Raw genomic sequence first — 55,411 nt, forward strand, 5'->3', positions numbered from 1 at the left:
ACCGGTGTGCTGGTCACCCGGCTGCTGCTCTTCCTCGCCATCGGCCTCGGCATGGCCGTGATCGTCGGCGGCAACCTGTGGCTGGCCCACCGGCTGCGCCCGCGGCTGCGTCCGCACTCGGTCGAGCAGGCGACGCTGGAGCGCTACCGGATGGCGCTCAGCCCGCGCCTCGGCACCTGGATCGCGCTGACCGCCGCCGTGGTCGGGCTCTTCGCCGGTCTCTCCGCGCAGAGCCGGTGGAACCAGTGGCTGCTCTTCCGCAACGGCGGCGACTTCGGGATCAAGGACCCGGAGTTCGGGGTGGACATCGGCTTCTACGTCTTCCAGCTGCCGTTCTGGCGGTACCTGCTCGGTGTCGCCTTCACCGCCGTGGTGCTGGCCGTGATCGGCGCGCTGGCGGTGCACTACCTCTTCGGCGGCGTCCGCCTCCAGGGCGTCGGGGACCGGATGAGCAACGCGGCCCGTGCCCACCTGAGCAGCCTGGTCGCCGTCTTCGTGCTGCTCAAGGCCATCGCGTACGTGCTGGACCGGCGGGCGATGCTGCTGGAGTACAACGAGGGCGCCAAGCTGTACGGCGCCGGCTACGCCGACGTCAACGCGCTGCTGCCGGCGAAGGAGATCCTGGCCTACATCTCCATCGTGGTGGCGATCGCGATCATCGTGTTCTCCAACGCCTGGATGCGGAACCTGGTCTGGCCGGGCATCTCGCTCGCCCTGCTCGGCGTCTCCGCGGTGGCCATCGGCGGCATCTATCCCTGGGCGGTGCAGACCTTCGAGGTCAAGCCGAGCGCCAAGGACAAGGAGGCGCCGTACATCCAGCGCAGCATCGACGCGACCCGGGCGGCGTTCGGGCTGGCGACGACGGAGACCACGCCGTACGCGGCCAGCAACCTCACCCCACCGGCCAACCTCGCGACCGACACCTCCGTGGTGTCGAACGTGCGGCTGCTCGACCCGCAGCTCGTCAGCGAGACGTACACGCAGCTCCAGCAGGTGCGCGGCTTCTACGACTTCGGCCCGAAGCTGGACATCGACCGGTACGGGGTGAACGGCAAGGTCTCCGACTACGTGGTCGGCGTCCGGGAGATCAACTACGGCGAGCTGACCGACCAGCAGAACACCTGGATCAACCGGCACACCGTCTACACCCACGGGTACGGGCTGGTGGCCGCGCCGGCCAATCAGGTGGTCTGCGGCGGGCAGCCGTTCTTCGTCTCCGGCTTCCTCGGTGAGAAGGCCCAGGAGGCGTGCTCCTCGCAGACCGAGCAGATCCCCGCCAAGCAGCCGCGCATCTACTACGGCGAGCGGATGGCGCCCGACGACTACGCGATCGTCGGCCAGTCCGACCCGAACCGGAAGGCCGAGTTCGACCGGCCGGTCGGCGACGGTGGCGGCGAGTCCTACACCTACACCGGTGAGGGCGGCGTCGAGATCGGCTCCTTCACCCGGCGGCTGCTGTACGCCATCAAGGAGCAGGAGTCGAACTTCCTGCTCTCCGAGGCGGTCAACAAGGACTCGAAGCTGCTCTACGTGCGCAACCCGCGGGACCGGGTGGAGAAGGTCGCGCCGTTCCTCACCCTGGACGGCGACCCCTACCCGGCCGTGGTCGACGGGCGGGTGCAGTGGATCGTCGACGGCTACACCACGGCGGCCACCTATCCGTACGCGGAGCGCGTCAACCTCCAGACGGAGACCACCGACGAGCTGACCAACCGGGGCACCTTCCAGCTGGCCCGGGAGAACGTCAACTACATGCGCAACTCGGTGAAGGCCACCGTCGACGCGTACGACGGCACCGTGAAGCTCTACGAGTACGACGACACCGACCCGGTGCTCAAGGCGTGGAACAAGGCGTTCGGCGGTGACCTGGTGCTGCCGAAGGCGGACATCCCGGTCGAGCTGACCGAGCACCTGCGCTACCCGGCGGACATGTTCAAGGTGCAGCGCAACCTGCTCACCAAGTTCCACGTGACCAACCCGGGTGACTTCTACTCCGCGCAGGACTTCTGGCAGGTGCCCAACGTGCCGGACGCGCCGGACAGCGGCCAGAAGCAGCCTCCGTACTACCTGTTCACCCAGTTCCCGGGGCAGGAGAGCCCGCGGTTCCAGCTCACCTCCGCGGTCACCCCGAACGGTCGGCAGAACCTCGCCGCCCTGATCTCCGGGTCGTACGTGGAGGGCAAGCCCCGGCTGGAGGTGCTGGAGCTGCCGGATCAGACCCGGATCTCCGGCCCGGTGCAGGTGCACCAGCAGATGACCAACAACGCCAACATCCGCCAGCAGCTCAACCTGCTGTCCAGCAACCAGGCGCAGGTGCAGTACGGCAACCTGCTCTCGCTGCCGTTCGCCGACGGCATGCTCTACGTCGAGCCGGTCTACGTGAAGAGCAACCAGCAGGACGCGTACCCGCTGCTGCAGAAGGTGCTGCTCTCGTACGGTGACGGCGGCTCGTTCGTGGCACTGGCCGACAACATCAACGACGGCATCAAGCAACTGGTCGAGCAGGGCAAACGGGCCGGGCAGGGGGCACCGCCGCCGCCGACGGCCGGTGGCAACCCGACGGCGCCGACGCCCACACCGACGCCGACGCCGAGCGCCGGCACCCCGCCACCGACCGGCGAGCTGGCCACCGCCGCGGATCGGGTGCAGAGCGCGATCACCGAGGTCCGCGCCGCGCAGACCTCCGGTGACTTCGAGCGGTACGGTCGCGCGCTGAAGGCGCTGGACGAGGCGCTCACCGCCTTCCAGCAGGCGCAGCAGGCGGGGACCCCGGGCGGTACACCCAGCGGTGGCCCCTCGCCGGGTGTCAGCCCGACCACCGGCGCGGGAGGCTGAGCGCCTCCCCGGGAGCAGCTTTCGGAGCCCTCGCCGTCGGACCACACCGGTCCTGACGTCGGGGGCTCCGTCGCGTCCACCGGTTCCTTTTGTCGCCCCTCCGACACGGTTTGTCCGATCCGGTCCGCAACCTGCGACGCCGGTGGGCCGTCCTCTCTGCAACGGGGTGTGGACGAGGGGGAACAGTCGTGAGGGACGCGCAGAGCTTCGACGACTTCTACCGGAGCACCGCCCGGCGGATGCTGCGGTACGGCTACGCGGTCACCGGCGACCACACCGAGGCGCAGGATCTCGTGCAGGAGGCCTTCGCCCGGGCCTGGCGGCAGTGGGGTCGGCTGGGGGCGCATCCGGCGCCCGAGGCGTGGCTGCGGCTGGTGGTGGCCCGACTGGCGACCGACCGCTGGCGGCACCTGCACCGCTGGAGGGCGGCGCTGAGTCGTACCGGCCCTCCGCCGGTCGCCCCGCCACCCAGTGAGGACGGGGTGCTGCTGGTCCGGGCGCTCCGCCAACTGCCGGCCGCCCAGCGGCAGGCGCTCGCCCTGCACTACCTCTTCGACATGTCGGTGGAGGAGATCGCCCGGGAGACCGAGGTCCCCGTCGGCACCGTGAAGTCCTGGCTGTCCCGGGGCCGGTCCCGACTGGCCGCGCTGCTGCCCGACCTCTCCACCGTGGAGCTGGAGGCGAACGATGTCAGCTGAACTGTCCGACCTGTACCGGTCGCTCGCCACCGTCGCCGACGGCCAGGAGTTGACCAACCCCGAGCTGGTCCGGCGGCGCGCCGACCACCGGGCCCGTACCCGGATCGCCGGCACCGCCGTCGCGGTGGCGCTGCTGCTCGGCGGGGTGGCCGTCGGCGGGTGGCTGGCAATCCCGGCGGACGGTTCCGCGCCACTGCCACCGCCCGCCGACACCCCCGGTCCGCTGCCGACCAGTGCGACCCCCCGCCCGTCGCCGTCGCCGTCCCCCACGCCGTCCCCCACGCCGGCGCGCAGCACGTCGAGCGCGACGCCAGCGGCCCCGACCACCGGTGCGGCGCCGCCCCGGCAGCCCACCTCGATCCCGGACCGCGCCTTCTTCGTCCTACCGTCGGCCAACCGGACGGGCCTGGAGTCGCAGGTGGAGGGGCCGGCACTGCCGGTGCTCTGCGGGGCGCGCCATCCCAGCGACTCCGCCGTGGTGCAGCGCCGCGGGCGGTACCTGGCCTACAAGCGGCCGGAGACCCCGGCGGGGTACGTGCCGGCCGGCAGCTACCGGCACACCATCACCATCTACCGCGCCGGACGGGCCGACGACGCGCTGCGGGAGCTGCGGCAGGCCGTCCGCGACTGCCCCGAGCAGAAGCTGGCCGACGACACCAGGACCTGGCGGCAGCGGGTGCTGGACCCGGGGCGGTACGGGGACGAGTCGGTGCTGTTCGAGATGCGGGCCCCGTACCCGGATGGCATGGGCGAGCCGGGTGCGGACGAGGTCCGGCTGATCCGGGCGGTCCGGATCGGCGACGTCGTGACGGTGCTCTGGGAACAGGGCTGGGAGTACACCGCAGCCGAGCGCGCCCAGGTGGATGCGGACAGTCGACGGGCGGTGGCCGCGATCGTGGCCTGGCTTAAGTGACGGCGGTGCAGGTCAGCGGGGTCGGCGGCGACGGAATGCGGGTCGCTTTGCGGTGCCCCCGGTCGGTGCGCTACGGTTAGTGAACCGACGCGGGGTGGAGCAGCTCGGTAGCTCGCTGGGCTCATAACCCAGAGGTCGCAGGTTCAAATCCTGTCCCCGCTACCACGACGAACGGCCCCCGAGGATCACATCCTCGGGGGCCGTTTCGCATCTCCCGGCCCAGCTCGACCCGCCGCCATCCGGTCCACGGGGGCCGCCGACACCGATGGCGACCCCGCTGATCATCGCCGGAACGGGTGGGTTAGGGTTAACCAGTCGACGCGGGGTGGAGCAGCTCGGTAGCTCGCTGGGCTCATAACCCAGAGGTCGCAGGTTCAAATCCTGTCCCCGCTACAAATGACAGTGCAGATGGAAAACCCGGCCCCAGATCATGGGGCCGGGTTTTTCGTATCCGGCGCGACCAACCGTTGCCGGCCTGCGATGTCAGCGCGAGTGACAGGCGTGGCGACGCGTGCCCGGGCCGTTCCGCCTGATCTCTGTCCCGCGATTCGGTGTGGACCACCGTGCCGAGGTTGCGCAGTTCGGCGAGGATGGGGACATGTCTTCATTCAGCAAGTGGTGGGGCCGGCTCAGCGCGGTCCTCGGTGCGGTCGTGCTGGCGGTCTTCGTGCCCGTCGCGGCCTGGGCGTCCACGGGTACCGGCGAGCTGGTGGTGGAGGCCGCCCGGCGGCGGTCCCGCGGCGGCGGCTTCGGTGTCTTCGGCCTGCTCTGCTGCCTGGTGGTGGTGGTCGTCATCGTGCTCCTGGTGCTGCGGTTGATGCGTAACCGTCGGGGCGGCCCGCCGCGCTGAGCGGTCGCTCGCACCCGGTCGGCCGCCGGCGGCGGGCCGATGGCCGGCCGCCGGTGGTCACGCCGCGAGGGCGGCGTTCGCCTGGCCGATGAAACGCGAGGTGGCCGCGCGGGTGCCGGCCCGCCCCGCGCGGATGCTCTCCGCGGCGCCGACCAGCAGGGTCCGCACCTTGCCGTGTCCCTTCGGCGGTGGCGCCGGCGCCGGCCCGAGCCGGTCGGCGATGCTGGCGCCGAACGCGGCGGCGCGCCGCTGGGCCGGGTCGGTGATGCTGCCCTCGGTGTAGCGGCGGACGGCGAGACTGGCGTTGAGGCCACGTTCGTGACCGAGAACGGTGCCGGCCTCGCCGTTCGTGGTCAAGAAGTTGATCACGTCGACGACGGTGTCCGGGTGGCGGGTGCCGCGGAACCCCGCCCAGTACATCGGTGCCCGCGCCCACTGCGCGCCCGGTGGACCCGGGAAGCCGATCACACCCAGCTCGGCCTCGGTGAGCCGCTGCAGTTCCGGCAGCTGGTGGGACCAGGCGAACGACGCGGCGGTCAACCCGGAGACCACCAGTTGCCGGGCCGGCTCACCGCTGTCGGCCTGCTCGACCAGGGCCGCGCTCGGTGTGGCCCGGCCCCTGCGGGCCCCCTGCCACAACTCGAACCAGGCGATCAGCTCGTCCGCGCCGAAGCCGAGCTGGCGCCCCCGGTAGAACTCGCCGCCCTGCGAGCGCAGCCAGAGCCAGAGCGCCCGGTAGTCGCCGGACGGGTCCATGGTGCCGGCCACCCGGCCGTCGCTGGCGTCGGTGACCTGCTCCGCCCAGGAGATGTAGTCGGCCCAGGACATCCCGGTGCGTGGCTCCGGCACCCGGAGCTCCTGGAGCAGGTCGCGGTTGAAGACCACGGCGGCGTGGGTCTGCCCACCGGCCACGGCCATCGTCCGCCCGTCCACGGCGCCGTAGCGGATCAGACCCTCCGGCAGGCCCCGCAGGTCCAACCGGTGGTCGACGACCCGCTCGCTCAGGTCGAGGATGATCTGGCGCTCGGCGTACTCGGTCAGCACGGCGTCGTCGAGCTGGATCAGGTCGGGCACGTTGCCGCCGGCCGCCTGGGTGGCCAGCCGGTCGTAGTAGCCGTCGGCGCCCTGCCAGGTAACCCGGAAGGTGACCCGGGGGTTGCGCTCGGAGTAGAGCCGCAGCACCTTCTCGGTGAGCTCGGCCCGCCTCGTTCCACCCCACCAGAAGACCGACAGCTCGACCGGCCCCTCCTCGGTCGACGTCGCGGCGTCGTCGCTGCATCCGGTCAGCCCACCCGAGGCCAGCAGGGGGGCGCCGAGCAGTGCGGTGAGGAGTCGGCGCCGCCCCGGGTCGGCGCCGAGGCGGTCGAGCGGGGGTCGAACAACGGGCACGGGGTCTCCTGGCACCTGCGGGCGGGGTCGGACCATTCACGCAGGCGGCGCAGGAGGGTGTCAACGTCCGTCCGGTCACCCCTGCGCGCGACCCGGTGCGGGTGGTCGAATCGGGGCACCCCGATCCCGCGTGGTGTACTAGGGCGCGTGGAACTTCTGCACTCGGGCAAGGTCCGGGACGTCTACGCCGACGGCGATGACCTGATCCTGGTCGCCTCGGACCGGATCTCGATCTACGACGTGGCGCTGCCGACACCGATCCCGGACAAGGGCCGCCTGCTCACCGCGCTCTCGCTGTGGTGGTTCGAGCAGCTCGCCGACCTGGTGCCGAACCACGTCATCTCGGCCACCGACGTGCCGGCGGAGTTCGCCGGGCGGGCGATCCGCTGCCAGCGGCTGGACATGGTGCCCGTCGAGTGTGTCGCTCGGGGCTACCTCACCGGCGGCGGCCTGCGGGAGTACGAGCGCACCGGGGCGGTCTCCGGCGTGCCGCTGCCCCGAGGGCTCGGCGAGGCGTCGATCCTGCCCGAGCCGATCTTCACGCCGTCCAGCAAGGCGCCGGTGGGCGAGCACGACGAGCCCATCACGTACGACGACGTGGTGGACAAGGTGGGTCAGGCCACCGCCGAGCGGCTGCGACAGATCACCATCGACATCTACCGGCGCGGCGCGGAGTTGGCCGCCGACCGGGGCATCCTGGTCGCCGACACGAAGATCGAGCTGGGCTGGGCGCCGGACGGCACCCTGGTCCTCGCCGACGAGCTGCTCACCTCCGACTCGTCGCGGTTCTGGCCCGCCGAGTCGTACCAGCCGGGTCGGGTGCAGTTCTCCTACGACAAGCAGTACGTGCGGGACTGGGCCACCGGCAGCGGCTGGGACAAGCAGGGCCCGGCGCCGGACATGCCCGCCGAGGTCGTCGAGGCGACACGCGCCCGCTACGTCGACGTCTACGAGAAGCTCACCGGCAACCGCTGGAGCTGAGCCGGGCGTTGGCACCGATCTGAGCGGTTGGTGATCGCTCGCCCGTCACTCCACCCAGTCGAGGGTGCGCTGCACGGCCTTGCGCCAGTTGCGCAGCTCCCGGTCGCGGTGCTCCGGCGCCATGCGCGACTCCCACTGCGCGTCGGAGCGCCACTGCGCGCGCAACGTGGCGAGGTCCGGCCAGAAGCCGATCGCCAGACCGGCCGCGTACGCGGCGCCCAGGCAGGTCGTCTCGGTGATCCGGGAGCGGATCACCGGCACGTCGAGCACGTCGGCGAGGAACTGCATGAGCAGGCCGTTGGCGGTCATCCCGCCGTCCACGCGGAGCCGGCGCAGCGCCACGTCGGAGTCGGCGTCCATCGCGTCGACCACCTCGCGGGTCTGCCACGCCGACGCCTCCAGCACGGCCCGCGCCAGGTGCCCCTTCGTGATGTAGCCGGTCAGGCCGGCGATCACGCCGCGCGCGTCGCTGCGCCAGTGCGGGGCGAACAGCCCGGAGAACGCGGGCACCACGTAGCAGCCGCCGTTGTCGTCCACCGTGCGGGCCAGGTCCTCCACCTCAGCGGCCGTGGAGATCAGACCGAGGTTGTCCCGCAGCCACTGCACCAGCGACCCGGTGACCGCGATCGCCCCCTCCAGCGCGTACGCCGCCGGCTGGCCGTCGATCCGGTAGGCGACCGTGGTGAGCAGCCCGTGCGTCGACGGGACCGGGCTGGCGCCGGTGTTGAGCAGCAGGAAGCTGCCGGTGCCGTAGGTGCACTTCGCCTCTCCCGGCTGGAAGCAGGTCTGGCCGAAGAGGGCGGCCTGCTGGTCGCCGAGCGCGCTGGCCACCGGCACCCCGGCAAGCACACCGGTGGCGGTGCCGTAGACCTCGGCGGAGCTGCGGATCTCGGGCAGCATCGCCGCCGGCACACCCATCGCGTCCAGCAGCTCCGGGTCCCAGTCGAGGGTGGCGAGGTCCATCAGCATGGTCCGGCTGGCGTTGGTCACGTCGGTGACGTGCGCGCCGGTCAGTTTCCAGATCAGCCAGCTGTCCATGGTGCCGAAGAGCACCTCGCCGCGTTCGGCGCGCTCGCGCAGGCCGTCCACCTCGTCGAGCAGCCAGCGCAGCTTCGGCCCCGCGAAGTAGGTGGCCAGGGGCAGGCCGGTGCGGGCACGGAACCGCTCCTCGCCGTACGCCGCCGCCAGCTCCCGCAGCAGCGGCCCGGTCCGGGTGTCCTGCCAGACCACGGCGTTGGCCACCGGGCGGCCGGTGGCCCGGTCCCAGACCACGGTGGTCTCGCGCTGGTTGGTGATGCCGACCGCCGCGAGCCCGGCCGCGTCGGTGCCGGCGGCCGACAGCGCCTCCCGGACGACCCGCTGGACGTTGTCCCAGATCTCCTCGGCGTCATGCTCCACCCAACCGGGCTGGGGAAAGATCTGCCGGTGCTCCCGCTGGGCCACGGCGACGATCTCCCCGGCCCGGTCGAAGACGATGCACCGCGAGGAGGTGGTGCCCTGGTCGATGGCGGCGACGTACTGGGGGGTCACGGCAGCACCGTACCCGGACCGGCGGCGCGGTGCGACCGGCGTCACGGCCGGTGGCGGCCCGCCGCCGTCCAGCGCCGGCCTCGTCGCCTACGATGTGCGAACGTGCGCGACATCGCCGTTTTCAGTGGAACAGCCCATCCCGAGCTCGCCGCCGAGATCTGTGCCCACCTGGGGGTGCCGCTGCATCCGGTGCGCGTCTCCCGGTTCGCCAACGACTGCCTGGAAGTGCAGTTGCAGGCCAACTGCCGGGAGCGGGACGTCTTCCTGATCCAGCCGCTGGTGCCTCCGGTGCAGGAGAACCTGGTCGAGCTGCTGCTCATGATCGACGCGGCCCGGGGCGCATCCGCCGGCCGGATCACGGTGGTGTTGCCGCACTACGCGTACGCCCGCTCGGACAAGAAGGACGCGCCGCGGATCTCGATCGGCGCCCGTCTGGTCGCCGACCTGCTCGTCTCGGCGGGAGCGGACCGGGTGCTCGCGCTGACCCTGCACTCGCCGCAGGTGCACGGCTTCTTCAGCGTTCCCGTCGACCACCTGCACGCGCTGCGTGAGCTGGCCACCCACTTCCGGCGCTACGACCTCAGCAACACCGTGGTGGTCTCGCCCGACCTGGGCAACGCCAAGGAGGCAGCCGCCTTCGCGCGGCTGCTCGGCACCCCGGTCGCGGCCGGGGCGAAGCAGCGGTTCAGCGACGACCTGGTCAAGATCAGTGCCGTGATCGGTGACGTGACCGACCGGGACGTCATCGTGCTGGACGACGAGATCGCCAAGGGCAGCACGGTCGTCGAGCTGATGGAGCACCTGCGCGGCCTGAACGTCCGCTCGATCCGGCTGGCCTGCACGCACGGCCTGTTCTCCGGCGACGCGCTGCGGCGGCTCAGCGATCAGGAGGGCGTACTGGAGATCGTCTGCACCAACACGGTCCCCATCCCGGCGGCCAAGCGGGTTCCCAAGCTCCAGGTCCTCTCGGTGGCCCCCGCCCTGGCCGAAGCCATGCGCCGGATCCACAACGGCGAGTCCGTCTCCGCCCTCTTCGCCTGACCCGCCGCCCGCGGGTGCGGGCTCAGTGCGGGGTGTGGTTGGAGGCGAGGGCTGTGGTGATGCGGACGGTGGTGCCGGCGGCGCCGGTGGCGACCTCCATGGCGTCGGTCAGCTCCCGGGCCAGCCAGAGGCCCCAGCCGCCGGCGGTGTCCGGCGCCGGCCGGCGCCGGTCGCCGAGCCGCTGCGCGCTGATCCCGTGCCCGTGGTCGGCGACCTCGCAGACCAGCATCCCCGGCTCCACCCAGAGCCGCAGCCATCCCCGCCCGCCGCCGTGCCGCACCGCGTTGGTGATCAGCTCGTTGATCGCCAGCACGAAGTCGTCCAGCCGCTGCCCGGCGAGCCCGGAGGCGTGCGCGCAGGAGGTGACCGAGTGTCGAATCTCGGTCACCTGGGCCTGGTCGAAGGCCTCGGCGATCAGGAGGGCAGGTTCGATGGGCACAACCGTACGCGGTGCGTGCGGATCTGCGTTCGTCATGGCCCCGTCCCGACGGCGGATCTCGGAGTATTTCGCGGCTTTTCCACCGTACGTCAGGGTTCCTCAGGTCGCACTCCGCGCCTCCCGGCCGGCTGGCCCGGCTGTGGCATCCTGACCGCCATGCCGTCACCGCCGGGTGGTTACGAGGTGCCGCTCTGGCGCGCCCTCACCGTGTTCCGGCTGGCGTCCCTCGCGTACGTCTGCGTGCTCGCGGTCCGCGACGCCGACCGGTACGCCCACCCGTACGCCGTCGGCGCCCTGGTCCTGGTGATGATGGCCTGGACCGGGGCGACCGCCGTCGGGTACGCCCGGCCGGCCTGGCGGCGCTGGCCGCTGCTGCTGGCCGACCTGGCCGTCGTGATGGCCATCGTGCTGGCCACCCCGTGGGTGGTCGGCCGCGCGGCGCTCGCCGCCGGCGTACCCACCCTGGGGGTGGCCTGGATGGCCGGCCCGGTGCTGGCCTGGGCCGTGTCCGGCGGCCGGCGGCGGGGCACGCTGGCCGCGCTGCTGGTGGCCGGCGCTGACCTGGCGACCCGGGAACGGATCGGCCAGTCCTCGTTCACCGGTGTGATCCTGATGCTGCTCGCCGGAGTGGTGGTCGGGCACATGGCCCGGCTCGCGGCGACCGCCGAGGAGCGGCTGCAACGCGCGGTGGAGCTGGAGGCGGCCACCCGGGAGCGGGAGCGGCTGGCCCGGGGCATCCACGACTCGGTGCTCCAGGTGCTGGCGCTGGTGCAGCGGCGCGGTGCGCACCTGCCCGGCGAGGCCGGCGAGCTGGCCCGGCTGGCCGGCGAGCAGGAGGCCGCGTTGCGTGCGTTGATCGCCGGCACGGCCCCGGCCGGCGACACCGCCGCATCGGTGGCGGACGCCGCGGCAGCGGTGGACCTGCGCACCCTGCTCGGCCGGTACGCCTCACCGGCGGTGTCGCTCTCCGCGCCGGCCAGCCCGGTGCCACTGCCACGGCGGGTGGCCGGGGAACTGGCCGCCGCGACCGGCGCGGCCCTGGACAACGTGGGACTGCACGCCGGCGGGCGGGCCTGGGTGCTGATCGAGGACGAGGGGGAGACGGTGACCGTGTCGATCCGTGACGAGGGGCCGGGCATCCCGGACGGGCGGCTGGACGAGGCGGCCGTCCAGGGACGGCTCGGCGTGACCCAGTCGATCCGGGGCCGGGTGTCCGACCTCGGCGGGACGGTACGGATCGTGTCGACGCCCGAGACCGGCACCGAGATCGAGTTGACCGTGCCGAGGGCGGACCGGTGACGCCGGTGCGGGTGATGGTGGTCGACGACCATCCGATGTGGCGGGAGGGGGTGGCCCGCGACCTGACCGAGGCCGGTTTCCTGGTGGTGGCCACCAGCGGTGAGGGGCGGCAGGCGATCCGGGTCGCCGCCGCCGCCCGGCCCGACGTGGTCGTCCTCGACCTGCAACTGCCCGACATCTCCGGCGTGGAGGTGGTCCGCGGGTTGCGCGCGGCGCTGCCCGACGTGCGGGTGCTGATGCTCAGCGCCAGCGGAGAGCAGCAGAGCGTCCTGGACGCGGTCAAGGCGGGAGCGACCGGCTACCTGGTGAAGTCGACGGCGCCGGCCGAGTTCCTCGACGCGGTACGCCGGACCGCTGCCGGCGACCCGGTCTTCACGCCCGGACTGGCCGGGCTGGTCCTCGGCGAGTACCGCAGGCTGGCTGCCGTCGGGACCGGGCCGGGTTCGAGGGCCGGCCCGGCCGACGGCGCGGAGCCCGGGGCTCCCCGGCTCACCGAGCGGGAGACCGAGGTGCTGCGCCTGGTGGCCAAGGGGATGTCGTACAAGCAGATCGCCCAGCGGCTCGGGCTGTCGCACCGCACGGTGCAGAACCACGTGCAGAACACCCTGGGCAAGCTGCAACTGCACAACCGGGTCGAGCTGACCCGGTACGCCATCGAGCGCGGTCTCGACGACTGACGCGGTCGGCGCGGCGGCGGGTCAGACCGAACGCGGCGGCTCCGTCTCGTGGATGGCCAGCTCCTCGGCGGTCGCCCCACCACCGGCCGAACCCGCGTCGTACGCCACGGAGTCGGTCTCCTGGTCGGTGTGGGCACCCTCGTCCGGTTCGACCAGCCGGCCCACGGTGGCGTCGGCCACCGTGCCGAGCTGGCCGTGGTCGTAGAGGGAGACCGGCGAGTTCGGGTCCGAGGTGGGCCCCGGGTCCATCACGTCGGCGTCCAGCTGTGCCTCCGCCGCGGCCGCCTCGTTGTCCGCCTCGAAGGCGATCTTCGGGTCGACCGGGCCGGCCAGCGGGTCGTCCACCGGGCGTTCGAAGCTCTCCCGCTGGAGCTTGTAGTCCAACGACTCGCCGTCGAGCTGCTCCTCGGCGGTGGTCCCGAACCGATCCACCGCCACCGGCGTCCGGTCGCCGGGCAACTGGGCCGGCTCCGGACCGTCCGCCTCGCGACCGGTGAGGACGTCGTCGTTGGCGCTCGAGTCGTCGTCGGCGGTGTCGGGCAGCCCCTCCGCCTCGGTGTCGGACACGGGGGTCGGGTACTCGTTGTCACGCATGTCTGATCACTACCCGCTGCCCTCCCGCCATAACCGGGGCAATGCCGGCTGTGCGGTGGTGAGTGTCGGACAACGCGGCCGCAACGGCCCGTCAGCCGACGGCACCCGCCTCGTCCTCGGGGTGCAGCACGCACCAGACGACCTTGCCGTCCGGAACCGGGCTGCTGCCCCACCGGCGCGACACCGTGTCGATCAGCAGCAGGCCCCGACCACCGGTACGGGTCGGCGGTGCCAGCCCGGCGAACGCCGGCCGGCGTGGGGAGTGGTCACGGACCGCCAGGCGCAGGGTGTCGCCCTGCGGAGCCACCCGCACGGTCATCGGTGTCCGGGCGTGCGCCACCACGTTGTTGACCATCTCGGTGATCGCGATGGACGCCGGCTCGGCCAGCGACGGCATGTCCCAGCGCTGGCAACCGGTGGTCACCAGCTCGCGGGCCTGCCGGGCGGCTCCGACCGTCGGAGCCAGTTCGGCGGTGAGCACCGCCGCCAGCGGCGCCGCCGCCGCGGCCAGCGCCCCGTCCAGGGTCGGCCAGGCCGGCACGCCGCCCAGCGCCGCGTCGGCCCGGCTGGGCCCGGGGACCGCCGGGTCGCAGAGCAGCAGGTCGGCGGCCGGCCAGTCGGCGACCTCCCGGCGGACCTCGGCGAAGACGCCCCGCCCGTCCGCGTCGACGACCTCCAGCCCGGTCACGTCGGCCACCACCGGGCCGGGACGGTCGCAGAGCCGGGCGAGCAGCGCGTCGCGCACGGTCTCGGTGCCGGCGGCGTCGAGCACACCGGTCACCCGGACCACCGGGAAGGACTCGTCGATCTCCACCAGACAATGCACGCCGGTCGACATGATCGGCCCATTGTGCCCCCTGGCGACGGACGTCGCATCCGGTCGCTCGATGCCCGTCATCAGCGGTCCAGCCGGGACCGGCGGCTCATCGCCGCCATCGTGCCGACCGCCGTGCCGGCCGCGGCGAGGCCGAACGCGGCGGTCATCCGCACCAGCTGCCGCCGCCGACCGTGCCAACCGCCGTCCCGGCGGCCCTGCCCGTCGGCGTGGAACACGTTGCCGCTGCTGTCCAGCCGGGCGCCCGGCCCGAACTGGGTGCGGTGGGTGTACCAGCCGAGGGCGCGCTCCACCAGCGCGGGCGCCAGCCGCCACTGCAGGCCGACCAGCCGGGCCGCGCCGCCGGCGTACGCCTCGCGGCGGGGTCGGCGCAGCAGCCGGACGATGGTCTCGGCGACCACCTCCGGCGGATAGATCGGCGGTGGTGGCACCAGCTCGTGTCCGCTGTGGTTGGCCGCGTGCCGGAAGAACGGGGTGTCGATGGTGGCCGGCAGCACGGTGCAGATGGAGATCTGGCCCCGGCCGGTGACCCGCAACTCCTGCCGGACGGTGTCGGCCAGGCCCCGGATGCCGTGCTTGGTGGCGTTGTACGCCGACTGGTACGGCATCGCCACCTCGGCCAGCACCGAGGCGTTGTTGACCAGCACGCCGCCGCCGGCCGCCCCCAGGTGCGGCAGCGCGGCCCGGATGCCGTGCACCGCGCCGAGGAGGTTCACCTCCAGCACCCGGCGGAACTCGGCGACCGGGATCTCGTCGAAGAGGCCCACGGCGCTCACCGCGGCGTTGTTCACCCAGGCGTCGATCCGCCCGAACTCGGCCGCCCCCCGGTCGGCCAGCCGTTGCACCGACTCCAGGTCGGTCACGTCGGTCGGTACGGCCAGCGCGCGGCCGCCCAGTTCCCGGCAGCGCTGCGCGACCTGCCGCAGGGCAGGTTCGCTGCGGGCGCCCAGCACGACGGCTGCGCCCCGGCGGGCCAGCGCGTACGCGGTGGCCGTGCCGATCCCGCTGGAGGCGCCGGTGATCACCACGGTCGAATCGTCGAGGCTGCGGGTCAGCGGCATTCCTGAGCGGTACCCCCGGCCCGCCCTGGTCATACCACCGGACGCTCTCCGATCGCCGTGGGACCGTCCGGCAGAGGGACGCGCGGGGGGTTCTGTGATTGCCGTGGCGCAAGTTTCGGTGGCACTCGCGGGCACTGTTCCCGATCTGCCAGGTTTCGGCTCCCGACCTCCGGGTTAATGGGACGCTCTGACCGGGAGGACCACCGCCGAGGAAAGATCGCAGGGAGGTGACCCATGCGCGTTGGCCTCGTCTGCGCGCACACCAGCTCGTACCGGCACGCCGACGGCCCGCCGGTCGGCACCCAACAGCACATCAAGCGGGTCGCCGCCGAGCTGGCCGGCCGAGGCCACGACGTCCGGATCTACGAGCGCCGGGACGACCCCGAGCTGCCGGTGATCGTGGACGTCGACGGCTACCAGGTGCAACGGGTCTCGGCGGGGCCGCCCACTCCGCTGTCGACCGCCGAGCTGATCCCGCACGTGACCGAGTTCGGCCGCTGGCTGGCCGACGATTGGGCCGGCGCCTGGCGTCCCGAGGTGGTGCACGGGCACTACTGGATCGGCGGCCTGGCCGCCGCGCACGCCGTCCGGGAGACCGACATCCCGGTGGTGCAGACCTTCCACTCGCTCGGCGTCGAACAGCTGCGCCACCTGGGCGGTCGTTACGACGGGCCGGGGGAGCGGATTCCGCTGGAGCGCGCGCTGACCCGCGCGGTGGACATCGCGGTGGCCCAGAGCAACGACGAGGTGGACGAGCTGACCAGGATGGGCCTGCAGCGCAGCTCGGTGGCGATGGTGCCCGCGGGTGTGGACATCGAGCAGTTCCACCCCGACGGGGAGGCGGCGCCGCGCGAGCAGCGGGCCCGGATCCTCTCCGTGGGCGGGCTCTCCCCGGGCCACGGCCAGGAGGACCTGATCCGGGCGATGCGGCTCGTCGGTGACGCCGAGCTGGTGATCGCCGGTGGGCCGCCGGCTGACCAGTTGGCCAACCACGCGGAGGCACGCCGGCTGCGCGAGCTGGCCGAGCAGGCCGGGCTGGCCGACCAGGTACGGCTGGTCGGGGCGGTGCCGCACGACCAGATGGCGACCTGGTACCGGTCGGCGGACGTGGTCGCCTGCACGCCGCACTACTCCTCCGCCGGGCGCGTCTCCCTGGAGGCGATGGCCTGCGGGGTGCCCGTGGTCGGTTACGCGATGGGCGGTCTGGCGGACGCCGTCGTCGACGAGGTCACCGGCCGGCTGGTGCCGCCCGGCGACGTACGGACGCTCGGGGTCTCCCTGCGCCGGCTGCTCGCCGACAACGCCAACCGGTTCGCCTACGGTCACGCCGCGGTGGACCGGGTCCGGAGCAGCTACACGTGGGAGCGGACCGCCGGTGCGCTGGAGCGCCTCTACGAGCGGGTGGTGAGCCGGCGCAAACCGGTCGAGGCGTGACCCCGACCGGTAGCGCCTCGCCGGTCGTGGTGGGGCGTCGGCTCAGCCGGGCCGGCCGGCGGCGACCATGGCGCGGTCGCGGCGGTGCGCCATCGCGCGCTGCTGCTGCGGCTCGGCGTACCGGGTCAGCCCGATCACCGCGGCCAGCGTCACCAGGAAACCCACGCCGGCCAGCCACTCCCGCCCCGGCCAGATCTTGTCGTTGAGCAGCAGCAGGCCGACGATCGCGGCCGGCACCGCCCCGGCGGCGTCCATGGCGGCGACCGCTGCGGTCGTCGAGCCGCGCTGCATGGCCAGGCCGAGCAGGAGCTGGCCGACGATCGAGTGGACGATCAGCAGGTAGAACAGCGGGTGGGCGAGGAACGCCTCGGCCGACGGCGCGGAGGCCAGCGGTCGTGCGGCCACCGCGGCCGAGGAGAACGCCAGCCCGGCCAGCGAGCCGAGAGCCACCGACCCCGGTGCTCCGTGCAGCCGCACGGCGAAGACACCCAGCACCGCGATCAGGACGAGCGCCGCCAGCAGGGCGACCGAGCCGGCGGTGCCGAGCTGCCGTGACGGCGCCGGCCGGGCGGACAGCACCAGCGCGGTGATCCCGGCGAAGAGCAGGGCCAGCAGCGCCACCTCCGCCAGCGGCAACCGCCACTTCAGCACCAGCACGCCGAGGATGGCCGTCACCCCCAGCCCGGCGGCCACACTGGCCTGGACCAGGAACAGCGGCAGGTCCCGTCGGGCCAGGAACGCGAGCACGAAGCCGCCGATCTGGCAGCCCAACCCGATCAGGTACGTCCGGTGCCCGGCCAGCCGCAGCAGCAGCCCCGGATCGAAGGTGTGGTGCACGGTGGTGCGGGCTGCCGCCACCGACTGGAGCAGGTTGGCGAAGCCGTACGCGACGATCATCGCCGCGAGAAAACACCAGCCGGAGGAGACCACCTGGCGAGGATAGAGGTTGCCGGGGGTCAGCGCTCGGCTGGTCGATCGAGCCGGGTCAGGATGTCGGCGTGCAGCACACCGTTGGTGGCGACCACGCTGCTCTCGGTGCCCGGGGCGCCGGTCGGAGCCGGTTGACCGGCCAGATCCGTGACCGTGCCACCCGCCTCGGTGATGATCGGGACCAGCGCCGCCACGTCCCACAGCGACAACTCCGGCTCCACCATCACGTCCAGTGCGCCCTCGGCCAGCAGCATGTAGCCGTAGAAGTCGCCGTACGCGCGGCTGCGCCAACTGTCGCGCATCAGGTCGAGCATCGCGTCGAGCCGTCCGGCGTTCTCCCACCCCGTCAGGGACGAGTAGCAGAAGCTGGCGTCGGCGACCCGTCGCACCGCGGACACGCCGATCCGTTCACCGGCGGCGGGGCCCGGTCCGGCGTACGCGCCCGCGCCCGCGCTCGCCCACCAGCGCCGGCCCAGCGCCGGGGCGGACACCACGCCGACCGCCGGCCGGTCACCGTCGAGGAGCGCGATCAGGGTGGCCCACACCGGCACGCCGCGGACGAAGTTCTTGGTGCCGTCGATCGGGTCGATGATCCACCGCCGGCCGCCCGGGGTGCTGGCCGGCTGGTTGCCGTACTCCTCGCCGAGCAGGCCGTCGCCCGGCCGGTGCTCGGCCAGCAGCGCGCGGATCTCCCGCTCGACGGCCGTGTCCGCGTCGGAGACCGGGGTCAGATCGGGCTTCGCCTCGACCCGCAGATCGAGCGCGCGGAACCGGGCCGTGGCGATGGCGTCGGCCCGGTCGGCGAGCAGGTGGGCGAGGGCGAGGTCGTCGGCGTACCCGGTCATGCCGGCAACCTAGCCGACGCCGGGTGGCTCACTCGTCGGGGCCGCGCCGGTCGCCTTCGCCGGGGCCGCGCTGGTCGGTCTCGCCGCGCTGGTCACCCTCACCGGCACGGGAGGCGAGCAACCGGCGGTACGAGGCCAGCCGGCGCGGGTCGGCCTTGCCGGCGGCCACCCAGGCGTCCAGCCCGCAGTCGGCCTCGTCGGCGGTGTGCGGGCAGTTGGGCGGACAGGTCTCGGTGCCCTCGACCAGGTCGGGGAAACCGTGCAGCAGGCTGTCGGCGGAGACGTGCGCCAGCCCGAAGCTGCGGATCCCGGGAGTGTCGATGATCCAACCCGGGTCGGTGTCGACGCCGGGGATCGGCGGCAGCCGCAGCGCCACCGCACTGGTCGAGGTGTGCCGGCCACGGCCGATCGCGCTGACCACACCGACCGCCCGCGCGGCGTCCGGGACGAGGCGGTTGACCAGCGTCGACTTGCCCACCCCCGAGTGCCCGACCAGCACCGACACCCGGCCGGCCAGCAGCGCGCGCAGCGCGTCCAGGTCGGAGTCGGGGCGGTTGAGCACGTAGGGCAGCTCCAGCTCGGTGTAGTAGCCCAGCACCTCCTCCGGCCCGGCCAGGTCGGCCTTGGTGAGGCAGAGCAGCGGCTCGATGTCGGCGTCGTACGCGGCCACCAGGCAGCGGTCGATGAACCCGGTGCGCGGCGGCGGGTCGGCCAACGCGCTGACGATCACCAGCTGGTCCGCGTTGGCCACCACCACCCGCTCCAGGCGGCCCTCGGCGGTGGTCTCGTCGTCGTCGGCGGTGCGGCGCAGCACCGAGCGGCGGTCGGCGATCCGGACGATGCGGGCGAGAGCGCCCTCCGCGCCGGAGGTGTCCCCGACCAGGCTGACCCGGTCGCCCACCACGACCGACTTGCGCCCCAGCTCGCGGGCCCGCATCGCGGTGACCGTCGGCAGCTCGGCCTCGGCCGTCCCGTGCTCGGCCCCGGCCAGCACGCAGGTGTAGCGGCCCCGGTCGACGGCGATGACGAAGCCGTCGACCGCGTCGGCGTGCCGGGGTCGGGTTCGGGTACGCGGACGCGACGACTTCCCGGGCCGGACCCGTACGTCGTCCTCGTCGTACTCGCGCCGTTTGGTCGCCAGGACCGCCCCCTGTCGCGTCAGCTCTTGCCGGTCACCATCGCTGACCATAGTGCCGGGAACTCGGGCATGGTCTTGGAGGTACACCCGACGTCGTCGACCTCGACGCCCGGCACGGCGAGCCCGGCCACCGCGGCGGCGTGCGCCATCCGGTGGTCGTGGTAGGTGCGGAACACCCCGCCGCGCAGCGGCCGGGGCCGGATCTCCAGCCCGTCCGGCGCCTCGGTGACGTCGGCGCCGAGCGCCGTGAACTCCCGCGCCAGCGCGGTCAGCCGGTCGGTCTCGTGGCCGCGGATGTGCCCGATGCCGGTGAAGGACGACGGCGAGTCGGCCAGCATGGCCAGTGCGGTCAGCGCCGGGGTCAGCTCGCTGACGTCGGAGAGGTCGGCGGTGAGGCCGTGCACCACGCCGGTGCCCCGGACGGTCAGCCCGGTGGTGGAGAGGGTGACCTCGCCGCCCATCCGTTGCAGCAGCGAGCGGAGCTGCTCGACCGGCTGGGCGCTGCTGCGCGGCCAGCCCTGGAGGGTGACCTCGCCACCGGTGACCAGGGCGGCGGCGAAGAACGGCACCGCGCCGGAGAGGTCCGGTTCGATCTCCCAGCCACGCCCGGTGAGCGGGCCGGGCTCGACGGTCCACACGTCGGGGGTGGTGTCGTCGACCGCCGCGCCGGCGGCCCGCAGCATCTGCACGGTCATCCGCAGGTGCGGGGCGGACGGCACCGGAGGGCCGACGTGCCGCACCACGACGCCCCGGTCGAAGCGCGGCGCGGCCAGCAGCAGGCCGGAGACCAGCTGACTGGAGGCGGAGGCGTCGATCACCACCTCGCCGCCGGTGACCCGGCCGGTGCCGAGCACGGTCAGCGGCAGGCTGCCCGCGCCGCTGGCGTCGATCCGGACGCCCAGCGAGCGCAGCGCGCCGATCAGCGGGCCGAGCGGCCGGGTGCGCGCGTGCGGGTCGCCGTCGAAGGTGATCCGCCCGTCGGCCAGACCGGCCACCGGCGGGACGAACCGCATCACGGTGCCGGCCAGGCCGACGTCCACGTGCGCCGGGCCGGCCAGCGGGTGTGGCCGGACGAGCCAGCGCTCGTCGTCGCTGATCGACATGTGCGCGCCCATGGCGCGCAGGCCGGCGGCCATCAGCTCGGTGTCCCGGGCACGCAGCGGCCCGGCCAGCGTCGACGGGCCGGCGGCCAGTGCGCTGAGCACCAGGGCACGTGCTGTCATCGACTTGGACCCCGGCAGGCGCAACGTGGCCGCCACCGGGTCGGACGCGGTCGGTGCGGTCCACGGCTGCGGCGGCCGGGTCGCGGTCAGATTCCCCACGGTTACATTCTGCCGTGTCGGACGGTGGGCGGCGCCGGCCGGCGGTCGTACTCCCGGTTGGCGGGACAGCCGGCGGGCCTCCGACGGGTTAGCGTGTGCCCATGTGCGGCAGGTACGCGACGACCCGGAGTTCCGGCGAGCTGAGCGCGCTGTTCGAGTCGTCGGACGACACCGACGGCCGGGTCCGCCCTGACCACAACGTGGCGCCCACCGACCCGGTGCCGCTGGTCCGGGTCACCCCGGAGGGGCACCGCAGCCTCTGCGTCGGCCGCTGGGGCTTCCTTCCGCACTGGTCCCGGTCGGCCGCCGGCGCGGCCCGCATGATCAATGCCCGGGCGGAGACGGTGGCCACCAGCCGGGCGTACGCCGGCGCTTTCGCCCGTCGCCGCTGCCTCGTGCCGGCCGACGGCTGGTACGAGTGGGTCCGCCAGCCCGACGGCGGGCGCCAGGCGTACTACATGACCCCCACCGACGGCTCAGTGCTCGCCCTGGCCGGGATCTGGTCGGTCTGGGAGTCCGGCGCCGACAGCCGGCTCACCTTCAGCGTGCTGACCACCGCGGCGCTCGGCGAGCTGGCCGAGGTGCACGACCGGATGCCGGTGCTGCTGCCGCACGAGCGGTGGTCGTCGTGGCTGGCGTCGACCGACGAGCCGGACCGGCTGCTCGCCCCCGCGACGGCGACCCAGCTGGCGGGGTTGGAGGTCCGCCCGGTCGGGCCGGCGGTGGGTGACGTCCGCAACGACGGGCCGCAGTTGATCGCGCGGATGCCGGCGGTGACGCCGCAGGAGCTGACCCTGTTCTGACGCGCATCCGCATCGTCGGGCGCCGATTTGCCAGGGTTGCGCGCGATTCGTCTCCTGGCCGTTCAGTCATCTTCCCGGTAGCCCCTTGTCCCGGTGTCCGGAAGTGCGATAGAACACAGCGCCGGTAGTGGGTGTCGATTCGCACGGGGCGGACGACATCCATCGATCTTGCCGGTCCCACGGGGGAGGTGGGTGGATGACACGGGCGCGAATGCCCCGCCCGCACGAGGTGGCTGCGGCGCGGCGAGATCCGCGACTGCTGCGGGCCTTGCAGGAACGACAACAGGATGACGCGTGGCGCACCAGAGGCACATGCCAGAGCGTCGACCCGGAGACATTCTTTCCGGCGCCGAACGAGCCGGCCGACGCCGCCGTCGCGCTCTGCCGCGGTTGCGACGTCCAGGGGTCCTGCCTGGCCTGGGCGCTGGAGGTGGGTGACTGCCACGGCGTGTGGGGCGCCACCACGCCCCGCGAGCGGCGGGCGATGCTGGTCGCCTGGCGTGGCGAGGTCCAGCCGGATCCGGACGCCGCCGACGGGCCTGGCCCGCCGGTACGCGACCGCCTGCTCACGCTGGTTCCGCTGAGCTGACCAGCGGCCGGGTCCTGTCCCGGGTGCCGACCTGGCGGCGCAGAATGGGTCGGTGCAGCCCAGCGACGAGATCGAGACTCCGCGCGGCCCCGCGCGGGTCGACACCGACCTGCCTGTCCGGCCGGCTGCCGCCCTGTTGGTGCTCGGGCACGGCGCGGGTGGCAGCGTGGACGCGCCCGACCTGCTCGCCGTGCGCGACACGGCGGTCGCGGCCGGCCTCGCGGTGGTCCGGGTGACCCAGCCCTACCGGGTCGCCGGCCGCCGCGCGCCGGCCCCCGCCGGGCACCTCGACGAGGCCTGGGTCGCGGTGCTCGCCGCGCTGCGCGACCGACAACCCGATCTGCGGACACTGCTGGTCGGCGGTCGGTCCAGCGGCGCGCGGGTGGCCTGCCGGACGGCCCGTGCGGTGGGCGCCACCGGTGTCGTCGCGCTGGCCTTTCCGCTGCACCCGCCCGGCCGACCGGAGCGCTCCCGGGCGGCCGAACTGGAGACCGGGCTGCCGACACTCGTGGTCAACGGCGACCGGGACCCGTTCGGGGTGCCGGAGCCGGGGCCGACCGTTCAGGTGGTGACCCGGCCGGGGGAGACGCACGACCTGCGGCGCGATCCGGCCGGCACGGCGGCCGTGGTCCGGGACTGGCTGCGCGCCCAGGGCTGGGCGGCCGGCTGATCCGGCGCGGCCGGGCGAACCGTGTCCGGCGCCGGGCGCGGGTCGTTGCATCGGATGGTGCCGCCGGTCCGGTTCGGACGGGCGGTGCCAATCCTCCCAGGCCCTTCCTGGTCCCAGCGCCGGCGGTCGTCGGCGCCGGGACCAGGATCGGGAGGTCCGGCCGGAATGCCCCAGCCGTTGTCCCGCGTTACTACCCCCGGACGAGTTTTCTGCGAGGGGGGTGACGGGTGCCAACCGATACACGGAGCCTGGAACGGGACGAACGGGACGCCCGGCAGCTGAAGCGGCTGTTGGCTGGCCCGGACTGGCCCGCGACGGCGGGACCGGGCGGGGTGGGTGCGGTGAGCACGAGCACACCGGCCGGAAGTGAATCTGTGGGTAGGGCGGTGCGCGTATCCTCGGCGGGAAAGCATCCGACGCGAGGGGATGTGCGGTTGACCACCGAGAAGACGGACGAGCGCAGGGCCCGTTTCGAGCGGGACGCGATGCCATTCGTCGATCAGCTCTACGCTGCTGGGCTGCGGATGACGCGCAACCCGGCGGATGCCGAGGACCTGGTCCAGGAGACCTACCTGAAGGCGTACGCCGCCTTCCACCAGTTCGAGCAGGGCACGAACCTGAAGGCCTGGCTCTACCGGATCCTGACCAACACCTACATCAACTCCTACCGCAAGCGGCAGCGCCAGCCGATTCAGGCGCCCACCGAGGAGATCACCGACTGGCAGCTCGCCGAGGCCGAGTCGCACACCTCCAGTGGGCTGCGCTCCGCCGAGACCGAGGCGCTGGACCGGCTGCCGGACAGCGACGTCAAGGAGGCCCTCCAGCAGTTGCCGGAGGAGTTCCGCCTGGCGGTCTACCTCACCGATGTCGAGGGCTTCTCGTACAAGGAGGTCGCCGACATCATGGGCACGCCGATCGGCACCGTGATGTCGCGCCTGCACCGCGGCCGTCGTAATCTGCGCAAGCTGCTCGAGCGCTACGCCGCGGAGCGGGGCTTCAGCCCGGCCCGTTCCTCGAAGGGTTCGACCGCTGCCGCTGCCGGCCGGGAGGTGTGACGTGAGCTGTGGGGAGCCGCACGAGACGGACTGCCGCGAGGTACTCGCGGAGGTCTACCTCTACCTGGATCTCGAGTGCGCCGACGAGCGGCGCTCGCTGATCCGGCACCACCTCGACGAGTGCGGGCCCTGCCTGCGCGAGTACGGCCTCGAGCAGGAGGTGCGGGCGCTGGTGGCTCGGTGCTGCGGCAACGAGACCGCGCCGGACGAGCTGCGCGAGCGGTTGCGGGTCAAGCTCACCGAGCTGGTGGTCTTCGAGACCAGCGATTCCCGCGAGTTGGCCGACTGACGTCGGCGTACCGAACGGACAAACCGGTGGCCCGGGTCGATGTCGACCCGGGCCACCGGTGTACCCGGCCTCGGCCGGGTTGGTCTGACCGGTGACGGGCCGTCGGCCCGTCGGCGCGTTCAGGAGTTGGGACGCTTGCCGTGGTTGGCGGCGTTCTTCTTCCGAGCCTTCTTCTTGCGGGACTTCTTCGCCATGCTGACCTCCTCGTGATGGGTCGGATCCGCCCTGCGCACGACCTCGCGCCGGTGCAGCTACCGGCGGTCCGGCGTCGGGTCCGACCCGCTGATGGTAGTGCGGCCGGCACCCGACACCTTCCCCCGGGGCGGCCGGGGCGCGCGGGGCGCACCGCTCCACGCCCACGGTCCGCCGCCACATGATTGGATACGTCGGCAGGCACATCGGGATGAGGGAGGGCCGTGGACATGGCCGAGGAGATCCGCGCCGAGATGGTGGCGAACGTCTGGAAGGTCGTGGCGACGGCCGGCGACACCGTGTCCGAGGGCGACACCCTGGTGATCCTCGAGTCGATGAAGATGGAGATCCCCGTTGTCGCCGAGTCCGACGGTGTGCTCAAGCAGCTCGCCGTCAACGAGGGTGACGTCGTGCAGGACGGCGACCTCATCGCGGTGATCGATTGACCGGCCTGCGGGTCCGGCGCGCCGAGCCGGCCGACTACCCGGCGGTGGCCCGGCTGACCGTTGCCGCGTACGAGGCGGACGGCCAGCTCAAGGGCGAGAACGGGTACGGCGCGGTGCTGGCCGACGTGTCGACCCGGGCCGCCAGTGGCGAGGTGCTGGTCGCGGTGGACGAGGCGACCGGTGCGGTGCTCGGCTCGGTCACCTTCGTGTTGCCGGGCACCCCGTTCGCCGAGCTGTCCGCCGCGGGTGAGGCGGAGTTCCGGATGCTCGCGGTCGACCCGGCCGCACAGGGCCGAGGTGTCGGCGCGGCGCTGGCCCAGGCGTGCGTCGACCGCGCGGCCGAGCTGGGCTGCACCGCCGTGGTGATCTGCGTCCGCGCGGGCATGGCCGCCTCGGCGCACCGGCTGTACGAGCGGCTCGGTTTCGTCCGGTCGCCGGAGCAGGACTGGTCGCCGGTGCCGGGCGTGGACCTGCTCGGCCTGCGGCGAGAGCTGCCCCGAGGCTGAGGCGGCGGTCGCGCCGGTCGATCAGCCGGCCGGGGTGGCCGGGGTCGCGTCCTCGTCGGGTTGCGCGCCGATGGCGGCCAGCAACTCGTCGGCCACCTCCAGGGCGATACGGCGGCGGTCGGCGTCGGTGATGTCCGGCGCCCGGACGGCGAACCAGCTGCTGTGCACCGCGAAGAGCGACAGCACGGCGCGTAGTTGGGCGGAGGGGGAGTCGTCACCCCGGCAGAGCGCGTTGGCGAGCTGCATCATCCGGCCGCGCATCTGCTGGCCGGAGGCGAGGCTCTTGAGCACGGTCTGGTTCTGCTCGAAGAAGCGCATCACCGACGGCTGGTCGCCGGCGAACATCGTGTCGGCGTACCGGGAGATCAGCGCGCGCCGCGTGGCCAGGGTCGCCGGCTGCGACTCGGCCCAGGCGGTCAGCGCGTCCATCCGCTCCAGCCGGTCCTCGACGAAGCTGGCGACGATGTCGTCCTTGCTCTTGAAGTGGTAGTAGAGCGCTGCCTTGGTGACGTTGAGGCGCTCGGCGATCTCCCGCAGCGAGGTCTTCTCGTACCCCTGCTCGGTGAAGAGCTCCAGTGCGACGGCCTTGATCCGTTCCCGAGTGCCGCCTGTGCTCTCCCTCACCCACGCCCCCTATTCGGCTTGACCGTCAGTTGGTACCCAACTTACCGTGCGGCTAGTAAGGTGACTAGCCGGGCGGCAAGTAAGTATGGCAATCCTCGGGGGGAGCTTACCCATGACTCAGGCAACCCAGGCCGGCGCGCGACCCAACGTACGGGTCGTGCTGTTCGGACTGATGATCGCGATGATGCTCGCGATGCTCGACAACATGATCGTCAGCACCGCGTTGCCGCGGATCGTCGGCGAGTTCGGCGGGCTCGACCACTTCACCTGGGTGGTCACCGCGTACGTCCTGGGCACCACCGTCTCCACCCCCATCTGGGGCAAGCTCGGTGATCTCTACGGTCGCAAGTCCGTCTTCCTGACCTCGGTCGGCATCTTCCTGCTCGGCTCCGCGCTCTGCGGCATGGCCGGCTCCGCGATGCTCGGTGGCCCGCAGGACGGCATGGTCCAGCTCATCGCCTTCCGGGCGGTGCAGGGCCTCGGCGCCGGCGGCCTGATGGTCGGCGTGATGGCGATCATCGGTGACCTCGTCCCGCCCCGTGAGCGGGGGCGGTACCAGGGCATGATCGCCGGCATCATGGCCATCGCCATGGTGGCCGGCCCGCTGGTCGGCGGCTTCATCACCGACCACCTCTCGTGGCGCTGGGCGTTCTACGTGAACCTGCCGCTGGGCGGCGTCGCGCTGCTGGTGCTGATCACCACCATGCACCTTCCCAAGTACCGCACCGAGCACCGGATCGACTGGCTCGGCGCCGGGCTGCTCTCGGTCGGCATCACCGCGATCGTGCTGATCACCACCTGGGGTGGCAACCAGTACGACTGGACCTCACCGCAGATCCTCGGCCTGGCCGTGCTGTCCCTGGTCGCGCTGGTGGCGTTCGGCCTGGTCGAACGCCGCGTCCCGGAGCCGATCCTCCCGCTGGCGCTCTTCGCCAACCGCAACTTCGCACTGATCTCGCTGATCGGCTTCCTGCTCGGCTTCGCGATGTTCGGCGCGATGAACTTCCTGCCGCTCTACCAGCAGACGGTGCAGGGGGCGTCGGCCACCAACAGCGGCCTGCTGCTGCTGCCGCTGATGTTCGGCATGCTGGTCGTGTCGCTGGTCATCGGGCGGGCGATCACGAAGACCGGCAGGTACCGGGCGTACCCGATCATCGGTGGTGTGGTGATGACCGCGGGCATGGCGCTGCTGACCATGCTCGACACCGACACCAGCAAGCTGCAGTCCTCGCTGTACATGGTCGTGCTGGGTGCCGGCATGGGCTTCCTCATGCAGACCTCCATGCTGATCGCGCAGAACAGCGTGGAGCAGAAGGACCTCGGCGCGGCCAGCGGCGCGGCCACCTTCTTCCGGTCGATCGGCGGCTCGTTCGGCATCTCGCTGTTCGGCGCGATCTTCGCCAGCCGACTGGCCGGGTCCAGCGCGGGCGGTGCCTTCGGTGGCGGCGAGGGCGGTGCCATGGACCTGGAGAAGCTCAAGGAACTGCCCGCCCAGGCGCGTGAGCTGGTGCTCGGCGGTCTCGCCGACGCGATCTCGCATGTCTTCTTCTGGGCGGTGCTGTTCACCATCGCGATCCCGGTGCTCGCCTGGTTCATCAAGGAGATCCCGCTGCGCACCGCGAACGAGGCGCCAGCGCAGGCCACCCCGGAGGAGGAGGCCGAGATCGCCCTCGGCAAGGCCCCGGTCGCCTGATCCCAAACCCGGCGTCGCGCTCCGCCACCCCCGCGATCTTGCAGTTCATGCCTCCGCAAAAGCCTTTTTTCCGACAAGTCGGCGACAGAAACTGCAAGATCGCGGGGTTAGGGGCGGGGGTGGCGGTGGGTGGTTAGGCGTTGCCAGAGGCGGCGGAGTGGATTGCGGGGGCGGGGGACCTGGGGTGACTGGTCCCCGAGGAGTTCGGTGGCGAGTGCCGCGGTGGCCGGGTCCAGCGCCGGTGCGGCCAGCGCCAGGTGGGCCAGTGAGGCGGCGATCGGGACCGGCCGGACCCGGGCCACCGCCGCCGCGTCCGCGAGCCGCTCGGCCACCACCCGGGCCACGTCCGGCCGTACCGCCGGGTCCACCCAGGCGGCGGTGACCAGGGCGAACAGCGCGGCCTCGGTGACCCAGTCCTCCACGCCCCAGACCAGGTCCAGCAGCACCTGACGTCGGGTCGAGCCGTCCCACGGCTCGTCGGTCCGGTGGTGCAGCAGCCCCAGGCAGGCCCACACCTGGACGCCGCGTACCCAGATCGACGGGTCGTGGGCGGCCAGCAACCGGCCCACCGCGTTGGCCGGCGCCGCCGGGGGGTGCACCAGCAGCCCGAGCAGGTCCGCCACCTCGAGACCGGCCAGGCCCACAGCGGCGTCGTAGGCCGCCGGTGGATGGGGCCAGGCCGGGTGGGCGACCTGCGCGATCCGTTCGACCGCCGCCGCCGACGGCGCCGGCAGCGCGGGCGTCGGGACGGTGTCCGCGTAGTGCCACAGCCGTTGGACGGACTTCCGTCGGGGCTCGCGCGGGTCCGGCTCCGGCACGCCGGCGACCTCGATCCGCAGCCCGGGCGCCACCGAGGTGGCCGTCCGCACAGCGCTCGGCGGGGCCGCAGCCGTGAGGCGTACCGCGCTGCCGAGCCCGTTGTCGTCGTCGACGACCGCCTGGCGCAGCGCGTCGACCAGCGGGCCGCCGGCCGGCGTCAGCTGGCCGAGCCAGGGCCGGCCCCGGCAGCACTGCGCCAGGTCACCGTGCTCGTGGCTGTCGTCCGGATGGTCACGGACGAAGTCGGCGAGCGCCACCAGGTGCGCCAGGTCGCCGTCACGCAGGTGCCGCAGGCGGTGCGCGGTGTGCACCGCGCAGTCGAACGACGGGTCGCGGGCCAGCGCCCGCTCGGTCCACTCCAGCGCCTCGTCGAGCCGGCCGGTCTCGGCCAGGGTGCCGGCGATGTCGGCGTAGACGGCCAGGTCGTCGGGGTCCAGCGCGACGGCCCGACCGAGCGCCGCGAGGGCCTCCCGGGTCCGGCCGGCGCTGCGGTACGCGTACCCGAGCCAGACCTCGCCCATCTTGGACGGCTCGGACCGTACCCCCCGGGCGGCCCAGCGGACCGCCAGCGTGACTTCGCCGAGCCGCCGGGCCAGCGCGGACGCCGCGCCCAGCAGCAGGCCGTGCTCGGGGCGGACGGTGATCGCGTTGCGGGCCAGCGTGAGGTACGGCGCCAGCGCGCCCCGGCCGGCCCGCGGCACCGGGTCGGGCAGCGCGGCGCACACCTGCATGAGGACGCGGGCGATGTGCTCCGGGTCCAGCCGTTCGGCCAGCTCGGGCGCGGTCACCCACGGCACGCCGGCCCACTGCGTGCCGGGGGCGTAGCCGGTCGCCGCGGCCAGCAGCTCCAGCCCTTCGGCGGGGCGGCCGACGGCGGCCAGCAGGTGCGCCCGGGCCACGACGGCGCCGACGAAGGTGTGGTGGTTGATCGGGAAGAGGTCGAGCCCGCCGCCGCCGACCGCGGCCAGCCGGGCCAGCGTCTCGTGCACCTCCGGCAGTGTCGGCGCCCGGGCCAGCGCGCCGGCGAGGTGGCCGGCGGCGTGGTGGAGGTCGCCCTCGTCCAGTGCCAGCCGGGCCAGGGCCAGCTCCTCCGTCGCGGAGAGCGCGGGGTCGTCCCTTCCGTCGGGCACGTCGTCCTCTCGTCGCAGCGACACCGGGTGAAGCGGGGGCAAGTCTAGTTGATATTGAGATTAGTCGGTGATCAACTGCGCACTGCTGCTCGTTCGATTGCTCAGAGCCGACCAAAGGTGCAAGACTGAGCAGGAAACGCGCGGCAACCGCGCAAAGGGAGGAGTGTTCGTGACACGTGCAGGGGCCGGAATGGCCGCCGACATCGACGAGCAGCCGGCCGGCTACGCCCGCCTGCTCTCCACGGTCAACGCCGGCGAGATCGCCCGGGTGGCGGCGGCCGTCGCCGAGCGCCGGCCGCGGCACGTGGTCTTCACGGCACGGGGCACCTCCGACCATGCTGCCCTCTACGGGGCGTACCTGACCGAGATCCGGCTCGGCCTGCCCGCCGGGCTCGCCTCGCCCAGCGCGGTCACCCTGTTCGGTGCCCGCCCTGACCTGTCCGACGCGCTGGTCGTCGGTGTCAGCCAGAGCGGCGGCTCGCCCGACCTGGCCGAGGTGCTAGGCGCCGCGCGGGCCTCCGGCGCGCTGACCCTCGCCGTGACCAACGACCCGGCCTCCCCACTGGCCGAGGTGGCCGAGCTGAGCGTCGACATCGCCGCCGGTCACGAGCGGGCGGTGGCCGCCACCAAGACGTACACGGCCGAGCTGCTCGCCCTGCTGATGCTCGTCGAGGGGATTCGGGCCGGCGACGGGGTGCTCCCGGCGGCCGAGCGGGAGGCGCTGGCCGCGCTGCCCGACCTCGCCGCCAGCACCCTGGCCGACGACACCCCGGCCCGGCTCGCGCCGCGCTACCGGTTCGCCCGCCAACTGGTCACGACCGGGCGCGGGTACGCCTACCCGACCGCCCGGGAGGCCGCCCTGAAACTGATGGAGACCTCGTACCTGCCGGCGCTCGCCTTCTCCGGCGCCGACCTGCTGCACGGTCCACTCGCGATGACCGACCCCGAGGTCCCGGTGCTCGCCGTGGTCGGGTCCGGCCCGGGCGGCCGGTCGATGGGCGAGGTGCTGCCCCGCCTCGGCGAACGCCGCGCCGACGTCGTGGTGGTCGGCTCCGCCGACGTGCCCGGTGCCACCCGGCTCGCCGTCCCCGAGGTCGACGAGCGGTACGCCCCGCTGCTGGACATCCTGCCGTTGCAGCGCCTGGCGCTCGCGCTGGCGCTGACCAGGGGCGAGGACCCGGACGCACCGCGCGGGTTGAAGAAGGTCACCGCGACGATGTGAGACGTGGCGTGGCACCCTGGTCACCGTGTCCACGCTGCGCGACCTCGCCGAGGAGCACACCCATCTCCGTCCGGCCGACATCGACCACCTGCACCGGATCGCCGGCGACTGGCAACTGCTCTCCGACCTGTCCTTCGCCGACCTGCTGCTCTGGGTGCCGGTCGACGCCGAGGGCACGTTCCTCTGCGTCGCCCAGGTCCGCCCGACGACCGCGCCCACCGCGTACCAGGACGACCAGGTGGGACGGATCGTCGGCGGGCCGGAGGTGGCCCACCTCGGTGTGGCGTACTCCCAGGGCCGGATCTGGCGGGAGGGCGACCCGGTCTGGTACGGCGACGTGCCGGCCCGGCACGAGGCGATCCCGGTCCGGCTGCGGACCGCCGAGGGGGAGGCCGGCGAGGTGGTCGCCGTGGTCGGCCGGGACACCAACCTCTCCACCGCGCGTACCCCCAGCCAGCTGGAGCTCAACTATCTGACCACGGCCGACGACCTGGCGCAGATGATCGCGGACGGCACCTTTCCGCCGCCCCGGCACCCGGGCGAGACCACGTCGGCGCCCCGGGTGGGTGACGGCCTGGTCCGGCTCGACGCGGGCGGCAAGGTCACCTACGCCAGCCCGAACGCGCAGTCCGCGTACCGCCGGTTGGGCTACGCCTCCCACCTGGTGGGGGAGGACCTGGCCGCGCTGCACCGCCGGTTGGCCGGCGACCCGCTGGACGGCACGGAGGCGGCGAACGGCATCCTGGCCGCGCTGCGTGGCGAGGCGCCGCCCCGGCGGGAGATCGACGCGCGCGGTGCCACGATGCTCACCCGGGCGCTGCCGCTGATGCCCGCCGGGGTGCCGATCGGCGCGCTGGTGCTGGTCCGGGACATCACCGAGGTCCGTCGGCGGGACCGGGCACTGATCACCAAGGACGCCACCATCCGGGAGATCCACCACCGGGTGAAGAACAACCTCCAGACGGTGGCCGCGCTGCTGCGGTTGCAGGCCCGCCGGGTGTCCATGCCGGAGGCCCGGGTCGCTCTGGAGGAGTCGGTCCGCCGGGTCGCCTCGATCGCCCTGGTGCACGAGACGCTCTCCATGTCCAGCGACGAGGCGGTCGAGTTCGACGGCATCGTCGACCGGGTGGCGAGCGCGGCGACCGAGGTCGCGGCGACCGAGGTGAGCGTCGGCATGCGCCGGCGGGGCAGCTTCGGCGTGCTGCCGGCGGAGATCGCCACCTCGCTGGTGATGGTCCTCAACGAGCTGCTGCTCAACGCCGTCGAGCACGGTTTCCCGCCAGCGGACGAGGCGGACGAGGTGGGCGTCCCGGCCACGCCCGCCGCCCCGTCCATGGTGCCCGCCGTTCCCGAGACCGATCCGTCGGCTCGGCCCGAGGTGGTGGTCTCGGCGCACCGGTTCCGCAAGATGCTGCACGTCTCGGTGGCGGACAACGGACGCGGGCTGCCGCCCGACTTCGACGCCGAGAGCGGCAGTCGGCTCGGCCTCCAGATCGTCCGGGCCCTGATCACCGGGGAGCTGCGCGGCACCATCGAGCTGCGTGCCGGTGCCAACGGCGGCACCGAGGCGGTGCTGGTCATCCCGCTGGCGCGCAGCGCGCCCGACGGGCGCTCGCAGCCCTGACGCTCGGGGGTCCGGTCGTTCCGGGCGGGCCGCGTCCGGGAAGCAGTGCGCCGGTGACCCTGATACCTGTGAGTCATCTTTATGCCTCAGGGGTATCGCGCTCGTCGATGTGTGCCTGGCTCTGCCGGCCAGAGCCATGGTCGGGTCAGCGGCCGGGGCTGCTGGTCAGCAGGGCGACGGTCAGGCCGGAGAGCTGCCAGACCCGTGCGACGCCGAAGCCCGCCCGCAGCGCCTCGCCCTTGGCGCCGGCCACCGTGGCCACCGGGTCGGCGTGCCGCCCGGCGACCACCAACCAGACCCGTGGCGTGCCGGCGAGGCACTGCGCCGGGCGCTGGCACTCCGCCGCCCACAGATCGCCCCGACGGACCTCGTCCTCGGTGACCAGCACGTCCCGCGGCTGGTCGGCGAGGTGGTACCCGACGCCCAGATCGAGGAAGAGCCAGCTGTTCCTGGGCGAGTAGACCACCGCGTCCCCGGGCTGTTGCCCGTCGGCGATCACCCGGGCGGCACCCGCGTAGTCCACCGGCGCGCTGCGCGGCCACTCGTGGGTCCGCCGCAGCGCCTCCTGGTCGGGCAGGCCGAGCAGCCCGGCGAGCACCACCGCGGCCAGCGCGGCCGGCGTGCTCACCCCGGCCAGTGCCGCACCGGCCAGCAGGCAGGCGAAGGGCACGACGAAGACCAGGTACCGGGGCACCCACAGCGGCACGACCGTCCCGGCGGCGAAGAGCAGCAGGACGGGCAGCAGCACCGCGCCCACCGGCAGCAGGGCCCGTCGGCCGAGGCGAGCCGCACCCAGCGCGGCGAGCCCGACCACCAGCCCGCCCACCACGGAACTCTGGGCCACCCCACCGGGCAGCGCGCTCAGGTCGTCCAGGCGGGCCGAGGCGACCCAGTCCAACTGTCGTGAACGCTGTGTGGCGGCCCGCAGCAGCAGCGGGCTCACCAGCAGCGCCGCCGGCACCAGCGCGACCAGCCACCGCCACACCCGCCGATCCACCGCACCGGTCCCGTCCGAGCCGGCCTTCTCCGGTCCGGCGGGCGATGCGGCCACCCCGGCCGCCGGGGCGCCCCGCCACCAGGCGAACAGCACGACCAGCGCGTGCGCGGCGAGCAGGGTGAGCGCGATCAGATGCGTGAGCCCGAGCGCGGCCACGGCTGCCGCGTACCCGGCCCATCGGGGCCAGCTCGGTCGGCGCAGCGCCGCCACCAGCAGCAGGGTGGCGAGCACCGCGAACATGCTGGCCAGGGCGTACGGGCGGGCCTCCTGCCCGTACCGGGAGGTGCCCGGGAGCAGCGCGAAGAGCAGCCCGGCGAACAGGCCGGTACGCCCGTCGGCGAGCCGCGCGCCGAGCACGGCGAGCAGGCCGGCGGCGACGGCCATGGCCAGCGCCGCCGGCGCGCGCAGCGCCACCGTGGAGTCGCCGACGATTGCCAGCCAGCCGTGCATCAGCAGGTAGTACGGGCCGGTGGCGGCGTCGATGGTGCCGGCCAACCGGGCCAGGTCGCCCGGTGACCGCGTGGCCGCGCTCCACGTCGCCAACTCGTCACGCCAGAGCTGGGCGGAGCCCAGGCCGGTGCCGGTGACCACCAGGGTCAGCAGCGCCGGGGGAAGCCAGACCGGGACGCGGTGCAGGCGGCTCGGCGCCACCGAGGTCGACCTTTCGGACAATATGCCCACGATGCGAGCCTGCCACGGTCGTCGCGTGAGCTGGCCACGTATCCCGGCCCGTGATGTGGGATCCGGCACGCGGACATTGGCCGGCCCTCATCCGGTGTGGCAGCATGAGCCCATGACCGCCGCTGTCGTCCGCCGCTTCGTGGCTCGTCGCCACGTTGATTACGGCCGCGTGCGCAGCGCGATCTGTCCGGCCAACTGACGACGCCCGACCCATCTGTCTCGGGCGCGCTCCGCGCCGGCTGTCTCCGACACCGTTGTCCCGCCCGTTCTGCACGGGCCGGCCGCCGCGCCCCGCGCACCGCCCGAGGCACAGCAGACAACGGAGGACGCCGCGATGGCGGTCAGCAGCATCCCGGCCCGTTCCGAGGACCCGACGACCCGCCCGACCCGGGCGCCGCGCCGGCCGCGGGGTGAGGGTCAGTGGGCGCTCGGCCACCGCGAGCCGCTCAACCCCAACGAGCGGATCAAGAAGGACGACGATCCGCTGAACGTCCGGGCCCGGATCGAGAACATCTACGCCCACCGCGGCTTCGCCTCCATCGACCCGCAGGACCTGCGAGGCCGGTTCCGCTGGTGGGGTCTCTACACCCAGCGCAAGGCGGGCATCGACGGCGGGCGCACCGCCGTGCTGGAGCCGCACGAGCTGGAGGACGAGTTCTTCATGCTCCGGGTCCGCATCGACGGCGGTCAGCTCAGCCTGGCCCAGTTGCGCGTGATCGCGGACATCTCCCGGGAGTTCGCCCGGGACACCGCCGACATCACCGACCGGCAGAACATCCAGTACCACTGGATCCGGGTCGAGGACATGCCGGAGATCTGGCGCCGGCTGGAGTCGGTCGGCCTGCAGACCACCGAGGCGTGCGGCGACTGCCCCCGGATCGTGCTGGGCAGCCCGGTCGCCGGGGTGGCCCGGGACGAGCTGCTCGACCCGACCCCGGCAATCGACGAGATCGTGGCCCGGTACGTCGGCGACAAGCAGTTCTCCAACCTGCCCCGCAAGTTCAAGACGTCGATCTCCTGGCTGGTGGACACCCCGTACGAGTCGAACGACATCGCCCTGCTCGGCGTCGACCACCCCGAGCACGGCCCCGGCTTCGACCTCTGGGTCGGTGGCGGTCTGTCCACCAACCCGATGCTGGCCCAGCGACTCGGGGCCTGGGTGCCGCTGGCCGAGATCCCTGACGTGTGGGCCGGCGTGGTCGGGATCTTCCGCGACTACGGCTACCGGCGGCTGCGTAACCGGGCCCGGCTGAAGTTCCTGGTGGCCGACTGGGGCGTGGAGCGTTTCCGTGAGGTCCTGGAGAAGGAGTACCTCGGCCGGACGCTGCTCGACGGCCCGGCTCCGGAGCTGCCGGCGAAGCCGATCGACCACGTGGGCGTGCACGAGCAGGCCGACGGGCGGCACTACGTGGGCGCCGCCCCGGTGGTCGGGCGGGTGTCCGGCGGGCAGCTCGCCCAGCTGGCCGACGTGGTCGAGGCGCATGGCAGCGACCGCGTGCGGCTCACCCCGTACCAGAAGCTGCTGGTGCTCGACGTGCCGTCGGAGCGGACGGAGTCGCTGGTCGACGCGCTGCGCGGGATCGGCCTGGAGGCCCGGCCGTCGGCCTGGCGGCGCGGCACCATGGCGTGCACCGGCATCGAGTACTGCAAGCTGGCCATCGTCGAGACGAAAGCCCGCGGCGAGGAGCTGGTGGCCCGACTGGAGCAGCGGCTGCGCGACTTCGACGCGGACATCTCGATCCACATCAACGGTTGCCCGAACGCCTGCGCCCGCACCCAGGTCGCCGACATCGGGCTCAAGGGCCAACTGGTGGTCGGCCCCGACGGCCGGCAGGTCGAGGGCTTCCAGGTGCACCTGGGTGGCGGGCTGGGCATGGCGCAGGGCCAGACCGCCGGCTTCGGGCGCAAGCTGCGCGGCCTGAAGACCACCGCCGACGAGCTTCCGGAGTACGTGGAACGACTGGCCCGCCGCTACCTGGCCGGCCGGAGCGAGGGCGAGACGTTCGCCAACTGGGTGATCAGAGTCGACGAGGAGGAACTGCGATGAGCAGCGAGAACCGAGCGGCACCTCTGTACTGCCCCTACTGCGGCGAGGAGGACCTGCGGCCACACGAGGCGGGTCACGGCGCGTGGGAGTGCCACGCCTGCACCCGGGTCTTCTCGGTGAAGTTCACCGGGCTGCTCTCGCGGGCGGTGACCCGATGAGCCTCATCTCCGCCGCCGGCCTGGGCCTGGTCGGTCCGGGCGGTCCGACGCCGGCCGACCCGACCCGGCGCAGCCCGGAGGAGCTGCGGGCGCTGGCCGAGCAGGCTGGTCGGGACCTTGAGGGCGCCCCGGCGCTGGAGATCGCCCGCTGGGCGGCCGAGACCTTTGGTGACCGGTTCTGTGTCACCAGCTCGATGGCCGACGCCGTGCTGGCGCACCTGGTGTCCCGGGTGGCTCCGGGTGTGGACGTGGTCTTCCTCGACACCGGCCTGCACTTCCCCGAGACGCTACGGGTGCGCGACGAGGTCGCCCGGACGCTGCCGGTGAACGTCCGGTCGATCCGGCCCCGGCTCACCGTCGGCCAGCAGGACGGCCAGTACGGCCCCCGGCTGTTCAACAAGTCGCCGGACGACTGCTGCCAGCTGCGCAAGGTGGAGCCGTTGGAGCGGGCACTGACCGGCTACGACGCCTGGGCCGCGGGCCTGCGACGGGACGAGTCGCCGACCCGGGCCAACACGCCGGTGGTGACCTTCGACCCGCGACGCGGCAAGGTCAAGGTCAACCCGATCGCGGCCTGGTCGCAGGGCGACGTGGACGCCTACATCGCCCGCTGGAACGTGCCGGTCAACGAACTGTTCAAGCAGGGTTACGGCTCGATCGGCTGCTGGCCGTGCACCCGTCGGACCAAGGCCGGCGAGGATCCGCGGGCCGGCCGGTGGGCCATGTTCGAGAAGACCGAGTGCGGACTGCACGTCTGACCCCCGGGACCCCGACCCCGACCGGCGTTGCCGGCGGGGCGGATCCGGTGGTGCTGGTCGCCCACGGCAGCCGTGATCCGCGGGCGGCCGAGGCGACGCGGGCACTCGCCCGGGCCGTGTCGGCGGCCCGGCCCGGCACCCCGGTGTGGGCGAGCTGGCTGGACCACACCGAACCGGGTCCGACCCAGGTGCTGCGCGAGCTGGCCGTGGCCGGCCACCGCAGCGCGGTGCTGGTGCCGCTGCTGCTGACCGCCGCGTACCACCATCGGGTGGACATCCCGGCGGCCGTCGCCGCCGCGACGCAGGCCGGGCCTCCGCTGGCGGTACGGGTGACCGACGTCCTCGGCCCGGCCGACGGGAGGGTGGACCCGGCGCTGCTGGCGGGGCTGCGGCGTCGGCTCGGTGAGTCGCGGCCGGGCCGGTTCGACGCGCTGGTGCTGGCGGCGGCGGGCACCCGGGACGCGCGGGCCCGCGGCTCGGTGGGCCGGGTGGCGGATGCGCTGGGCGCGGAGTTCGGGGTGCCCTGCCGGGTGTCGTACGCCTCTGCGGCCCCGCCGTCGACCGGTGCCGCCGTGTCCCTGCTGCGGGCGGCGGGCGCTCGCCGGGTGGCGGTGGCCGGGTATTTCCTGGCGCCGGGCCTGTTTCACGACGCGGTGACCGAGGAGGCCAGAGCGGCCGGCGCGGTGGCGGTGGCCGCCCCGTTGAACGACGCTCCGGAGCTGGTCGAGGTGGTGCTGCGCCGGGTCGACGACCGGTCCGGCCGCTGCGCCCTCGCACCAGCGGTGTGACCGAGGTCGCCGACGGCGAACGCGCAAAGTGGGCGGCAGCGGGTATCCGTGGTCGGTGGAGGGGATCTGGTGGGACCGCGGGGACGAGCGGTGCGGCCCTGGACAGCAGAACGCCCCGGCGGGCGAACCCGCCGGGGCGTTGCAGCTGTGTGTGGGATCAGGCGGAGTGAGCGCGCAGCACCCGGAGGCCGCCGCGCCGCTTGACAGCGCGCCGCTCCTCCTCGCTCATCCCGCCCCAGACGCCGGCGTCCTGACCCGACTCAAGTGCCCACTGCAGGCACTGGTCGGTCACGGAGCAGCGCCTGCAGACGGCCTTGGCCTGCTCGACCTGCAGGAGAGCCGGTCCGGACGTCCCGATCGGGAAGAACAGCTCCGGGTCCTCGTCGCGGCAGACAGCATGGTGACGCCAGTCCATGGCGGCAACACTCCTCATTCTGGATGGGTGGCAATTATTGCTTGGTCGTGCTTTTCCTATATGCATCCGCAGTGCCGGTGGTGACAGTTAGCGTCTGTCCATTCGGCAGTGCGTGAGCAGGCAGTTAGCCCCGTGGACCTGCTGGAACAGCTCAACCTGACGAGCATATCCAGGCAATGTCCCGGCAACTCAAGTTCGCTTGTGAATACTTTCACGAACGCTCGCGATGTCAAGGGTGACGCTCGGAAAAACTCCGGGCGGTGAGCAAGCCCACAACCCATTTGTCCGGGTTCCAGTGCCTTCCTGGTTACCCGCCGTGCCACAGTCGAGGATCAATATAGTACAGTCCGCGTGACATTGCTGACATTTCCGGCACCTGCCCCTCGGTGTGGCGGCGACCGCGCCGATACGGTGTGGCGGCCGCGTCGACCTAGGGCAGTACCCGAGACCTAGCAGATTACTCTCAGTGCGGCGGGAACGGATGTGAATCTGACTTTCTCCCGCTCGCCAAGGTAGTCGCCGTCGAGCTGGAACGCCTGCGGTCGACTGGAGAGCAGCGTGAACTCCGCTGTGTCATGGAGTCGTAACACCTGCCGCCCCCGGGGATCCGGTCGCCGGGAGAAGAACTGGCTCACTGTCCGTGTGGTGCTGGCCACCCGGAGCTGACGCAGCGCCAGCACATCCAGCCCGAGATCGAACGACGCCTCCGGGTTCGGGTTGATCTCCCGGTCGCCCAGGTACGTCCACGGCGCGGTGTTCTGGATGATGACGGTGGCCAGCTCGCCCTCGGCCGTCTCGCCCGGTCGTTCCAGGACGATCGCCGGGTGCCGCCGGTCGGAGGCGAGGAAGTACTGGTTCATGATCGAGCGCAGGTAGAGCGCCGGGGTGGAGACCCGCCCCCGACGGCGAGCCTGCTCCACCCGGTGGATCACCGCGGCGTCCAGGCCGAACCCGGCGCAGAACGTGAAGTAACGGTCGTCCGCGCGACCCAGCCCCACCGTCCGGTGCCGACCCAGGCGCAGCCCTTCCAGGATCATGCTGGTTGCCTCGGGCCACTCCCGGGGCAGGCCCACGGCGCGGGCGAAGACGTTGGTCGAGCCGCCCGGAACGGTCGCCAGCGCGGGCAGCCGCTCGGCCGACGTGGCGCCCTCGGCACCCGGTGGGGGCTCGGCCGTCATCAGGCCGTTCACCACCTCGTTGACGGTGCCGTCACCACCCAGGGTGACGACGAGGTCGACCCCCTCCGCGGCGGCCTCCCGGGCCAGCGCCATGGCGTGCCCGCGTCGGCGGGTGTAGCGCACACTGAGGTCGACTTCGCTGCGCAGCGCCCGGACAAGCACGTCCCGGCTGCGTTCGCTGGTGGTGGTGGCCTTCGGATTGACCACCAGGACGGCCCGCATGGGCGGCACTGTACCTCCCGGTAGCCCAGGTATCGTGTCGCGCGTGACCATCGACTCGGACCCGATTCCCGTCACGCTCCGCTGGGCGGTCCGGCTGCTGTGGGCGGAGGCGGTCGCCGTCGGGCTGATCGCCGCCTGGCTGGTATGGGCCGATTTCACCGCCACCACCGCCGATCTCCCGTCGGCGTTGCTGGTGACCGCGCTCGCCGTCGGAGCGGCGGTCGCGCTCTGGGCGCTGGGCCGCGCGCTGCTGCGCCGCCGAGCCGGCGCGCGCGCTCCCGCGATCGTGCTTCAGCTGATGCTGCTGCCGATCGGGTGGTTCATGATTCAGGCCGGGCTGGGCTGGCTGGGCGTGCCGCTGATGGCGCTCGGCCTGGGCGTCGGTTGGCTGCTGGTGAGCCCCCCGACGACGCGGGCTCTCGGCTTCGAGTGACCGCGCCGGGCAGGTGACGGCGCGGCGGGCCGGGCAACTACCCGCCGGAGCGGCGGGTGAGCAACGAGATGGTGGCCCGGCCGTCGGCGGCCGTGGCGGACGCCGACGTGGTCAGCGCGGTGAGCACCTTCCAGGCGAAGGACGACTCGGAGGGCAGCGTGGCGCCGCGCACGGTCGGCACGGTGACCTCGACGGTCAGCGCGTCCTCGGTGACCGCGAAGCGGCACTCCAGCTCGGCGTCGCGGGTGGCGATGGCGAGCAGCATGGCGCACGCCTCGTCAACCGCGATGCGCAGATCCTCGATCTCGTCGAGCGCGAACTGCAACCGGGCCGCGAGACCGGCGGTGGCGGTACGGAGCACGCCGAGGTAACCGCCGTCGGCGGGCACCGTGAGGTGCACCACGTCGTCGTCGGTCGCTGGCTGGCCGGTCAGTTGAGTCACGCCTCATCCCCCCGGTCGGGGACTCTACCCGGTCAGCCGTTCGGACGCGTGCCGGCGGCCGCCGCCTGACCGGCCAGGTCGCGCAGTGCGTCGCCGCTGAGCCGGTAGGAGACCCACTCGCTCATCTGCTCGGCACCGATCGAGGCGTAGAACCCGGCCGCCGGGTTCCAGGCGAGCATCGACCACTCCAGCCGTCGGTAGCCGCGGCGTACGCAGATGTCGGCCAGGGTGGCGAGCAGCAACCGGCCCGCCCCGGTGCCCCGGGCGGTCGGACGAACGTAGAGGTCCTCCAGGTAGATGCCGTGCACCCCGGCCCACGTGGAGAAGTTGAGGAACCACAGCGCGAAGCCGACCGGTTGGTCGTGCGCGTCGACCGCGACGTGCCCGTAGAGCGCCGGCGCGGGGCTGAACAGGGCCGAGGTCAGCTGCTCGGTGGTGAGGTGGCACTGGTCGGGGGCGCGTTCGTACTCCGCCAGCTCGTGCACCATGGCGACGACGGCCGGCACATCCTCGGGACGTGCCGGCCGGATCGTCGGAATGACCGGGGAGGTCACGCCTTCTTGGTCTCCCAGAAGATCTTCGAGATCTCGTCGATCTTCCCGAGCAGCTTGTCGGCGGTGGCCGGGTCGAGGCTGCCCTTGACGCCACCGGCGCCGGCGAGCTTGGTGGCCTCGTTGAACAGCTGGTGCAGCTGCGGGTACTTCTCGAAGTGCGTGGCCTTGAAGTAGTCGGTCCAGAGCACCCAGAGGTGGTGCTTGACCAGCTCGGCGCGCTGCTCCTTGATGATGATCGCCCGGGTGCGGAACTCCGGGTCGGTGTTCGCCTGGTACTTCTCGCAGATCATTTTGACCGACTCGGCCTCGATCCGGGCCTGGGCCGGGTCGTAGACGCCGCACGGCAGGTCGCAGTGAGCGCTCGCGGTGACGCGGGGCGCAAGGATGCGCGGAAGTCGCATCGGGATCCTCCATGGGAAGTTTGCGATGATCAAAGGCGACATTACTCCTGGGAATGCTCCCCGAACCGGGTGGAGGTGAAACCAGTGCGGGCCGATCACCCGGCGGAGGCGCCGCGGCTGCGGCGACCGCTGACGGCCGTCCTGATCACCGGCCCGTCCATGGCGCCCACGCTGCGGCACGGCGACGCGGTGCTGGTCCGTCCCGGCGGCCGTCCGATCCGCTCCGGTGACGTGGTGGTCGCGGTGTTCCGGACCCGTCCGGACCTGCTGGTGGTGAAGCGGGCGGTCCGACCGCAGGACGGCGGTTGGTGGCTGCGCGGGGACAACGACCTGATCACCGACGACTCCCGGGCGTACGGCGTCGCCGACGTGCGGGGAAGGGTGGTGGCCCGCTACTGGCCGCGCCCCGGACGGGTCTCCCGTCGACCGTTATGACCCTGCTCACATCCGAGGGGCGGTGTCGACACTATGCTCGGAAAGTGCCCGGGTGACCCCCCGCACCGCGTGCCACCGCTCGCCGCCAACCTCGCGGCCGGGCCGGCCGCCCCGTCTGCTCGACAGATCCTGGAGTCACCACCATGTCTTCGTCCACCGTGGACCCCGCTGATCCCGTCTTCCAGCTGCACCGCGGCGGCAAGATGGCCGTCACCTCGACTGTGCCGCTGACCAGCCGGGAAGACCTCTCCCTCGCGTACACCCCGGGGGTTGCCCGGGTGTGTGAGGCGATCGCCGCCGACCCCGGCCTGGCCGACGACTACACCTGGGCGTCGCACGCCGTCGCGGTGGTGACCGACGGCTCGGCGGTGCTCGGGCTCGGCAACATCGGCCCGCGCGCCGCGCTGCCGGTGATGGAGGGCAAGGCGGTGCTGTTCAAGCAGTTCGCCGGGGTGGACGCCGTGCCGATCTGTCTGGACACCCAGGACGTCGACGAGATCGTCGCGGTGGTGCGGGCGCTGGCCCCCTCGTTCGGCGGGATCAACCTGGAGGACATCAGCGCGCCGCGCTGCTTCGAGGTCGAGCGCCGGCTCGACGAGGCGCTGGACATCCCGGTCTTCCACGACGACCAGCACGGCACGGCCATCGTGGTGCTCGCCGCGCTGCGCAACGCCGCCACCCTGCTCAACCGCAAGCTCGGTGACCTGCGGGTCGCCGTGAGCGGTGCCGGCGCGGCCGGTGTGGCCGTGACGAAGATGCTGGTCGCCGGGGGCGTCAACCCCGACCAGGTGGTGGTCTGCGACTCCAAGGGGATCATCGGCCGACACCGCACCGAGCTGACCGGCACCAAGGCCGAGTTGGCCGGAAGCACCAACGCCGACGGTCGCCAGGGCGACATCACCGAGGCACTGCGCGGCGCCGACGTGCTCATCGGCGTCTCCGGCGGGCAGATCCCGGAGGCCGCGGTCGCCGGTATGGCCCCCGGCGGGATCGTGTTCGCGCTGGCCAACCCGACCCCGGAGGTGCACCCCGAGGTCGCCGCCCGGCACGTCGCGGTGGTCGCCACGGGTCGCAGCGACTACCCCAACCAGATCAACAACGTGCTGGCCTTCCCGGGGGTCTTCCGCGGCGCGCTGGACGCCCGGGCCACCCGGATCACCGAGGGCATGAAGGTCGCCGCCGCGGACGCCATCGCCGGCGTGGTGGCCGAGTCGCTGACCGCCGAGGCGATCGTCCCGTCTCCGCTGGATCCCCGGGTCGCTCCGGCCGTCGCCGAGGCCGTCGCCGAGGCGGCGCGCCGCGACGGCGTCGCCCGCCGGTAGGGAAGGACACTTCTTAACGGGCGCTCAGCTTGTTACCGTGCCGATCATGCGTGCCGCCTTCGCCTCCCGCTTCGACGACGCCGATCCACTCGCCGCGCTCACCGTCGGTGAGCGGCCCGAGCCGACCCACCCGGCCGACGGCTGGGTGACCGTGCAGCTGCGGGCCACCTCGCTCAACCACCACGACCTCTGGTCACTGCGCGGGGTGGGGCTCACCGAGGCCCAGCTGCCGATGATCCTCGGCTGCGACGCCGTCGGTGTGGACCCGGCGGGCAACACGGTCGTCGTCTACCCGGTGGTGGTCACCCCGGGTGACCCGCGCGGGGTCTCCATCCTCTCCGAGCACTTCCCCGGAACCATCGCCGAGCGGGTCGCCGTACCCCGGTCGAACCTGGTGCCGCTGCCCGACGGGCTGAGCGTGACCGACGCGGCCTGCCTGCCCACGGCCTGGCTGACCGCGTGGCGGATGCTGACCACCAAGGGCCGCGTCGCGGACGCCGACAGCGTGCTGGTGCAGGGCGCCGGCGGCGGCGTCGCCACCGCGGCCGTCGCGCTCGCCGTCGCCATGGGCAAGCGGGTGTACGCGACCAGCCGCGACGCCGTGAAGCGTGAGCGCATCACGGCGCTCGGCGCCACCGCCGTGGAACCGGGCGCCCGGCTGCCGGAGCGGGTCGACGTGGTGATCGAGACGGTCGGCGCGGCCACGTTCGACCACTCGCTGAAGTCGGCCGCGCCGATGGCCCGGATCGTCGTCTCCGGCGCGACCGCAGGGCACGAGCCGTCGGTGAACCTGCGCCGGGTCTTCGCCATGCAGTTGGAGATCCTGGGCACCTCGATGGGCACCCCGGGTGAGCTGTACGAGCTGCTGGCGTTCTGCGCCGACAGCGCCGTGCGCCCGGTGGTGGACAGCGTGATCCCGTTCAGCCGCGTCGAGGACGCCTTCGCCCGGATGCAGTCCGGGGAAGCCTTCGGCAAGATCGTCATCGACCACACCGCCTGACGGCGCCGCACATCATCAGGGAAAGAGTGGCCTCCGGCGGTGCTGAGGCCACTCTTTCCCTGATGGTGGCCGATCGCGCCAGTGCTCAGAGGTGATCGTCGAAGGTGGCGATGTCGCCGCGCGTCGCGTCGGTGGAGATGCGCCCCTTGGCCTTGGCGTCGCCGTAGAGCGTCCAGCGCAGGAACTCCACCGAGGTGTCCGACACCACCCGCAGCGCCGCACCGTCGCTGAGCAGGGCACGCCCGTGGTCACCCTTGGGCAGGCTCAGCATCGCCTTCGGCCAGGGCACCTTGTCGTACGCGGCCCGGCCCGCCGCGTAGTCGACCACCTCGTCCAGCTCGCCGTGCACGAACAGCTGCGGCGCGGCCGCACCGGCGAACGCGGTGCCCACGCCGAGCGCCGTGCCGGCGAACACCACGCCGGCGTCCAGCCGTTCGTCCCGGGCGGCGGTGAAGAGACCGATGGTGGTCACCCCGCCGGCCGAGTGCCCGGCGGCGGCCACCCGGTCGCCGTCCAACCTGCCTCGCAGCGGATCGCCGGCCTTGTCGTCCAGGGCCAGCACCTCGGTCAGCGCGTGGGACACGTCGGCCGGCTGGTTGAGCACGTCGAGGACGTTGCCGTCGGCGCCCCGGGAGGTGTGCGGGAAGGTCGGCGCGGCCACCACGAAGCCCGCCGCCGCCCAGCGGGTCAGGAGCGTGGCGTAGTCCTCCGGCCGTCCGGTGAGGCCGTGGCTGAACATCACCACGGGAAACCGGCCCTCGGCGGCCTTCGCGGACCGCTTGGCCGCGCCGCCGGCATCCCCGGCCGCCGGATACCAGAGCGTCACCGGCAGCGCCCGGCCGTCCCGGTTCAGCTTCAGCTGGCGTACGCCGACGGCGAAGGCGCGCTGTGGGGCGGTCCCGGCGGCCACCCGTGGTGTCGCGGAGGCGGTGGGCTGGGGCTCCGCTGACGGCGCCTGGCTGCTCCCGGCCGGGCGGGCATCCGCGGAGCAGCCGACCAGGCTGGCCGTGAGCAGGGCGCTGGCCAGGAGCGCGGGGGTGACGCGACGTGACATGGATTCGATTGTGCCCTGTCCGGCTGAGGGGCTCGGTCGGGTTCGGCGTGGCGTGCGCGCCCGGTGACGCAACGCTCAGCCGGCCGGGCGGGACTCGTAGTGCGTCAGGGCGGGGGTGCGGGCGTCGGTGGGGAGACGGGCACCGGCCGCCCGGTCGTCGTAGAGGGTCCAGCGGAGGAAGTCGGTGGTGGTGGCGAGGACCGGGGTGAAGCCCGGGTGGCCCGGGGTGAGGTATTCGCCGTGGTCCTGCCCGAGCAGGCTGAGGAACGCCGCTGGCCCGGTCACACGCCCGTACGCGGCCCGGCCCACCGCCACCGGGACCACCGGGTCGGCCGTGCCGTGCACGAACAGCAGCGGCGCGGGCTGCCCGGCGAAGCTGCCGGGCAGCCCGCCCCCGGCGATGACGATGCCCGCGCGCAGGTAGGCCGGATGCCCCGCGCTGAACATGCCGGAGGTGGTGAAGCCGCCCGCCGAGTGCCCGGCAGCGGCGATCCGCGCGGTGTCCAGGTGGCCGGCGAGCGGATCTCCCGGCCTGGTGTCGAGGCGGATCAGGTGCCGGATCAGCCGCCAGCCGTCGGCCGGCTGGTTGCGGACGTCCGCCCGGGTGAAATGCGCCGCCCCCTGCCGGGTGTGCGGAAACGCGGGGGCGGCCACCACGAAGCCTGCCGCCGCCCAGCGGGTGGTCAGGCCCGCGTGCAGATCGGGCCGGCTGCCCAGCCCATGGCTGTAGACGACCACCGGGAACCGCCCGGCGGCCACCCCGCCCGGGGAGGCCGGATACCAGATGGTCACCGGCAGGGGGCGCGCCGAGCGCGGATCGAGGGTGAGCGTACGCACGCCGACGACGTACGACCCCTCGGGCGCTCGGCGCGCCGACGGCGGCCCGACCGGGGCGGCGGTGGACCCGCCCGCCACGGCGGTGGCCGGTACGCAACCGGCCAGCAGCGCTGTCACCAGTACGGCGATCAGCCGCCCCGCCCCCATCGTTCCACGGTAGGTGCCCGAGCGTGCGCAGCGACCCCGCCGTCCGGCCCGCCTGCACCCGCCACCCGGTCGGGTCCGCTCCGCCGCCCGGGTCGACCCGGGCGGTCGGCGTGGGCCGGGGGAGGTGCGCCGCGACCGGCTTCGCTAGGGTCACCGGCATGCCTGAGAACTACACCGACCCCAGCGGCAACACCGAGGCGTTCCGCGCGTTCACCGAGACGCCGGAGGCCGCCGCGCCGGCGGAAGCGCCGTCCCGCCTGCCGCTGATCATCGCTGTGGCGGTGGTCGTCGTGCTGCTGGTGGCGCTCGTCGCCTGGCTCGCGTAGAGCCGAGCGCACCGCGCCGGGCTCCGGCCTCCACCCGCGCGACCAGGGCTGGGCGGTCGTCAGCGGGCCGCCACCACGTCCCGGGCCTGCCGGGCGATCTCCCGTTCCTCGTCGGTGCGGATCACGCAGACGGCCACCTCCGAGGTGTCCGGCGAGATCACCCGGTCACCGTCACCGTCGTTGCGGGCCTGGTCCACGGCGATGCCGAGCCGGTCCAGCCCGGCCAGCGCCGCGGACCGGACCGGCGCCGCGTGCTCGCCCACCCCGGCGGTGAAGGTGATCGCGTCGACCCGGCCGAGCAGCGCGTAGTACGCGCCCACGTATCCGGTGATCCGCCGGACGTACACGTCGAAGGCCAGCTCCGCCGCCGGGTCCCCGTCCGCCCGGCGCTGGAGCACCTCGCGCATGTCGTTCACGCCCGTCAACCCGAGCAGGCCGCTGCGGTGGTTGAGCAGGTCGTCGATGTCGTCCACCGACAGTCCGCCCTCCCGGCGCAGGTGGAAGATCACGGTGGGGTCGAGGTCGCCGCTGCGGGTGCCCATCACCAACCCCTCCAGGGGCGACATGCCCATCGACGTGGCGACGCTGCGACCGCCGGCCACCGCGCAGGCGCTCGCGCCGTTGCCCAGGTGCAGGGTGATCGTGTTGAGCTGCTCGTACGGGCGGCCCAGCAGCTCGGCGGTGCGTCGGGAGACGTACGCGTGCGAGGTGCCGTGGAAGCCGTACCGGCGGACGCCGTACCGCTCGGCGGTGTCCCGGTCGATCGCGTACGTCGCGGCGGCCTCGGGCAGGGTGTGGTGGAACGCGGTGTCGAAGACGGCGACCTGCGGGACGTCCGGCAGCGCCTCCCGGGCCACCTCGATGCCGGCCAGGTTGGCCGGGTTGTGCAGCGGGGCGAGGGGGACCAGGTCCCGGATCGCGGCCAGCACCGCGTCGTCGACCAGGACGGGCGCGCTGAACGTCCGGCCGCCGTGCACCACTCGGTGCCCGACCGCGGTCAGCCCGGTCAGGTCCAGCCCGGCCAGGATCTGCCGGACCGCGCTGGTGTGGTCCGCCGGGCCGCCGCCGGGCTCACCGACCCGCTCGACCGTGCCCTGGTCGAGCACCTGGTCGCCGTCGTAGCGGCGCCACTTCACCGACGACGACCCGCAGTTGAGCACCAGTACGCGACTCACGACGCCTCCTCGGCGGCGGCCTGGATGGCGGTGATCGCCACCGTGTTGACGATGTCCGGCACGGTGGCGCCACGGGACAGGTCGTTCACCGGCCGGCGCAGGCCCTGCATCACCGGGCCGACGGCGACCGCCCCGGCGGACCGCTGCACCGCCTTGTACGTGTTGTTGCCGGTGTTCAGGTCCGGGAAGATGAAGACCGTGGCCCGGCCGGCGACCGGGCTGCCCGGGAGCTTGGTCGCCGCGACCGCCGGGTCGATGGCGGCGTCGTACTGGATCGGCCCCTCGACCAGCAGGTCGGGCCGGCGCTCCCGGACCAGCGCGGTGGCCGTGGCGACCTTCTCCACGTCCTCGCCGGCGCCGGAGCTGCCGGTGGAGTACGACAGCATGGCAACCCGGGGCTCGATGCCGAACCGGGCGGCGGTGTCGGCGGAGGAGATCGCGATGTCGGCGAGCTGGGCGGCGTCGGGGTCGCGGTTGACCGCACAGTCGCCGTAGACCAGCACCCGGTCGGCGAGCAGCATGAAGAAGACGCTGGAGGCCACCGAGACGTCCGGCACGGTACGGATGATCTCGAAGGCGGGCCGGATGGTGGCTGCCGTGGTGTGCGTGGCACCGGAGACCATGCCGTCGGCGTGCCCGGTGGCCACCATCAGCGTCCCGAAGTAGTTGGGCTGGGCCACGACGTCGTGCGCCAGCTCGGCGGTCATGCCCCGGTGGGCGCGCAGCCGGGCGTACTCGGCCGCGAAGTCGTCGCGCCACCCGCTGGTGACCGGGTCGACGACGTGCGCGTCGCCGAGGTCCACACCCAGCTCCCGGGTGCGCCGGGCGATGTCGTCCGGCCGGCCGAGCAGGGTCAGCTCGGCCACCCCCCGGCGGAGCAGGATCTCCGCCGCGCGCAGGATCCGCTCGTCGGCTCCCTCCGGCAGCACCAGGTGCCGGCGCTGCGAACGGGCGCGGTCGATCAGCTCGTTCTCGAACATCAGCGGAGTGACCCGGGCCGACCGGCTGACCCGCAACCGGCGGGCCAGGTCGTCGGTGTCCACGCAGCGCTCGAACGCGCCGAGCGCCGCCTCCACCTTGCGGGGGTTGGCCGCGCTGGGCCGGCCCTCGATGCGGCTGGACGCGGCCACCGTGTCGTAGCTGTCGCTGCGTACGGAGAGCACCGCCAGCCCGGTGTTCAGCCCCTCCACCAGCCGCATCGCCCGTGGGTCGGGCTGCTCGCCGAGGGTCAGCACCAGCCCGGCCACCGACACCTGCCCGGCCACGTGCGCGGCACTGGCGGCGACGAGCAGATCGGCCCGGTCCCCGGGGGTGATCACCAGGGCGCCTTCGGTGAGGTGGTCCAGCAGGGTCGGCACATGGGCCGCGCCGACCACGAAGTCCAGCACGTCCCGGCCGAGTGCGGCGTCGTCCCCGGCCAGCAGGGTGGCGTCGAGCGCCGCCGCGACCTCGGCCACCGTCGGCGCCGAGACGATCGGCACCTCCGGGATGGCGTACGCGGGCACCGGCAGCTCGGGCAGGGCCATCGGCCCCGGCACCCGGTTGGCGACCACCGCGAGCACGGTGGCGCCCAGGTCGGCCAGATCGTGGTACGCCCCCCGCACGGCCGCCGCGACGGCCGCCGGCTCCTGCTCGAAGCCGTCCACGACCGGCACCACCACGCTGCCGAACTCCGTGGCCAGCCGGGCGTTGAAGGCCAGTTCCCGGGGGCGGGCGGGGTCGCCCGGATCGTCGAAGTCGCTGCCCACCACGACCACCGCCGGGCACTGCCGCTCCACCGCCCGGTACCGCTCGACGACGGCGGAGATCAGCTCCTCCCGTCGGCCGTCGGCGACCATCGCGGCAGCCTCGGAGTAGGTCGCCCCGGCCAGCTCGCTCAGCGGCAGCTCCACCCGGTACCGCTCGCTGAGCAGGGCGAGGATCGGGTCCGGGCCGTTGTCGGCGACCAGCGGCCGGAACACGCCGATCCGCCCCACCTGGCGGGACAGCAACTCGGCCAGTCCGAGCGCGATGGTCGACTTACCCCCGCCCGACCCCACACTCGTCAGATACACACTCCGGGCCACGTCCCCACCCTAGAAGATCGTGCACCCTCCAACCCGGGCCCTCCGACCCCCACCCCCGGGCCTTTCCCCGTTGATCATGAAGTTGTTGCCGCGACGCGCCGACAACACGCGCAACAACTTCATGATCACCGGGGGGTGGGGTGGGGTGGGGTGTTAGTCGTCGTCGGGGTCGTCGAGGCGCGCCAGGTAGGTGGCCAGGCGTTCGATGGGGGTCTCGAAGTCGGGGTTGAGGTCCACGAAGTCACGTAGGCGCTCGCCCAGCCACTCCAGGGTCACCTGCTCGTCGCCCCGGCGCTCGACCAGCTCCTCGATACCACGGTCGGTGAAGTACATCGGTACGTCCTCGTGCTCGGCCCGGCGCGGGCCGGGCGGGTGGACCGACGGAGCCGGGGCAGGACCGTGGTGACGGCCCTGCCCCGGCTCTCACGGTGCGTCAGGTCACGGGCGGGGGAGAGCCGCCTCGATCAGGGCGTTCTGCTCGACCTCGTGCGTCTTGGCCGAGCCGACCGCCGGGGCGGCCGCGGCCGGGCGGGAGATCCGCCGCAGCCGGACGTCCGTGAGGTGCTCCAGCAGGTTGAGCGCGACGAACGACCAGGCGCCCTGGTTGGCCGGCTCCTCCTGCACCCAGGCGAAGTCCTCCGCGTTCGGGTACTGCGCCAGGGCGGCCCGGATCTCCTCCACCGGCAGCGGGTACAGCTGCTCGATCCGGATGATCGCGGTGTCGGTGACGCCGCGCTCCTGCCGGGCCTGGAACAGGTCATAGTAGATCTTGCCGGAGCAGAGCAGCACCCGCTTCACGGCCTCCGGCGCCGGGGCTGCCGTGTCGCGCAGCACCGGCTGGAAGGTGCCGGTGGTGAAGTCCTCCACCGACGAGACGCAGAGCTTGTGCCGCAGCAGCGACTTCGGCGTGAACACCACCAGAGGCTTGCGCTTGGGCGACAGGGCCTGGCGGCGCAGCAGGTGGAAGTAGTTCGCCGGGGTGGTCGGGATGGACACCCGCATGTTGTCCTCGGCGCACATCTGCAGGAACCGCTCCGGGCGGCCCGAGGTGTGGTCGGGGCCCTGGCCCTCGTGGCCGTGCGGCAGCAGCAGGGTGACGGCGGAGCGCTGGCCCCACTTCACCTCGCCGGAGGAGATGAACTCGTCGATCACCGACTGGGCGCCGTTGACGAAGTCACCGAACTGGGCCTCCCAGGCCACCAGCGCGTTGATGTTCTCCACCGAGTAGCCGTACTCGAAGCCCATCGCGGCGTACTCGCTGAGCAGCGAGTCGTGCACGAAGAACCGGGAACGCTCGCCGTCGCCGGTGAGCGACTTCAGCGGCAGGTAGTCGTCGCCGGTACGGGCGTCCACCACCGAGGCGTGCCGCTGGACGAAGGTGCCACGGCGGGAGTCCTGACCGGCCAGCCGGACCGTGACGCCGTCGTGCAGCAGCGCCCCGAGCGCGATGATCTCGCCGAAGCCCCAGTCGATGTTGCCCTCGACGGACATCTTGGCCCGCCGGTCGAGCAACTGCTGGATCCGCTTGTGCGGGGTGAAGCCCTCCGGCAGGTTGACGTGCGCCTCGCCGATCGCCTTCACGACGGCCGCGTCGGTGGCGGTGTCGACCTGCGGCTCCGGCTCCTCCTCGCGGCGCGGCCGGTTGAGCTGGCGCGGTGCCGCGGCGGCGTCCCGGGTGGCCTTGAAGACCTTCTCCAGCTGCGCCTGGTAGTCGCGCAGCAGCTCCTCCGCGTCCTCCACGGTGATGTCGCCGCGACCGATCAGCTCCTCGGTGTAGAGCTTGCGCACCGAGCGCTTCGAGTCAATGATCTTGTACATCTGGGGGTTGGACATCGACGGGTCGTCGCCCTCGTTGTGCCCGCGCCGGCGGTAGCAGACCATGTCGATCACGACGTCCTTGTTGAACGTCTGCCGGTACTCGAAGGCCAGCCGGGCCACCCGGACCACGGCCTCCGGGTCGTCGCCGTTGACGTGGAAGATCGGCGCCTGGATCATCCGGGCCACGTCGGTGCTGTAGAGGCTGGACCGGCTGTACTCCGGGGCGGTGGTGAAGCCGACCTGGTTGTTGACGACCACGTGGACGGTGCCGCCGGTGCGGTAGCCGCGCAACTGCGACAGGTTGAGCGTCTCGGCGACCACGCCCTGCCCGGCGAACGCCGCGTCACCGTGCACCGCGAGCGGCAGCACGGTGTAGCCCTCCAGCTTGAGGTCGATCCGGTCCTGCTTGGCCCGGACGATGCCCTCCAGCACGGGGTCGACGGCCTCCAGGTGCGACGGGTTGGCCACCACCGACACCTTGACGGCGTGCTCGCCGTCGGGGGTGGTGAACTTGCCGTTCTGGCCCAGGTGGTACTTCACGTCACCGGAGCCCTGGGTCGAGCGCGGGTCCAGGTGGCCCTCGAACTCGGAGAAGATCTTCTCGTACGGCTTGCCGACGATGTTGGCCAGCACGTTGAGCCGACCCCGGTGCGCCATCCCGATGACGACCTCGTCCAGCCCACCCTCGGCGGAGGACTCCAGGATCTCGCCGAGCAGCGGGATCAGGGACTCGCCACCCTCCAGGGAGAACCGCTTCTGGCCGACGTACTTGGTCTGCAGGAAGGTCTCGAACGCCTCGGCGGCGTTGAGCCGGTTGAGCACGTGCTTCTGCTCGTCCGGGGACGGCTTCTCGTACTTGCGCTCGATCCGCTCCTGGATCCAGCGACGCTCCTCCGGGTCCTGAATGTGCATGTACTCGATGCCGACGCGGCGGCAGTACGAGTCGCGCAGCACGCCGAGGATCTCGCGCAGCTTCATCCGCTGCCGGCCGGCGAAGCCGTTCACGGGGAACTCGCGGTCAAGGTCCCACAGGGTCAACCCGTGCTGGAGGACGTCCAGGTCGGGGTGCTTGCGGATCTTGAATTCCAGCGGGTCGGTGTCGGCCATCAGGTGACCGCGCACCCGGTAGGCGTGGATCAGCTCGTGGACCCGGGCGGTCTTGTTGATCTGGCCCTCGGAGTTGACCGCGACGTCGCGCATCCAGCGCACCGGCTCGTACGGGATCCGCAGCGAGGTGAAGATCTCGTCGTAGAAGCTGTGCTCACCCAGGATCAGCTCGTGCATCACCTTGAGGAACTCGCCGGACTGCGCGCCCTGGATGATCCGGTGGTCGTACGTGCTGGTCAGCGTGATGATCTTGCTGACGGCCAGCTCGGCGAGAGTGGCCTCGGACATCCCCTGGTAGGGGGCCGGGTACTCCATCGCGCCGACGCCGATGATCGCGCTCTGCCCCTGCATGAGCCGCGGCATCGAGTGCACGGTGCCGATGCCGCCCGGGTTGGTCAGCGAGATCGTGGTGCCGGAGTAGTCCTCCATGGTCAGCTCGTTGCGCCGCGCCCGCCGGACCACGTCCTCGTACGCCTGCCAGAACTGCCGGAAGTCCATCTGCTCGCAGCCCTTGATGGAGGGGACCACGAGGTTGCGGCTGCCGTCGGGCTTGGCCAGGTCGATCGCGATGCCGAGGTTGACGTGCGCCGGGCGGACCACCGCCGGCTTGCCGTTGGCCTCGGTGAAGGAGTTGTTCATCTCCGGGTGCTGGACCAGCGCCCGGACCATGGCGTACCCGACCAGGTGGGTGAAGCTGACCTTGCCACCGCGCCCGCGGGCGAGGTGGTTGTTGATCACGATGCGGTTGTCGACCAGCAGCTTGGCCGGGACCGCCCGGACGCTGGTCGCGGTGGGCACGCTCAGCGAGGCGTCCATGTTCTGGACGATCTTCGCGGCGACACCGCGCAGCGGCGTGGTCTGCGGGCCCTCGGTGCTCGGCGCGGCGGCCTTCGCGGCCGGCTTGGCCGGGGCGGCCTTCGCCGGGGCGGCCTTCGCCGGGGCGGGTGCCGCGGCGGCGGGCTTCGCCGGCTGCGCGGCCGGCTTGCTGGCCGCCGGCGGCTTCGCCGGGGTGCTCGGCTGGCTGACCGTGGCGGCCGCTTCCGGCTGGCCGTCCGGCTCGGGTGCGGCGGCAGGCGCGCCGGCCGGCTCACCGCCGCGCGGTGTCGCGGCCCCCGGCGCCGGTCGGTAGTCGGCGAAGAAGTCGTGCCAGGCCGAATCGACGCTCGTTGGGTCGGCGAGGTAGCGCTGATACATGTCCTCGACGATCCACTCGTTCGGGCCGAAACCCGCCAGTGGGTTCTCCTGCGAAGTCTGCTGGGTCGACACGGCCGGTAATCGCCTCTTTCACGCGGGTTTGTGTGTCACGCGGTGGTCCGTCGCACCCGGTGAGGAGTACGGACAGGACGGCTCCCAGGCTACGCCGTACGGATCCCGCAGGCATTTCCGCCTCGGTCGCGTGGTCCGATTCACAGAAGATGCCAGAAGTTCAGCATCCGCTGCGTCGTCCCTCGATGACTGGTACGGCGGTGAGCTGGCACGACTGAGTACGGGTACGGATGTCCCGTGCCGGCGCTGCCGGCGAGGATCGGCCGCATGGATGACACGGGAGCGCGGGGGCGGTACGGCAGCAGCATGGCGGTCGCGTTCGGCTGGTACGCGACGGTGATCGCGGCGGTCGTGGTGGGCACGACGAGTGTGCCGAGCGCGCCCCGGGAGGACTGTTCGGCGATGTTCAGCTGCCTCTCGCCCCTGGAGTCGCTGGCGCTGGCCGGGTTGTTCTGGGGTGCGCCCGTGCTCCTCGGGTTGCTGATCGTCACGGCGGTGGTCAACGCGCTGGCCGTCCGCCGGATCACCTCCGCGGTGCTGGCCGGCACCCTGTCCGTGGCGGTCAGCGCCGCGGTCGGGACCGTCGTGGCCGGCGCGTACCTGGGGCGCTCGTGAAGCGGCTCGGCCTCGGCGGGCTGTTCTTCACCTGGCTCTACGGGGTGCCGTTCCTGCTCGTGGTGGGCCTGATCCGGCGGACGTCCACGCCGTACACGCCGACCCGGGACGCGGCGCAGGCGTTCGGCGCCACCACGGACGCCCTGCTGACCGCAGGGCTGGTGCTGAACGCGGCACTCCCTGCTGCCGGCCTGCTGCTGGCCGCGTTGGCGGGGGAGACGACCTGGCGGCGCCACTTCGGCTGGGCGCTCGGCGGGATGGTGCTGGTCTATCTGGGGGTCGCGTTGGCCGGCAGCATGGCAACCAGCACGCTGATCGGCCACGACCCGGCCGACCAGGAGTCGGACCCGCCGGTCGGCCACTGCGTACCGATCAGTGGTGGCCGGGGCTGCCCGGGCGGCTGAGCGGCCACGAAGCGGGAAATAGGGGTGCGCCGCCCCGGGGCGGCGGCCGTGCCGCCGCCACCCCGGGACCGTCCGGTCAGGAGATGTCGCGCCGGCGCATCAGCAGGGTGCCGACCACGCCGGTGACCACCGCGTACCCGATCAGCACGGCGGCGCCGGCCCAGCGCGGCGGGTTTCCGGGGATGTCCGCCCCGGTGACCATCAGCGACGAGGCCAGCGACGGCACCAGCAGTTGCAGGTTGTTGATCCAGTCACCCCAACGGGCGGCCAGGATGCTGATCACCAGGATGGC

The 55,411-nt window shown here is 72.8% G+C and carries 54 protein-coding genes, 2 tRNA genes and 3 pseudogenes (2 of these 59 running past the window's edge); 33 read left to right on the forward strand and 26 right to left on the reverse strand.

The genetic code is table 11. The features are described 5' to 3' along the window. From ACTWLT_RS13750 to ACTWLT_RS13775, 6 genes are all read left to right on the forward strand, one after another. A protein-coding gene (locus ACTWLT_RS13750) for a UPF0182 family membrane protein (RefSeq protein WP_445318715.1) crosses the window boundary here: on the forward strand, positions 1–2,835 show its 3' portion. 159 nt of this gene lie to the left of the window's left edge; 2,835 of the gene's 2,994 nt are visible here — the last part of the coding sequence; the start codon falls outside the window, past its left edge; it ends in the stop codon at positions 2,833–2,835. Positions 2,836–3,023: 188 nt separating this feature from the next. Next, complete coding sequence (locus ACTWLT_RS13755) at positions 3,024–3,533, forward strand: RNA polymerase sigma factor (RefSeq protein WP_252419049.1); 510 nt, start codon at positions 3,024–3,026, stop codon at positions 3,531–3,533. Beyond that, entirely contained in the window at positions 3,523–4,446 is a 924-nt protein-coding gene (locus ACTWLT_RS13760; protein WP_445318716.1) for a hypothetical protein, read from the forward strand. Before ACTWLT_RS13755 ends, ACTWLT_RS13760 begins: the two co-directional genes overlap by 11 nt. A gap of 88 nt (positions 4,447–4,534) precedes the next feature. Further along, positions 4,535–4,611: transfer RNA gene (locus tag ACTWLT_RS13765), tRNA-Met, on the forward strand. A 154-nt stretch (positions 4,612–4,765) separates the two neighbouring features. Beyond that, positions 4,766–4,839: transfer RNA gene (locus ACTWLT_RS13770), tRNA-Met, on the forward strand. 205 nt (positions 4,840–5,044) lie between these two features. Further along, positions 5,045–5,296, forward strand: coding sequence for a hypothetical protein (locus ACTWLT_RS13775; protein ID WP_252419051.1), 252 nt, complete (start codon positions 5,045–5,047; stop codon positions 5,294–5,296). A gap of 57 nt (positions 5,297–5,353) precedes the next feature. On the opposite strand, the gene ACTWLT_RS13780 is transcribed toward ACTWLT_RS13775, so the two are convergent. Beyond that, entirely contained in the window at positions 5,354–6,685 is a 1,332-nt protein-coding gene (locus ACTWLT_RS13780; protein ID WP_445318717.1) for an ABC transporter substrate-binding protein, read from the reverse strand. Positions 6,686–6,832: 147 nt separating this feature from the next. Here ACTWLT_RS13780 and ACTWLT_RS13785 point away from each other — a divergent pair, with 147 nt between their 5' ends. Further along, the gene (locus ACTWLT_RS13785) at positions 6,833–7,666 is read left to right on the forward strand and encodes a phosphoribosylaminoimidazolesuccinocarboxamide synthase (protein ID WP_445318718.1); all 834 of its coding nucleotides are present in this window, start codon (positions 6,833–6,835) and stop codon (positions 7,664–7,666) included. A gap of 45 nt (positions 7,667–7,711) precedes the next feature. Here the strand turns inward: ACTWLT_RS13785 and glpK are convergent, their stop codons facing one another. Beyond that, positions 7,712–9,196 (reverse strand): glycerol kinase GlpK, encoded by a 1,485-nt coding sequence (gene glpK / locus ACTWLT_RS13790; RefSeq protein ID WP_445318719.1) that lies wholly within the window; start codon positions 9,194–9,196, stop codon positions 7,712–7,714. 102 nt (positions 9,197–9,298) lie between these two features. Between glpK and ACTWLT_RS13795 the strand changes: the two genes are divergently transcribed. Next, positions 9,299–10,237 carry a ribose-phosphate diphosphokinase gene (locus ACTWLT_RS13795; protein WP_252419055.1) on the forward strand — a complete coding sequence of 313 codons (939 nt, stop codon included), beginning with the start codon at positions 9,299–9,301 and terminating at the stop codon, positions 10,235–10,237. A gap of 22 nt (positions 10,238–10,259) precedes the next feature. On the opposite strand, the gene ACTWLT_RS13800 is transcribed toward ACTWLT_RS13795, so the two are convergent. Next, positions 10,260–10,712: an ATP-binding protein gene (locus ACTWLT_RS13800; protein WP_252419056.1), complete on the reverse strand. Its 453-nt coding sequence runs from the start codon at positions 10,710–10,712 to the stop codon at positions 10,260–10,262. A gap of 120 nt (positions 10,713–10,832) precedes the next feature. Here ACTWLT_RS13800 and macS point away from each other — a divergent pair, with 120 nt between their 5' ends. Beyond that, positions 10,833–11,975 (forward strand): MacS family sensor histidine kinase, encoded by a 1,143-nt coding sequence (gene macS, locus ACTWLT_RS13805; RefSeq protein WP_445318720.1) that lies wholly within the window; start codon positions 10,833–10,835, stop codon positions 11,973–11,975. Positions 11,976–11,989: 14 nt separating this feature from the next. Then, on the forward strand, positions 11,990–12,652 hold the full coding sequence (locus ACTWLT_RS13810; RefSeq protein ID WP_445318785.1) for a response regulator: 663 nt from the start codon (positions 11,990–11,992) through the stop codon (positions 12,650–12,652). 21 nt (positions 12,653–12,673) lie between these two features. Here the strand turns inward: ACTWLT_RS13810 and ACTWLT_RS13815 are convergent, their stop codons facing one another. The 3 genes from ACTWLT_RS13815 to ACTWLT_RS13825 all read right to left on the reverse strand — a co-directional run bounded on the left by ACTWLT_RS13815 (position 12,674) and on the right by ACTWLT_RS13825 (position 15,142). Next, complete coding sequence (locus tag ACTWLT_RS13815; RefSeq protein WP_445318721.1) at positions 12,674–13,246, reverse strand: DUF5709 domain-containing protein; 573 nt, start codon at positions 13,244–13,246, stop codon at positions 12,674–12,676. A gap of 91 nt (positions 13,247–13,337) precedes the next feature. Further along, positions 13,338–14,084 (reverse strand): ATP-binding protein, encoded by a 747-nt coding sequence (locus ACTWLT_RS13820; RefSeq protein ID WP_445318722.1) that lies wholly within the window; start codon positions 14,082–14,084, stop codon positions 13,338–13,340. Between the two features lie 59 nt (positions 14,085–14,143). Continuing rightward, on the reverse strand, positions 14,144–15,142 hold the full coding sequence (locus ACTWLT_RS13825) for an SDR family oxidoreductase (protein WP_445318723.1): 999 nt from the start codon (positions 15,140–15,142) through the stop codon (positions 14,144–14,146). A 234-nt stretch (positions 15,143–15,376) separates the two neighbouring features. Here ACTWLT_RS13825 and ACTWLT_RS13830 point away from each other — a divergent pair, with 234 nt between their 5' ends. Further along, on the forward strand, positions 15,377–16,576 hold the full coding sequence (locus ACTWLT_RS13830) for a glycosyltransferase (protein ID WP_445318724.1): 1,200 nt from the start codon (positions 15,377–15,379) through the stop codon (positions 16,574–16,576). Between the two features lie 42 nt (positions 16,577–16,618). Here the strand turns inward: ACTWLT_RS13830 and ACTWLT_RS13835 are convergent, their stop codons facing one another. From ACTWLT_RS13835 to aroA, 4 genes are read right to left on the reverse strand one after another with little or no spacing between them, the layout of a single operon-like run. Next, complete coding sequence (locus ACTWLT_RS13835) at positions 16,619–17,473, reverse strand: hypothetical protein (RefSeq protein ID WP_256483314.1); 855 nt, start codon at positions 17,471–17,473, stop codon at positions 16,619–16,621. 59 nt (positions 17,474–17,532) lie between these two features. Beyond that, entirely contained in the window at positions 17,533–18,351 is an 819-nt protein-coding gene (gene hisN / locus ACTWLT_RS13840) for a histidinol-phosphatase (RefSeq protein ID WP_445318725.1), read from the reverse strand. 28 nt (positions 18,352–18,379) lie between these two features. Then, complete coding sequence (rsgA, locus tag ACTWLT_RS13845) at positions 18,380–19,540, reverse strand: ribosome small subunit-dependent GTPase A (RefSeq protein ID WP_445318726.1); 1,161 nt, start codon at positions 19,538–19,540, stop codon at positions 18,380–18,382. Next, entirely contained in the window at positions 19,510–20,811 is a 1,302-nt protein-coding gene (gene aroA / locus ACTWLT_RS13850) for a 3-phosphoshikimate 1-carboxyvinyltransferase (RefSeq protein ID WP_445318727.1), read from the reverse strand. The genes rsgA and aroA overlap by 31 nt, the downstream gene beginning before the upstream one ends. Before the next feature lie 101 nt (positions 20,812–20,912). On the opposite strand from aroA, the gene ACTWLT_RS13855 reads away from it, so the two are divergent. From ACTWLT_RS13855 to rsrA, 5 genes are all read left to right on the forward strand, one after another. Continuing rightward, the gene (locus tag ACTWLT_RS13855) at positions 20,913–21,614 is read left to right on the forward strand and encodes an SOS response-associated peptidase (protein WP_445318728.1); all 702 of its coding nucleotides are present in this window, start codon (positions 20,913–20,915) and stop codon (positions 21,612–21,614) included. Between the two features lie 196 nt (positions 21,615–21,810). Next, the gene (locus ACTWLT_RS13860; protein ID WP_252419066.1) at positions 21,811–22,203 is read left to right on the forward strand and encodes a WhiB family transcriptional regulator; all 393 of its coding nucleotides are present in this window, start codon (positions 21,811–21,813) and stop codon (positions 22,201–22,203) included. Positions 22,204–22,255: 52 nt separating this feature from the next. Next, complete coding sequence (locus ACTWLT_RS13865) at positions 22,256–22,873, forward strand: alpha/beta hydrolase family protein (protein ID WP_445318729.1); 618 nt, start codon at positions 22,256–22,258, stop codon at positions 22,871–22,873. 227 nt (positions 22,874–23,100) lie between these two features. Further along, complete coding sequence (locus tag ACTWLT_RS13870) at positions 23,101–23,928, forward strand: sigma-70 family RNA polymerase sigma factor (RefSeq protein WP_308209589.1); 828 nt, start codon at positions 23,101–23,103, stop codon at positions 23,926–23,928. A 1-nt stretch (position 23,929) separates the two neighbouring features. Continuing rightward, positions 23,930–24,217 (forward strand): mycothiol system anti-sigma-R factor, encoded by a 288-nt coding sequence (gene rsrA, locus ACTWLT_RS13875; RefSeq protein ID WP_030336658.1) that lies wholly within the window; start codon positions 23,930–23,932, stop codon positions 24,215–24,217. Positions 24,218–24,336: 119 nt separating this feature from the next. Here rsrA and ACTWLT_RS13880 read toward each other — a convergent pair whose 3' ends face one another. Beyond that, a complete protein-coding gene (locus tag ACTWLT_RS13880; RefSeq protein ID WP_374102192.1) occupies positions 24,337–24,450 on the reverse strand; it encodes a 50S ribosomal protein bL37 in 114 nt (37 codons plus the stop codon). A 183-nt stretch (positions 24,451–24,633) separates the two neighbouring features. Here ACTWLT_RS13880 and ACTWLT_RS13885 point away from each other — a divergent pair, with 183 nt between their 5' ends. Together ACTWLT_RS13885 and ACTWLT_RS13890 are read left to right on the forward strand one after the other, a co-directional pair. Beyond that, positions 24,634–24,855, forward strand: a complete 222-nt coding sequence (locus ACTWLT_RS13885; RefSeq protein WP_252419070.1) for a biotin/lipoyl-binding carrier protein — start codon at positions 24,634–24,636, stop codon at positions 24,853–24,855. Beyond that, the gene (locus tag ACTWLT_RS13890) at positions 24,852–25,361 is read left to right on the forward strand and encodes a GNAT family N-acetyltransferase (RefSeq protein ID WP_445318786.1); all 510 of its coding nucleotides are present in this window, start codon (positions 24,852–24,854) and stop codon (positions 25,359–25,361) included. Before ACTWLT_RS13885 ends, ACTWLT_RS13890 begins: the two co-directional genes overlap by 4 nt. On the opposite strand, the pseudogene ACTWLT_RS13895 reads toward ACTWLT_RS13890, so the two are convergent. After that, a pseudogene (locus ACTWLT_RS13895) lies at positions 25,349–25,985 on the reverse strand (TetR/AcrR family transcriptional regulator); the annotation flags it as partial. The gene ACTWLT_RS13890 and the pseudogene ACTWLT_RS13895 sit on opposite strands and share 13 nt — an antisense overlap. 112 nt (positions 25,986–26,097) lie before the next feature. Here ACTWLT_RS13895 and ACTWLT_RS13900 point away from each other — a divergent pair. Beyond that, positions 26,098–27,678: an MDR family MFS transporter gene (locus ACTWLT_RS13900; protein ID WP_445318730.1), complete on the forward strand. Its 1,581-nt coding sequence runs from the start codon at positions 26,098–26,100 to the stop codon at positions 27,676–27,678. Between the two features lie 107 nt (positions 27,679–27,785). Here the strand turns inward: ACTWLT_RS13900 and ACTWLT_RS13905 are convergent, their stop codons facing one another. Then, the gene (locus ACTWLT_RS13905) at positions 27,786–29,627 is read right to left on the reverse strand and encodes a tetratricopeptide repeat protein (protein WP_445318787.1); all 1,842 of its coding nucleotides are present in this window, start codon (positions 29,625–29,627) and stop codon (positions 27,786–27,788) included. A gap of 190 nt (positions 29,628–29,817) precedes the next feature. Between ACTWLT_RS13905 and ACTWLT_RS13910 the strand changes: the two genes are divergently transcribed. From ACTWLT_RS13910 to ACTWLT_RS13920, 3 genes and pseudogenes are all read left to right on the forward strand, one after another. Then, complete coding sequence (locus ACTWLT_RS13910; protein ID WP_445318788.1) at positions 29,818–30,849, forward strand: SIS domain-containing protein; 1,032 nt, start codon at positions 29,818–29,820, stop codon at positions 30,847–30,849. A 25-nt stretch (positions 30,850–30,874) separates the two neighbouring features. Beyond that, positions 30,875–32,144: pseudogene (locus tag ACTWLT_RS13915) on the forward strand (histidine kinase N-terminal domain-containing protein); the annotation flags it as partial. Beyond that, a pseudogene (locus ACTWLT_RS13920) lies at positions 32,129–32,473 on the forward strand (ATP-binding protein); the annotation flags it as partial. The pseudogenes ACTWLT_RS13915 and ACTWLT_RS13920, both read left to right, overlap by 16 nt. A 145-nt stretch (positions 32,474–32,618) precedes the next feature. Here the strand turns inward: ACTWLT_RS13920 and ACTWLT_RS13925 are convergent. Further along, entirely contained in the window at positions 32,619–34,151 is a 1,533-nt protein-coding gene (locus ACTWLT_RS13925) for a glycosyltransferase family 39 protein (RefSeq protein WP_445318731.1), read from the reverse strand. Between the two features lie 334 nt (positions 34,152–34,485). On the opposite strand from ACTWLT_RS13925, the gene ACTWLT_RS13930 reads away from it, so the two are divergent. From ACTWLT_RS13930 to ACTWLT_RS13945, 4 genes are read left to right on the forward strand one after another with little or no spacing between them, the layout of a single operon-like run. After that, the gene (locus ACTWLT_RS13930) at positions 34,486–36,198 is read left to right on the forward strand and encodes a nitrite/sulfite reductase (RefSeq protein WP_252419076.1); all 1,713 of its coding nucleotides are present in this window, start codon (positions 34,486–34,488) and stop codon (positions 36,196–36,198) included. Continuing rightward, on the forward strand, positions 36,195–36,356 hold the full coding sequence (locus ACTWLT_RS13935; RefSeq protein ID WP_167393614.1) for a hypothetical protein: 162 nt from the start codon (positions 36,195–36,197) through the stop codon (positions 36,354–36,356). Before ACTWLT_RS13930 ends, ACTWLT_RS13935 begins: the two co-directional genes overlap by 4 nt. Then, positions 36,353–37,114 carry a phosphoadenylyl-sulfate reductase gene (locus ACTWLT_RS13940; protein WP_445318732.1) on the forward strand — a complete coding sequence of 254 codons (762 nt, stop codon included), beginning with the start codon at positions 36,353–36,355 and terminating at the stop codon, positions 37,112–37,114. Before ACTWLT_RS13935 ends, ACTWLT_RS13940 begins: the two co-directional genes overlap by 4 nt. Then, positions 37,096–37,902: a sirohydrochlorin chelatase gene (locus tag ACTWLT_RS13945; protein WP_445318733.1), complete on the forward strand. Its 807-nt coding sequence runs from the start codon at positions 37,096–37,098 to the stop codon at positions 37,900–37,902. Before ACTWLT_RS13940 ends, ACTWLT_RS13945 begins: the two co-directional genes overlap by 19 nt. 157 nt (positions 37,903–38,059) lie before the next feature. On the opposite strand, the gene ACTWLT_RS13950 is transcribed toward ACTWLT_RS13945, so the two are convergent. Next, positions 38,060–38,317: a WhiB family transcriptional regulator gene (locus tag ACTWLT_RS13950; protein WP_007072794.1), complete on the reverse strand. Its 258-nt coding sequence runs from the start codon at positions 38,315–38,317 to the stop codon at positions 38,060–38,062. 449 nt (positions 38,318–38,766) lie between these two features. Then, complete coding sequence (locus tag ACTWLT_RS13955; protein WP_445318734.1) at positions 38,767–39,717, reverse strand: diacylglycerol/lipid kinase family protein; 951 nt, start codon at positions 39,715–39,717, stop codon at positions 38,767–38,769. Between the two features lie 43 nt (positions 39,718–39,760). On the opposite strand from ACTWLT_RS13955, the gene ACTWLT_RS13960 reads away from it, so the two are divergent. Further along, on the forward strand, positions 39,761–40,150 hold the full coding sequence (locus tag ACTWLT_RS13960; protein WP_445318735.1) for a hypothetical protein: 390 nt from the start codon (positions 39,761–39,763) through the stop codon (positions 40,148–40,150). Positions 40,151–40,187: 37 nt separating this feature from the next. On the opposite strand, the gene ACTWLT_RS13965 is transcribed toward ACTWLT_RS13960, so the two are convergent. From ACTWLT_RS13965 to sodN, 3 genes are read right to left on the reverse strand one after another with little or no spacing between them, the layout of a single operon-like run. Next, entirely contained in the window at positions 40,188–40,592 is a 405-nt protein-coding gene (locus ACTWLT_RS13965; protein WP_252419080.1) for an ATP-binding protein, read from the reverse strand. 32 nt (positions 40,593–40,624) lie between these two features. Continuing rightward, positions 40,625–41,146 carry a GNAT family N-acetyltransferase gene (locus ACTWLT_RS13970; protein WP_445318736.1) on the reverse strand — a complete coding sequence of 174 codons (522 nt, stop codon included), beginning with the start codon at positions 41,144–41,146 and terminating at the stop codon, positions 40,625–40,627. Next, complete coding sequence (gene sodN / locus ACTWLT_RS13975) at positions 41,143–41,547, reverse strand: superoxide dismutase, Ni (RefSeq protein ID WP_203149355.1); 405 nt, start codon at positions 41,545–41,547, stop codon at positions 41,143–41,145. The genes ACTWLT_RS13970 and sodN overlap by 4 nt, the downstream gene beginning before the upstream one ends. Before the next feature lie 84 nt (positions 41,548–41,631). Here sodN and ACTWLT_RS13980 point away from each other — a divergent pair, with 84 nt between their 5' ends. The 3 genes from ACTWLT_RS13980 to ACTWLT_RS13990 all read left to right on the forward strand — a co-directional run bounded on the left by ACTWLT_RS13980 (position 41,632) and on the right by ACTWLT_RS13990 (position 44,304). Then, positions 41,632–41,982, forward strand: a complete 351-nt coding sequence (locus ACTWLT_RS13980; protein ID WP_445318737.1) for a S24/S26 family peptidase — start codon at positions 41,632–41,634, stop codon at positions 41,980–41,982. Between the two features lie 143 nt (positions 41,983–42,125). Then, positions 42,126–43,304, forward strand: coding sequence for an NAD(P)-dependent malic enzyme (locus tag ACTWLT_RS13985; RefSeq protein ID WP_445318738.1), 1,179 nt, complete (start codon positions 42,126–42,128; stop codon positions 43,302–43,304). A 37-nt stretch (positions 43,305–43,341) separates the two neighbouring features. Then, entirely contained in the window at positions 43,342–44,304 is a 963-nt protein-coding gene (locus ACTWLT_RS13990) for a zinc-binding dehydrogenase (protein WP_445318739.1), read from the forward strand. 85 nt (positions 44,305–44,389) lie between these two features. Here ACTWLT_RS13990 and ACTWLT_RS13995 read toward each other — a convergent pair whose 3' ends face one another. Beyond that, positions 44,390–45,358, reverse strand: a complete 969-nt coding sequence (locus tag ACTWLT_RS13995) for an alpha/beta hydrolase family protein (protein ID WP_445318740.1) — start codon at positions 45,356–45,358, stop codon at positions 44,390–44,392. Positions 45,359–45,433: 75 nt separating this feature from the next. Beyond that, positions 45,434–46,342, reverse strand: a complete 909-nt coding sequence (locus ACTWLT_RS14000) for an alpha/beta hydrolase family protein (protein ID WP_445318741.1) — start codon at positions 46,340–46,342, stop codon at positions 45,434–45,436. Between the two features lie 158 nt (positions 46,343–46,500). Between ACTWLT_RS14000 and ACTWLT_RS14005 the strand changes: the two genes are divergently transcribed. Beyond that, positions 46,501–46,668: a hypothetical protein gene (locus tag ACTWLT_RS14005; RefSeq protein WP_445318742.1), complete on the forward strand. Its 168-nt coding sequence runs from the start codon at positions 46,501–46,503 to the stop codon at positions 46,666–46,668. 59 nt (positions 46,669–46,727) lie between these two features. Here ACTWLT_RS14005 and ACTWLT_RS14010 read toward each other — a convergent pair whose 3' ends face one another. From ACTWLT_RS14010 to ACTWLT_RS14025, 4 genes are all read right to left on the reverse strand, one after another. Continuing rightward, positions 46,728–47,843, reverse strand: a complete 1,116-nt coding sequence (locus ACTWLT_RS14010; protein WP_445318743.1) for an acetate/propionate family kinase — start codon at positions 47,841–47,843, stop codon at positions 46,728–46,730. Next, positions 47,840–49,909, reverse strand: coding sequence for a phosphate acetyltransferase (pta, locus tag ACTWLT_RS14015; RefSeq protein WP_445318744.1), 2,070 nt, complete (start codon positions 49,907–49,909; stop codon positions 47,840–47,842). Before pta ends, ACTWLT_RS14010 begins: the two co-directional genes overlap by 4 nt. A gap of 153 nt (positions 49,910–50,062) precedes the next feature. Next, positions 50,063–50,242, reverse strand: coding sequence for a DUF6104 family protein (locus ACTWLT_RS14020; protein WP_363757068.1), 180 nt, complete (start codon positions 50,240–50,242; stop codon positions 50,063–50,065). Positions 50,243–50,347: 105 nt separating this feature from the next. Then, positions 50,348–54,100 (reverse strand): multifunctional oxoglutarate decarboxylase/oxoglutarate dehydrogenase thiamine pyrophosphate-binding subunit/dihydrolipoyllysine-residue succinyltransferase subunit, encoded by a 3,753-nt coding sequence (locus ACTWLT_RS14025; protein WP_445318745.1) that lies wholly within the window; start codon positions 54,098–54,100, stop codon positions 50,348–50,350. Between the two features lie 267 nt (positions 54,101–54,367). Here ACTWLT_RS14025 and ACTWLT_RS14030 point away from each other — a divergent pair, with 267 nt between their 5' ends. Together ACTWLT_RS14030 and ACTWLT_RS14035 are read left to right on the forward strand one after the other, a co-directional pair. After that, a complete protein-coding gene (locus tag ACTWLT_RS14030; RefSeq protein ID WP_445318746.1) occupies positions 54,368–54,715 on the forward strand; it encodes a hypothetical protein in 348 nt (115 codons plus the stop codon). Continuing rightward, on the forward strand, positions 54,712–55,119 hold the full coding sequence (locus tag ACTWLT_RS14035) for a hypothetical protein (RefSeq protein WP_445318747.1): 408 nt from the start codon (positions 54,712–54,714) through the stop codon (positions 55,117–55,119). Before ACTWLT_RS14030 ends, ACTWLT_RS14035 begins: the two co-directional genes overlap by 4 nt. A 76-nt stretch (positions 55,120–55,195) precedes the next feature. On the opposite strand, the gene ACTWLT_RS14040 is transcribed toward ACTWLT_RS14035, so the two are convergent. Further along, positions 55,196–55,411 carry the final stretch of an ABC transporter permease subunit gene (locus tag ACTWLT_RS14040; protein ID WP_252418666.1) on the reverse strand. It continues 609 nt past the right edge of the window, so the window shows 216 of its 825 coding nt (coding positions 610–825); its start codon lies off the right edge, out of view; it ends in the stop codon at positions 55,196–55,198.

The organism is Micromonospora yongxingensis (genome assembly GCF_052601155.1).

What these genes read in the sequence shown, in the direction of transcription:
- ACTWLT_RS13760 (WP_445318716.1), top strand. Translation starts at nt 3,523, where the DNA reads ATGTCAGCTGAACTGTCCGACCTGTACCGGTCGCTCGCCACCGTCGCC.
- ACTWLT_RS13775 (WP_252419051.1), top strand. Translation starts at nt 5,045, where the DNA reads ATGTCTTCATTCAGCAAGTGGTGGGGCCGGCTCAGCGCGGTCCTCGGT.
- ACTWLT_RS13800 (WP_252419056.1), bottom strand. Translation starts at nt 10,712, where the DNA reads ATGACGAACGCAGATCCGCACGCACCGCGTACGGTTGTGCCCATCGAA.
- macS (WP_445318720.1), top strand. Translation starts at nt 10,833, where the DNA reads ATGCCGTCACCGCCGGGTGGTTACGAGGTGCCGCTCTGGCGCGCCCTC.
- ACTWLT_RS13810 (WP_445318785.1), top strand. Translation starts at nt 11,990, where the DNA reads ATGGTGGTCGACGACCATCCGATGTGGCGGGAGGGGGTGGCCCGCGAC.
- ACTWLT_RS13815 (WP_445318721.1), bottom strand. Translation starts at nt 13,246, where the DNA reads ATGCGTGACAACGAGTACCCGACCCCCGTGTCCGACACCGAGGCGGAG.
- ACTWLT_RS13820 (WP_445318722.1), bottom strand. Translation starts at nt 14,084, where the DNA reads ATGTCGACCGGCGTGCATTGTCTGGTGGAGATCGACGAGTCCTTCCCG.
- ACTWLT_RS13825 (WP_445318723.1), bottom strand. Translation starts at nt 15,142, where the DNA reads ATGCCGCTGACCCGCAGCCTCGACGATTCGACCGTGGTGATCACCGGC.
- ACTWLT_RS13830 (WP_445318724.1), top strand. Translation starts at nt 15,377, where the DNA reads ATGCGCGTTGGCCTCGTCTGCGCGCACACCAGCTCGTACCGGCACGCC.
- ACTWLT_RS13835 (WP_256483314.1), bottom strand. Translation starts at nt 17,473, where the DNA reads ATGATCGTCGCGTACGGCTTCGCCAACCTGCTCCAGTCGGTGGCGGCA.
- hisN (WP_445318725.1), bottom strand. Translation starts at nt 18,351, where the DNA reads ATGACCGGGTACGCCGACGACCTCGCCCTCGCCCACCTGCTCGCCGAC.
- rsgA (WP_445318726.1), bottom strand. Translation starts at nt 19,540, where the DNA reads ATGGTCAGCGATGGTGACCGGCAAGAGCTGACGCGACAGGGGGCGGTC.
- ACTWLT_RS13855 (WP_445318728.1), top strand. Translation starts at nt 20,913, where the DNA reads ATGTGCGGCAGGTACGCGACGACCCGGAGTTCCGGCGAGCTGAGCGCG.
- ACTWLT_RS13860 (WP_252419066.1), top strand. Translation starts at nt 21,811, where the DNA reads ATGACACGGGCGCGAATGCCCCGCCCGCACGAGGTGGCTGCGGCGCGG.
- ACTWLT_RS13900 (WP_445318730.1), top strand. Translation starts at nt 26,098, where the DNA reads ATGACTCAGGCAACCCAGGCCGGCGCGCGACCCAACGTACGGGTCGTG.
- ACTWLT_RS13910 (WP_445318788.1), top strand. Translation starts at nt 29,818, where the DNA reads ATGGCCGCCGACATCGACGAGCAGCCGGCCGGCTACGCCCGCCTGCTC.
- ACTWLT_RS13930 (WP_252419076.1), top strand. Translation starts at nt 34,486, where the DNA reads ATGGCGGTCAGCAGCATCCCGGCCCGTTCCGAGGACCCGACGACCCGC.
- ACTWLT_RS13935 (WP_167393614.1), top strand. Translation starts at nt 36,195, where the DNA reads ATGAGCAGCGAGAACCGAGCGGCACCTCTGTACTGCCCCTACTGCGGC.
- ACTWLT_RS13940 (WP_445318732.1), top strand. Translation starts at nt 36,353, where the DNA reads ATGAGCCTCATCTCCGCCGCCGGCCTGGGCCTGGTCGGTCCGGGCGGT.
- ACTWLT_RS13950 (WP_007072794.1), bottom strand. Translation starts at nt 38,317, where the DNA reads ATGGACTGGCGTCACCATGCTGTCTGCCGCGACGAGGACCCGGAGCTG.
- ACTWLT_RS13955 (WP_445318734.1), bottom strand. Translation starts at nt 39,717, where the DNA reads ATGCGGGCCGTCCTGGTGGTCAATCCGAAGGCCACCACCACCAGCGAA.
- sodN (WP_203149355.1), bottom strand. Translation starts at nt 41,547, where the DNA reads ATGCGACTTCCGCGCATCCTTGCGCCCCGCGTCACCGCGAGCGCTCAC.
- ACTWLT_RS13985 (WP_445318738.1), top strand. Translation starts at nt 42,126, where the DNA reads ATGTCTTCGTCCACCGTGGACCCCGCTGATCCCGTCTTCCAGCTGCAC.
- ACTWLT_RS13995 (WP_445318740.1), bottom strand. Translation starts at nt 45,358, where the DNA reads ATGTCACGTCGCGTCACCCCCGCGCTCCTGGCCAGCGCCCTGCTCACG.
- ACTWLT_RS14000 (WP_445318741.1), bottom strand. Translation starts at nt 46,342, where the DNA reads ATGGGGGCGGGGCGGCTGATCGCCGTACTGGTGACAGCGCTGCTGGCC.
- ACTWLT_RS14005 (WP_445318742.1), top strand. Translation starts at nt 46,501, where the DNA reads ATGCCTGAGAACTACACCGACCCCAGCGGCAACACCGAGGCGTTCCGC.
- ACTWLT_RS14020 (WP_363757068.1), bottom strand. Translation starts at nt 50,242, where the DNA reads ATGTACTTCACCGACCGTGGTATCGAGGAGCTGGTCGAGCGCCGGGGC.
- ACTWLT_RS14030 (WP_445318746.1), top strand. Translation starts at nt 54,368, where the DNA reads ATGGATGACACGGGAGCGCGGGGGCGGTACGGCAGCAGCATGGCGGTC.